The sequence below is a fragment of the Mycobacterium sp. 1081908.1 genome, assembly GCF_001673535.1.
In the GTDB taxonomy this organism is placed as follows: Bacteria; Actinomycetota; Actinomycetes; order Mycobacteriales; family Mycobacteriaceae; genus Mycobacterium.
In genome coordinates, this window is record NZ_LZLY01000119.1 from 1 (window position 1) to 57671 (window position 57671).

At 70.0% G+C, this 57671-nt stretch carries 50 protein-coding genes and 2 pseudogenes (1 of these 52 running past the window's edge); 25 read left to right on the forward strand and 27 right to left on the reverse strand.

The window, feature by feature from the left end; genetic code table 11:
• Positions 1-136: 136 nt before the first annotated feature.
• From A5655_RS18550 to A5655_RS18570, 5 genes and pseudogenes are all read left to right on the forward strand, one after another.
• Positions 137-481: pseudogene (locus tag A5655_RS18550) on the forward strand (DUF4190 domain-containing protein); the annotation flags it as partial.
• Between the two features lie 67 nt (positions 482-548).
• Positions 549-1859 carry a magnesium transporter MgtE N-terminal domain-containing protein gene (locus A5655_RS18555; protein WP_067012437.1) on the forward strand — a complete coding sequence of 437 codons (1311 nt, stop codon included), beginning with the start codon at positions 549-551 and terminating at the stop codon, positions 1857-1859.
• Complete coding sequence (locus A5655_RS18560) at positions 1856-2398, forward strand: DUF1003 domain-containing protein (protein WP_067012439.1); 543 nt, start codon at positions 1856-1858, stop codon at positions 2396-2398. The genes A5655_RS18555 and A5655_RS18560 overlap by 4 nt, the downstream gene beginning before the upstream one ends.
• A 100-nt stretch (positions 2399-2498) precedes the next feature.
• Complete coding sequence (locus A5655_RS18565) at positions 2499-3740, forward strand: lytic transglycosylase domain-containing protein (RefSeq protein WP_156764927.1); 1242 nt, start codon at positions 2499-2501, stop codon at positions 3738-3740.
• A gap of 36 nt (positions 3741-3776) precedes the next feature.
• Positions 3777-4910, forward strand: coding sequence for an Mrp/NBP35 family ATP-binding protein (locus tag A5655_RS18570; protein WP_067012441.1), 1134 nt, complete (start codon positions 3777-3779; stop codon positions 4908-4910).
• A gap of 12 nt (positions 4911-4922) precedes the next feature.
• On the opposite strand, the gene tatB is transcribed toward A5655_RS18570, so the two are convergent.
• The 4 genes from tatB to sigE all read right to left on the reverse strand — a co-directional run bounded on the left by tatB (position 4923) and on the right by sigE (position 8288).
• Positions 4923-5321 carry a Sec-independent protein translocase protein TatB gene (gene tatB, locus A5655_RS18575; RefSeq protein WP_067012443.1) on the reverse strand — a complete coding sequence of 133 codons (399 nt, stop codon included), beginning with the start codon at positions 5319-5321 and terminating at the stop codon, positions 4923-4925.
• Positions 5322-5328: 7 nt separating this feature from the next.
• Positions 5329-6843 (reverse strand): S1C family serine protease, encoded by a 1515-nt coding sequence (locus A5655_RS18580; protein ID WP_067012445.1) that lies wholly within the window; start codon positions 6841-6843, stop codon positions 5329-5331.
• A gap of 110 nt (positions 6844-6953) precedes the next feature.
• On the reverse strand, positions 6954-7328 hold the full coding sequence (rseA, locus tag A5655_RS18585) for an anti-sigma E factor RseA (RefSeq protein ID WP_067012663.1): 375 nt from the start codon (positions 7326-7328) through the stop codon (positions 6954-6956).
• 177 nt (positions 7329-7505) lie between these two features.
• The gene (gene sigE / locus A5655_RS18590; RefSeq protein WP_067012665.1) at positions 7506-8288 is read right to left on the reverse strand and encodes an RNA polymerase sigma factor SigE; all 783 of its coding nucleotides are present in this window, start codon (positions 8286-8288) and stop codon (positions 7506-7508) included.
• Positions 8289-8489: 201 nt separating this feature from the next.
• On the opposite strand from sigE, the gene A5655_RS18595 reads away from it, so the two are divergent.
• Positions 8490-9158, forward strand: a complete 669-nt coding sequence (locus A5655_RS18595; protein ID WP_067012447.1) for an O-methyltransferase — start codon at positions 8490-8492, stop codon at positions 9156-9158.
• Positions 9159-9172: 14 nt separating this feature from the next.
• Here the strand turns inward: A5655_RS18595 and A5655_RS18600 are convergent, their stop codons facing one another.
• Complete coding sequence (locus tag A5655_RS18600; protein ID WP_067012449.1) at positions 9173-12073, reverse strand: RND family transporter; 2901 nt, start codon at positions 12071-12073, stop codon at positions 9173-9175.
• Positions 12070-12495, reverse strand: coding sequence for an MmpS family transport accessory protein (locus A5655_RS18605; RefSeq protein ID WP_067012451.1), 426 nt, complete (start codon positions 12493-12495; stop codon positions 12070-12072). Before A5655_RS18605 ends, A5655_RS18600 begins: the two co-directional genes overlap by 4 nt.
• Positions 12496-12663: 168 nt before the next feature.
• On the opposite strand from A5655_RS18605, the gene A5655_RS18610 reads away from it, so the two are divergent.
• A complete protein-coding gene (locus tag A5655_RS18610) occupies positions 12664-13329 on the forward strand; it encodes a TetR/AcrR family transcriptional regulator (protein WP_067012453.1) in 666 nt (221 codons plus the stop codon).
• 505 nt (positions 13330-13834) lie between these two features.
• Here the strand turns inward: A5655_RS18610 and A5655_RS18615 are convergent.
• Positions 13835-14127 (reverse strand): annotated as a pseudogene (locus A5655_RS18615) (short chain dehydrogenase); the annotation flags it as partial.
• 509 nt (positions 14128-14636) lie between these two features.
• Positions 14637-17264, reverse strand: coding sequence for a helix-turn-helix transcriptional regulator (locus A5655_RS18620; protein ID WP_067012455.1), 2628 nt, complete (start codon positions 17262-17264; stop codon positions 14637-14639).
• Positions 17265-17423: 159 nt separating this feature from the next.
• Between A5655_RS18620 and A5655_RS18625 the strand changes: the two genes are divergently transcribed.
• The 6 genes from A5655_RS18625 to A5655_RS18650 all read left to right on the forward strand — a co-directional run bounded on the left by A5655_RS18625 (position 17424) and on the right by A5655_RS18650 (position 26827).
• Positions 17424-21917, forward strand: a complete 4494-nt coding sequence (locus A5655_RS18625; RefSeq protein WP_082978736.1) for a PE family protein — start codon at positions 17424-17426, stop codon at positions 21915-21917.
• Between the two features lie 348 nt (positions 21918-22265).
• Complete coding sequence (locus A5655_RS18630; protein ID WP_067012460.1) at positions 22266-22904, forward strand: TetR/AcrR family transcriptional regulator; 639 nt, start codon at positions 22266-22268, stop codon at positions 22902-22904.
• Positions 22894-23805, forward strand: a complete 912-nt coding sequence (locus A5655_RS18635; RefSeq protein WP_067012462.1) for an ABC transporter ATP-binding protein — start codon at positions 22894-22896, stop codon at positions 23803-23805. Before A5655_RS18630 ends, A5655_RS18635 begins: the two co-directional genes overlap by 11 nt.
• Positions 23802-25445, forward strand: coding sequence for an ABC transporter permease (locus A5655_RS18640; protein ID WP_156764929.1), 1644 nt, complete (start codon positions 23802-23804; stop codon positions 25443-25445). The genes A5655_RS18635 and A5655_RS18640 overlap by 4 nt, the downstream gene beginning before the upstream one ends.
• A 13-nt stretch (positions 25446-25458) precedes the next feature.
• The gene (locus A5655_RS18645) at positions 25459-26133 is read left to right on the forward strand and encodes an isoprenylcysteine carboxylmethyltransferase family protein (RefSeq protein ID WP_067012467.1); all 675 of its coding nucleotides are present in this window, start codon (positions 25459-25461) and stop codon (positions 26131-26133) included.
• A gap of 19 nt (positions 26134-26152) precedes the next feature.
• Positions 26153-26827 (forward strand): isoprenylcysteine carboxylmethyltransferase family protein, encoded by a 675-nt coding sequence (locus A5655_RS18650; protein WP_067012468.1) that lies wholly within the window; start codon positions 26153-26155, stop codon positions 26825-26827.
• 105 nt (positions 26828-26932) lie between these two features.
• On the opposite strand, the gene glgC is transcribed toward A5655_RS18650, so the two are convergent.
• Positions 26933-28147, reverse strand: a complete 1215-nt coding sequence (gene glgC, locus A5655_RS18655; RefSeq protein WP_067012470.1) for a glucose-1-phosphate adenylyltransferase — start codon at positions 28145-28147, stop codon at positions 26933-26935.
• 155 nt (positions 28148-28302) lie between these two features.
• Between glgC and glgA the strand changes: the two genes are divergently transcribed.
• Positions 28303-29466, forward strand: a complete 1164-nt coding sequence (gene glgA / locus A5655_RS18660; protein WP_067012669.1) for a glycogen synthase — start codon at positions 28303-28305, stop codon at positions 29464-29466.
• A 7-nt stretch (positions 29467-29473) separates the two neighbouring features.
• Here the strand turns inward: glgA and A5655_RS18665 are convergent, their stop codons facing one another.
• From A5655_RS18665 to A5655_RS18695, 7 genes are all read right to left on the reverse strand, one after another.
• Positions 29474-29641, reverse strand: a complete 168-nt coding sequence (locus A5655_RS18665) for a DUF3117 domain-containing protein (protein ID WP_003406247.1) — start codon at positions 29639-29641, stop codon at positions 29474-29476.
• A 177-nt stretch (positions 29642-29818) separates the two neighbouring features.
• Positions 29819-30400, reverse strand: a complete 582-nt coding sequence (locus A5655_RS18670) for a DNA-3-methyladenine glycosylase I (protein ID WP_067012472.1) — start codon at positions 30398-30400, stop codon at positions 29819-29821.
• A gap of 2 nt (positions 30401-30402) precedes the next feature.
• Complete coding sequence (locus A5655_RS18675) at positions 30403-30747, reverse strand: DivIVA domain-containing protein (RefSeq protein ID WP_067012474.1); 345 nt, start codon at positions 30745-30747, stop codon at positions 30403-30405.
• Positions 30748-30779: 32 nt separating this feature from the next.
• Positions 30780-31721: a glucosyl-3-phosphoglycerate synthase gene (locus A5655_RS18680; RefSeq protein WP_369807235.1), complete on the reverse strand. Its 942-nt coding sequence runs from the start codon at positions 31719-31721 to the stop codon at positions 30780-30782.
• Positions 31722-31750: 29 nt separating this feature from the next.
• Positions 31751-32575: a dihydropteroate synthase gene (folP, locus tag A5655_RS18685; RefSeq protein WP_067012478.1), complete on the reverse strand. Its 825-nt coding sequence runs from the start codon at positions 32573-32575 to the stop codon at positions 31751-31753.
• A 142-nt stretch (positions 32576-32717) separates the two neighbouring features.
• Positions 32718-34502: a long-chain-acyl-CoA synthetase FadD6 gene (gene fadD6, locus A5655_RS18690; protein WP_067012480.1), complete on the reverse strand. Its 1785-nt coding sequence runs from the start codon at positions 34500-34502 to the stop codon at positions 32718-32720.
• Between the two features lie 46 nt (positions 34503-34548).
• Positions 34549-35094, reverse strand: coding sequence for a TIGR00730 family Rossman fold protein (locus A5655_RS18695; RefSeq protein WP_067012482.1), 546 nt, complete (start codon positions 35092-35094; stop codon positions 34549-34551).
• 61 nt (positions 35095-35155) lie between these two features.
• On the opposite strand from A5655_RS18695, the gene A5655_RS18700 reads away from it, so the two are divergent.
• Positions 35156-37273 (forward strand): AAA family ATPase, encoded by a 2118-nt coding sequence (locus A5655_RS18700; protein WP_067012484.1) that lies wholly within the window; start codon positions 35156-35158, stop codon positions 37271-37273.
• 74 nt (positions 37274-37347) lie between these two features.
• Positions 37348-38847 (forward strand): cellulase family glycosylhydrolase, encoded by a 1500-nt coding sequence (locus tag A5655_RS18705; protein WP_082978738.1) that lies wholly within the window; start codon positions 37348-37350, stop codon positions 38845-38847.
• A 111-nt stretch (positions 38848-38958) separates the two neighbouring features.
• On the opposite strand, the gene A5655_RS18710 is transcribed toward A5655_RS18705, so the two are convergent.
• The 3 genes from A5655_RS18710 to dapE are packed head-to-tail and all read right to left on the reverse strand — an operon-like array spanning position 38959 to position 40700.
• A complete protein-coding gene (locus A5655_RS18710) occupies positions 38959-39354 on the reverse strand; it encodes a type II toxin-antitoxin system VapC family toxin (RefSeq protein WP_067012486.1) in 396 nt (131 codons plus the stop codon).
• Positions 39355-39603, reverse strand: a complete 249-nt coding sequence (locus A5655_RS18715) for a type II toxin-antitoxin system Phd/YefM family antitoxin (RefSeq protein ID WP_067012488.1) — start codon at positions 39601-39603, stop codon at positions 39355-39357.
• Positions 39604-39635: 32 nt separating this feature from the next.
• Positions 39636-40700 carry a succinyl-diaminopimelate desuccinylase gene (dapE, locus tag A5655_RS18720; protein ID WP_067012490.1) on the reverse strand — a complete coding sequence of 355 codons (1065 nt, stop codon included), beginning with the start codon at positions 40698-40700 and terminating at the stop codon, positions 39636-39638.
• Between the two features lie 44 nt (positions 40701-40744).
• Between dapE and dapD the strand changes: the two genes are divergently transcribed.
• Entirely contained in the window at positions 40745-41698 is a 954-nt protein-coding gene (gene dapD, locus A5655_RS18725; protein WP_156764937.1) for a 2,3,4,5-tetrahydropyridine-2,6-dicarboxylate N-succinyltransferase, read from the forward strand.
• 1 nt (position 41699) lies between these two features.
• Here dapD and A5655_RS18730 read toward each other — a convergent pair whose 3' ends face one another.
• The 6 genes from A5655_RS18730 to sigI all read right to left on the reverse strand — a co-directional run bounded on the left by A5655_RS18730 (position 41700) and on the right by sigI (position 47803).
• Positions 41700-42977, reverse strand: a complete 1278-nt coding sequence (locus A5655_RS18730; protein WP_067012675.1) for an MFS transporter — start codon at positions 42975-42977, stop codon at positions 41700-41702.
• 207 nt (positions 42978-43184) lie between these two features.
• On the reverse strand, positions 43185-44606 hold the full coding sequence (locus A5655_RS18735) for an acyl-CoA synthetase (RefSeq protein ID WP_067012494.1): 1422 nt from the start codon (positions 44604-44606) through the stop codon (positions 43185-43187).
• Positions 44607-44615: 9 nt separating this feature from the next.
• On the reverse strand, positions 44616-45527 hold the full coding sequence (locus tag A5655_RS18740; protein WP_067012496.1) for an alpha/beta fold hydrolase: 912 nt from the start codon (positions 45525-45527) through the stop codon (positions 44616-44618).
• Between the two features lie 40 nt (positions 45528-45567).
• The gene (locus tag A5655_RS18745; RefSeq protein WP_067012498.1) at positions 45568-46434 is read right to left on the reverse strand and encodes an alpha/beta fold hydrolase; all 867 of its coding nucleotides are present in this window, start codon (positions 46432-46434) and stop codon (positions 45568-45570) included.
• Entirely contained in the window at positions 46431-46883 is a 453-nt protein-coding gene (locus A5655_RS18750) for a nitroreductase family deazaflavin-dependent oxidoreductase (RefSeq protein ID WP_082978739.1), read from the reverse strand. The genes A5655_RS18745 and A5655_RS18750 overlap by 4 nt, the downstream gene beginning before the upstream one ends.
• 38 nt (positions 46884-46921) lie before the next feature.
• Positions 46922-47803, reverse strand: coding sequence for an RNA polymerase sigma factor SigI (gene sigI, locus A5655_RS18755; protein WP_067012502.1), 882 nt, complete (start codon positions 47801-47803; stop codon positions 46922-46924).
• 76 nt (positions 47804-47879) lie between these two features.
• On the opposite strand from sigI, the gene A5655_RS18760 reads away from it, so the two are divergent.
• Entirely contained in the window at positions 47880-48425 is a 546-nt protein-coding gene (locus tag A5655_RS18760) for a carboxymuconolactone decarboxylase family protein (protein ID WP_067012504.1), read from the forward strand.
• On the opposite strand, the gene A5655_RS18765 is transcribed toward A5655_RS18760, so the two are convergent.
• Positions 48420-50576, reverse strand: a complete 2157-nt coding sequence (locus A5655_RS18765; protein ID WP_067012506.1) for a CaiB/BaiF CoA-transferase family protein — start codon at positions 50574-50576, stop codon at positions 48420-48422. The genes A5655_RS18760 and A5655_RS18765 overlap by 6 nt on opposite strands.
• Positions 50573-52042 (reverse strand): aldehyde dehydrogenase family protein, encoded by a 1470-nt coding sequence (locus A5655_RS18770; protein ID WP_067012677.1) that lies wholly within the window; start codon positions 52040-52042, stop codon positions 50573-50575. The genes A5655_RS18765 and A5655_RS18770 overlap by 4 nt, the downstream gene beginning before the upstream one ends.
• 168 nt (positions 52043-52210) lie before the next feature.
• Here A5655_RS18770 and A5655_RS18775 point away from each other — a divergent pair, with 168 nt between their 5' ends.
• The 7 genes in view from A5655_RS18775 to A5655_RS18805 are tightly spaced (at most 8 nt apart) and all read left to right on the forward strand, a layout consistent with a single transcriptional unit that may run on beyond the window.
• Positions 52211-53425: a cytochrome P450 gene (locus A5655_RS18775; protein ID WP_067012508.1), complete on the forward strand. Its 1215-nt coding sequence runs from the start codon at positions 52211-52213 to the stop codon at positions 53423-53425.
• The gene (locus A5655_RS18780; RefSeq protein WP_067012510.1) at positions 53425-54621 is read left to right on the forward strand and encodes an acyl-CoA dehydrogenase family protein; all 1197 of its coding nucleotides are present in this window, start codon (positions 53425-53427) and stop codon (positions 54619-54621) included. The genes A5655_RS18775 and A5655_RS18780 overlap by 1 nt, the downstream gene beginning before the upstream one ends.
• Entirely contained in the window at positions 54618-55166 is a 549-nt protein-coding gene (locus A5655_RS18785) for a MaoC family dehydratase N-terminal domain-containing protein (protein WP_067012512.1), read from the forward strand. The genes A5655_RS18780 and A5655_RS18785 overlap by 4 nt, the downstream gene beginning before the upstream one ends.
• Positions 55166-55564 carry a Zn-ribbon domain-containing OB-fold protein gene (locus tag A5655_RS18790; RefSeq protein ID WP_067012514.1) on the forward strand — a complete coding sequence of 133 codons (399 nt, stop codon included), beginning with the start codon at positions 55166-55168 and terminating at the stop codon, positions 55562-55564. Before A5655_RS18785 ends, A5655_RS18790 begins: the two co-directional genes overlap by 1 nt.
• Before the next feature lie 8 nt (positions 55565-55572).
• Positions 55573-56688, forward strand: coding sequence for an acyl-CoA dehydrogenase family protein (locus A5655_RS18795; RefSeq protein ID WP_067012516.1), 1116 nt, complete (start codon positions 55573-55575; stop codon positions 56686-56688).
• On the forward strand, positions 56685-57128 hold the full coding sequence (locus tag A5655_RS18800) for a MaoC family dehydratase (RefSeq protein WP_067012518.1): 444 nt from the start codon (positions 56685-56687) through the stop codon (positions 57126-57128). Before A5655_RS18795 ends, A5655_RS18800 begins: the two co-directional genes overlap by 4 nt.
• A protein-coding gene (locus tag A5655_RS18805) for a lipid-transfer protein (RefSeq protein WP_067012520.1) crosses the window boundary here: on the forward strand, positions 57125-57671 show its 5' end (the start). It continues 623 nt past the right edge of the window; the window shows 547 of its 1170 coding nt (coding positions 1-547); the start codon lies at positions 57125-57127; its stop codon lies off the right edge, out of view. The genes A5655_RS18800 and A5655_RS18805 overlap by 4 nt, the downstream gene beginning before the upstream one ends.

Below are 57671 nucleotides of genomic sequence, written 5' to 3' on the forward strand. Positions count from 1 at the left end.
GCCTATTCAGCCGCCGCGCGGATGGCAGGCTGCGATGCCCCCTTTGTGGCGAGTCGCCCCTAACGGGAACGGATGCTGAGCATCGCGACGACGAAAAACACCGCCAGGGTTCCCGCGCCGATGACGATGCCCGTGACCGCCCCCGGTGTACGGGCCGCCGCCGGGCTATGGCGCCCCGCCCTACCCGCCGCCCGGCTACGGGCCGCCGTCCTATCCCGGCGGCTACTACGCGACCCCGGACTACCGGGTCCAGTCCGGGACCAACGGCATGGCGATCGCGTCGCTCATCTCCTCGTTCAGCGGCTTCCTCTGCTGTGCCATCGGCTCGATCGTGGCCATCGTGCTGGGCGTGGTCGCGCTGAACCAGATCAAGCAGACCCGCCAGGAGGGCTACGGCCTGGCGGTCACGGGCATCGTCATCGGCGCGGGAACCCTGGCGGTGTTTTTCGTCGTCGCGATGCTCAGCATCCGTTCCCGTTAGGGGCGACTCGCCACAAAGGGGGCATCGCAGCCTGCCATCCGCGCGGCGGCTGAATAGGCTCTCTGGCATGGGTCCGGTCAACAGGGTGTACGTCGCGCGGCTCCCGCGAATGTTGGTGTTGGGTCCACTCGGCGAAAACTTCGGCCGCGTGCGCGATGTGGTGATCACCATCAGCATCGTCCGCCAGCAGCCCCGGGTGCTGGGGCTGGTCGTCGATTTGGCCACGCGCCGCAGCATTTTCATCCCGATGCTGCGGGTCGCCGCGATCGAGCCCAACGCCGTGACGCTCAACACCGGCAGCGTGTCGTTGCGCCACTTCGAGCAGCGGCCGGGCGAGGTGCTGGCCATGGGCCAGGTGCTCGACACCGTCGTCAAGGTCAACGATCCCGAACTGCCGGAGCTGGCCGGCCTCGACGTCGTCATCACCGACTTGGGCATCGAACAGATCCGCACGCGCGACTGGTTGGTCACCCGGGTCGCCGTCCGCACGCAGCGGCGGCTGGGACGGCGCGGCCCGGTGCACGTCGTGGACTGGCAGAACGTCCAGGGCCTGACCCCGTCGGCGCTGGCGTTGCCCGGCCAGGGGGTGGCCCAGCTGCTGGACCAGTTCGAGGGGCGCAAGGCGGTCGACGTGGCCGACGTGATCCGCGGGCTGCCGCCCAAGCGGCGCTACGAGGTGCTCAAGGCGCTCGACGACGACCGGCTGGCCGACGTGTTGCAGGAGCTGCCCGAGTTGGATCAGGCCGACGTGCTCTCCCAGCTCGGCACCGACCGGTCGGCCGACGTGCTCGAGGAGATGGATCCCGACGACGCCGCCGACCTGCTGGGCGTGCTGAACCCGACGGACGCCGAGATGCTGCTGACCCGGATGGACCCCGACGAGTCCGAACCGGTGCGCCGGCTGCTGACCCACTCGCCGGACACCGCGGGCGGCCTGATGACCTCCGACCCGGTGGTGCTGACCCCGGACACGTCGGTCGCCGAGGCGCTCGCCCGGGTCCGCGACCCCGACCTCACCGCGGCGCTGTCGTCCATGGTGTTCGTGGCGCGCCCGCCGACGGCCACCCCCACGGGGCGCTACCTGGGCTGCATCCCGCTGCAGCGGCTGCTGCGGGAAGCGCCGGCCGAGCTGGTCGGCGGGATCGTCGACAGCGACCTGCTCACCCTGACGCCGGAGACCCCGCTCGGGGCGGTCACCCGCTACCTCGCCGCCTACAACCTGGTGTGCGGGCCCGTGCTCGACGACCAGAACCACCTGCTGGGCGCGGTGACCGTGGACGACCTGCTCGACCACCTGCTCCCGCACGACTGGCGGGTGGACGTGCAGCAGCTGGACACCACCGGCCGAATCGAACGACGACTGGGAGGGTCCGGGTGAGCAAGTCCACGGCTCCGCGACGGCTGTACACCCCCCGGACGTCGCGCCGGTATTCGCCCCGCGTCGACCCCGAATCCGTCGGGCAGATCACCGAGTCCGTCGCGCGTTTCTTCGGCACCGGGCGCTACCTGCTGATCCAGACGATCATCGTGGTCGCCTGGATCTTGGTGAACGTTTTCGCGGCGGCGCTGCGCTGGGATCCGTACCCGTTCATCCTGCTGAACCTCGCCTTCTCCACGCAGGCCGCCTACGCGGCGCCGCTGATCCTGCTGGCGCAGAACCGGCAGGAGAACCGGGACCGCGTCGCGCTCGAAGAGGATCGCCGTCGCGCCGCCCAGACCAAGGCCGACACCGAGTACCTGGCCCGCGAACTGGCGTCGCTGCGGCTGGCCGTCGGCGAGGTCGTCACGCGCGAGTACCTGCGCCACGAGCTGGAGGACTTGCGTTCTATGCTGGCCGAGTTGTTGCCGGAAGGCGCGGACGGAAAGGCCGTGGGGGCGGGTGACGACTGGGAGCCGACGGCTAAGAAATCCCGGTAATTATCAAATCCCCCATTGCGCCACTCCCGTCACGGGGGTTATGTATTGTGATCTGGTTCACGAAGCTAAGCAGGTAGTTTCCCGACCTTAGGACCGTTGAGTGCGCATTGCGGGACGCTGGGGTAAACGCCCCGCCGCGGCCGAGCGGCAGCGTCCCCGCCTGACAAAATCGCCGGCGTTCGGCGTTGCCGTCATCACCCCCCTGGTCTTCGCCGGAGCGGTCGGCGGTGCGGCGCCCGCATTCCCCGGGCATGCCCCAGCGGTGCACAGCCAGGTCATGCCCGTGCGCGACACCGCGATATTCCCGGTGGCCGCGGTCTCGCCGACCGCGCCCGACACCACCGGTCCGGTCGTCTTCGCCATCGACCGGGCGCCGACCGCGTTCCACATCGCCGAGGCCGCCCCGTCCGCGCCGCCTCCCCCAATGGTCGTGAATGCGCCTGGCGCGCTTGGCATTCCGTCGGTCGCGCTGGCCGCGTACCGCAGCGCCGAACAGAAGATGGCCGTCGCCGCCCCGGGCTGCGGGGTCAGCTGGAACCTGCTCGCCGGCATCGGGCGCATCGAGTCGGGCCACGCGAGTGGCGGCGCCGTGGACGCGCGCGGCACCGCCGTCGTCCCGATCTACGGCCCCGCGCTGGACGGCACGCTGCCCGGCAACGAGGTCATCCTGCAGAGCAGCACCGGCAACCGCCCCACCTACGCGCGCGCGATGGGGCCGATGCAGTTCCTGCCCGGCACCTGGGCGCGCTACGCCTCCGACGGCAAGGGCGACGGGACGGCGGACCCGCAGAACCTGTTCGACTCCACCCTGGCGGCGGCCCGCTACCTGTGCAGCGGCGGGCTGAACCTGCGCGACCCGTCGCAGGTGATGTCCGCGATACTGCGCTACAACAACTCGATGGCCTACGCGCAGAACGTGCTGGGCTGGGCCGCCGCGTACGCCACCGGCGTGGTCCCCGTCGACCTGCCGCCGATGACCGGGCCGCCGCCGCCGCTCGGCAACGCGCACGACGAGAACCCGGAGGGGCTCGGCCCCGGCCTGCCGATGAACGTCGTCGGCCTCCCGACGGACGACTTCTTCGCGCGGACACCGCTGATCGACCTGAGCGGGACGCCGCCCACCGGCCAGCAGCCGATGTACCCGTGGATGGCGCCCCCGCCGCAGCAGGCGCCCACGCAACTGCCCGGCTGCACCCTGATCTGCATCGGCTCGCAAAACCCGGCGCCGCCGCCCTTCGGGCAACCGGCGTTCGGGCCGCCGCCCGCCAACGCCGCCCCGCCTGCCGGCCCCGCCGCCGGGCCCCAGGCCTCGGGATCGCCCAAGCCCGGTCCGGCCGGCTAACCGGCGGCCCCTCCCGCACGCCTACACTCGGCGGTGATGACCACCGATCTAGCTGCCGCCATCCGCACCGCCCTGGGCAAGGTGATCGACCCCGAATTGCGCCGTCCCATCACCGAACTCGGGATGGTCAAGGGCGTCGACGTCGACGCCGACGGCGCCGTGCACGTGGAGATCTACCTGACCACCGCCGCCTGCCCGAAGAAGACCGAAATCACCGAGCGGGTCGCCGCCGCGGTCGCCGACGTGCCCGGCACCGGCGCGGTCAAGGTCAGCCTGGACGTGATGAGCGACGAGCAGCGCACCGAGCTGCGCAAGCAGCTACGCGGGGACGCCCGCGAGCCGGTCATCCCGTTCGCCCAGCCCAGCTCCCTGACCCGGGTCTACGCCGTCGCGTCCGGAAAGGGCGGCGTCGGGAAGTCAACGGTCACGGTCAATCTGGCCGCGGCGATGGCCGCCCGCGGGCTGTCGGTCGGCGTGCTGGACGCCGACATCCACGGCCACTCCATCCCGCGGATGATGGGCACCACCGACCGGCCCACGCAGGTCGAGTCGATGATCCTGCCGCCCATCGCGCACGAGGTGAAGGTCATCTCGATCGCCCAGTTCACCCAGGGCAACACCCCGGTGGTGTGGCGCGGCCCGATGCTGCACCGGGCGCTGCAGCAGTTCCTGGCCGACGTGTACTGGGGCGACCTGGACGTCCTGCTGCTCGACCTGCCCCCGGGCACCGGCGACGTCGCCATCTCGGTCGCCCAGCTGATCCCCAACGCCGAGATCCTGGTGGTGACCACCCCGCAGCTGGCCGCGGCCGAGGTCGCCGAACGCGCCGGCAGCATCGCCCTGCAAACCCGCCAGCGCATCGTCGGCGTCGTGGAGAACATGTCCGGGCTGACGCTGCCCGACGGCACCACGATGCAGGTGTTCGGCGAGGGCGGCGGCCGGCAGGTCGCCGAGCGGTTGTCCCGCGCGGTCGGCGCCGACGTGCCGCTGCTGGGCCAGATCCCGCTGGACCCGTCGCTGGTGGCCGCCGGCGACTCCGGCGTCCCGGTCGTGCTCAGCGCGCCGGACTCCCCGGTCGGCAAGGAACTGCGCGGCGTGGCCGACGCCCTGTCGTCGCGAAAGCGGGGGCTGGCGGGCGTGTCGCTGGGGCTGGACCCGACGCGCCACTGAGGCGCTCCGGGGTCAGGTCGCGTCGGTGTCGAACGGCGCCGGGCCGGAAACGCGCGTCTCGGGTTGCGCCGGCTCGGCAGCCTTCGCGGGCACGCCGTTGACGGGCCGTGCCGGCCCGTCGAAATTCCCGGTGAGGAACGAGTCGTCGCCGTCCAGCAGGTGCTTGGTCAGCGCGGCGCGCGGCGTCATGCCGCGCAGCTTCTGCAGCTCGGACAGCGGGGCGCGCAGGTCGTCGAACTCGGGTCCGATGTCCTCGCGCAGCTGGTTGGTCACGCCGCTGAGGTAGTCACGAGCCTGCCGCAGCGCGGTGGACGTCCAGCGGATGGCGCCGGGAAGGCGCTCCGGCCCGAGGATCACCAGCCCGACCACGACGAGCACCAGGATGTGTTCCCAGCTGAGATTGGAGAACATCGAACCCCTAGTCCGGATCCGGTTTCACCGTCAGCGTGACGTGCCGGCCGTCGCGGACCACCTCGACCGGCGAGTCCTGGCCGATGGTCAGCTGCCGGACGGCAACGACGAACTCGTCGGCGTCGGCGACCTTTCGGTTGCCGACCTTGACGATCACGTCGTTCTCCAAAATCCCGCCCTTTTGCGCGGGGCTGCCCGCCTTGACGTTGGCGACCTGCGCGCCGGAGGCGATCGCATTGCTCACCGAGCGGGTGCTGACCCCGAGCGTCGGGTGCACGATCTTGCCGTCCTTGATCAGCGTCTGCGCGACCTGCTTGGCCTCGTTGATCGGGATCGCGAAGCCCAGCCCGCTCGCGCTGTCCGACAGCGACTTGCCCGCGGTGTCGATGCCGATCACCTGCGAATCCATGTCGATCAGCGGGCCGCCGGAGTTGCCGTGGTTGATCGAGGCGTCGGTCTGCAGGGCATCGATGACGGTGTCGGTGTCGGAGCCCTCCCCCGACAGCGGGACCGGGCGGTGCAGGGCGCTGATGATGCCGTGGGTCACGGTGCTGCGCAGCCCCAGCGGTGCACCCGCGGCGAGCACCTCGTCGCCGACGCGCACTTTGTCGGAATCGCCGAGCCGGGCCACGGACAGGTTGTCGACGTTGTCGACCTTGAGCACCGCCAGGTCGGTCTTCGGGTCGCGACCCACCAGGTTGGCGGGCACTTCCTTGCCGTCGTTGAACACCACGGTGGTCTTGAACTGGCTCGGGTTGTTGGCCGCCTCGGAGATCACGTGGTTGTTGGTCACGATGTAGCCGCGGCCGTCGATGACGACGCCGGAGCCCTGCATGCCCTCCTGGTCGCTCTTCGACTCGATGGTCACCACGGCGTTGGCGGTCGCGGCCGCCACCTTGGCGAACCGGCCCGCCGGCGATTCGCCGTTGCCGGGCGTACCCAGGGTCACCTTCGAGGTGGTGAACGCCTCGACGACCTCGGCCGTCTTACGCCCGATCACGCCGCCGATCACGCCGATGACCAGCGCGATCAACAGCAGGACGGCCAGCGCCAGGTACGACACCCGGCGCCCGAACAGCACGTCGCGCACCCCGAGCTTGCCGGTGTAACCGGGCACGCCCTGCGGCGGGGCCGGCGCCACCGCCGGGGTTCCCAGGGCGGCCCCGGCGGCGGGGTCGCGCCAGGGGTCTTCGGCGCCCTCCGGCTCGGCGCCGTCCTGCTCGGCCGCCAGCGCGCCGGCATCGATCGGGTGGCGCTGCAGCGTGTCCGCGGTTCCGGCGGGCTTGCTGAAGGCCTCCTCGAGGACGGGGTCGGCCGGTTGGTCGTGGGGCGCGAATTCGCCCTCGTCGCGGTACTTCGACGGGCGCACGCGCTCGGCCACGAACGAGCCCTGCTGCCCGGCGGGGCGGCTGAACAACTGACGCGAGGCGGGGTCGACCGGTGGCCGTGAGATGGGACGCGGCGCCAGGCGGTTGCCGCCCCTGCTGTCCGCGTTTCCGGTGTCGTTGCCGTCGGAGGTCACGTTACCCCTTTGGATTCTCTTCTCGAGCGCTCGAGACAGGGCCGCTTACGAGGCGCGTTGCGGCGCGGCGGCGCTGTGGTTGTCCACCCTAGTATCCACGGGTGCGGCGATTATCGGCGCTTACGCTGGTCGCGCGTATCACGCTCGGAGGCGTCGTCGTCCGACGGATAGTGCGGGATCTCGGACAGCAGGCCGAGCAGGTTGCTGGGGATGCGGATCGGGTGGGAGTCGCGCAGCGCGGCGCGCGCCCGGCTCTGATCCTCGACCTCGGCCGCGCATTCCGGGCACAAGGAGAGGTGGTGCGCCGCCCGCAGGTGCGCGTTCATCCGCAGCTCACCGTCGACGAACGCGGCGATGGCCTCGGTGGACAGATGCTCGGTGGAACGGAACCGGCGGGGCGCGCCGACGGGTTCGTCGCTTTGGGAAGCGAACTGGGCGGGCAGCCAGGAGAACGCGCGGCGAAACACCTCTCCCCGGTCGGCCATCACCACATCCCTTCGGGGAACTCTAAGATTTCTAAGCCGCGCATAATTCGAATGTAGCGCGGCCGGGCCCCCGACACCCCCCGTACGGCCCGCAAAACCCCACGATTCGCGGCCGAAATTCGCCATCGGGCGGTGGACGTCCCCGCCAAGACTGGCGATCTGGAAGTGCGCGGGCCGCTAGGCCGACTTGGCCGGCGCCGCGTCGCCCTGTTGCGGGTGCGCGGCGAGGTAGTCGCGCAGCGCCTGACGCCCGCGGTGGATGCGGCTGCGCACGGTGCCGAGCTTGACGCCCAGGGTGGCGCCGATCTCCTCGTAGGACAGGCCCTCGATGTCACACAGCACCACCGCGGCGCGAAATTCCGGCGGCAGCGAGTCCAGCGCGGCCTGCAGGTCGGGCCCGAGCCGCGCGTCGTGATAGATCTGCTCGGGGTTGGGCTCGTCGGCGGGCACCCGGTCGTAATCCTCGGGCAGCGCCTCCATCCGGATGCGGGCGCGCCGGCGCACCATGTCGAGGAACAGGTTGGTGGTGATGCGGTGCAGCCAGCCCTCGAAGGTTCCGGGCTGGTAGTTCTGCACCGAACGGAAAACCCGGATGAAGGTCTCCTGGGTGAGGTCCTCGGCGTCCTGCTGGTTGCCGGAGAGCCGGTAGGCCAGCCGGTAGACGCGGTCGGCGTGCTGCCGCACCAGCTCGTCCCACGACGGCATGGTCGCCTTGTCCCCGGTCGCGTCGAACACCGCGGTGCCCTGCAACGCGTCCGTCGTCTCCACCCATTCGTCGTCCCGGCAGTCCTGGGCGTGAGACATGGTGGTCGGGCTCAAAAGCGCTGTGGTGATTGGATCCTCCAGAATTGGCCTGCCGTCGAAGCTCGACAGCTCATCGACCGCGTCAACGCGGAGTTCCCAGCGTGTATTCCCATTCCGGCGATTTGTATTCCCGGTCCCCCGCACCCCGCGTTCCATATGCATACCGTCGCCCATCGGCGTATGCGGGGCATAGGAGCAATCTGAGGTTTGGCTGAGAAACCAGATCGTTACTCGCGTTGAGCAGGGCGAATCCGTCGGCGAGTGAGCTTCGTCGCGCCGCGGGCTCCGGGCGTGTCCGGGCGGTCCGGCTAAGGCGCGCCTGCCCGACCGCGCCCCGAATTGGAATACGCTGCGGGCATGGACGGCACCGACGAAAAAACCCCCGACCAGGCGGCCCCCAGTCGAGCCGATTCGCTGTGCGCGCACGCCGAGGCGTCCATATCGGAGGACGCGCTGCTGGCGGCCGCCCGCGAACGGGCCGTGGAGATCGGCGCCGCGGCGGTGACGCCCGCGGTCGGGGCGCTGTTGAGCCTGCTGACCAAGCTCAGCGGCGGCAAGGCCGTCGCGGAGGTGGGCACCGGCGCCGGCGTCAGCGGGCTCTGGCTGTTGTCGGGCATGAGCGACGACGGGGTGTTGACCACGATCGACATCGAGCCCGAGTATCTGCGGATCGCCAAACAGGCGTTCTCCGACGCCGGCGTGGGGCCGTCGCGCACCAGGCTGATCGGCGGCCGTGCCCAGGAGGTGCTCACCCGGCTCGCCGACCAGTCCTATGACCTGGTGTTCATCGACGCCGACCCGATCGACCAGCCGGACTATGTCGTCGAGGGCGTGCGGCTGCTGCGGTCCGGCGGCGTCATCGTGGTGCACCGCGCGGCGCTGGGCGGCCGGGCGGGCGATCCCGCGGCCCGCGACGCCGAGGTGACCGCGGTGCGCGAGGCGGCCCGGCTCATCGCCGAGGACGAGCGGCTCACGCCCGCCCTGGTGCCGCTCGGCGACGGGCTGCTGGCCGCGGTCCGCGACTAGCTCGGGCGCCGACATCATGACGGCCGCATGTCAAGGGCCCGGTGGCGCGACGGCTGGGGCCAAGGCTGGGGAACTGGTCGCGACCGCACGTGCTGGGGCCACCAGAACCAGCGGCCGAGCAGCGTCGCGATGGACGGTGTCATCAACGAGCGCACCACCAGGGTGTCGAACAGCAGGCCCAGGCCGATGGTCGTTCCGACCTGACCGATCACGATCAACTCGCTGACCGCCATCGACATCATGGTGAAGGCGAACACCAGGCCCGCCGACGTGACGACCGAACCGGTGCCGGCCATGGCGCGAACGATGCCGGTGTGCAGCCCGGCGTGGATCTCCTCTTTCATGCGCGACACCAGCAGCAGGTTGTAGTCCGCGCCGACGGCCAGCAAGACGATGACCGACATCGGCAGGACCATCCAGTGCAGCGGGATCCCGACGAGGTGTTGCCAGAGCAGCACCGACAACCCGAAGGACGCCGCCAGGCTCAGCACCACGGTGCCGACGATCACTCCCGCCGCCACCACGGCGCGCGTGAGGATCACCATGATGATGAAGATCAGGATCAGCGCGGCGGCGGCGGCAATCAGCAGGTCGTAGTCGGCGCCCTGTTGCATGTCCTTGTACATGGCCGCGCTGCCACCCAGGTAGACCGTCGAGCCCTCTAGCGGAGTTCCCTTGATCGCATCTGCCGCCGTAGTTTTCAGCGGTTCGGCACGGGAGGTGCCCTCCGTTGTCAACGGGTCACCCTGGTGAATGATCGTGAACCGCACCGCATGACCGTCGGGGGAAATGAACAACTTGATGCCGCGTTTGAAATCAGCGGTGTCAAAAGCCTCCGGCGGCAGGTAGAACGAGTCGTCGTTCTTGGCCGCATCGAACGCCTGGCCCATCGCCGTGGCGTTGTCCTGCATGGCCATGGTCTGGTCCTGCTGCGCCTTCTGGGCCTGATACTGGTTGAGCATCATCTGTTTCTGACTTTTCATCGATTCGATCATCGGCGGCATCAGCGCGACCATCTGCGGCATCACCGCGTCGAGGCGTTGCATGTCCGGCACCAGGTCCGCTAGGTCGTCGCTCATGGTGCTGATCCCGTCGAGGGCGTCGAACACCGAACGCAGCGACCAGCACACCGGGATGTCGAAGCAGTGCTTTTCCCAATAGAAGTAGCTGCGTATTGGCCGGAAGAAGTCGTCGAAATCGGCCATGTGGTCCCGCAATTCCTGCACATCCGCGCTCGTCTTCGTCATCTTGGCGGCCATGCTGTGGGTGATCGCGGCCATCTGCTGGGTGATGTCCTGCATCTTTTCCATCGAGTCGATGGTCACCTGCATGTCATCGGCCTGTTTCAGGGTGTTGGCCAAGGTGGTCTGCGTGTAGTCGTTGTTCATGATCTGGCCGGTGCTGTTCATGCTGATCGTGTACGGGATCGTGGAATGTTTGATCGGCTTTCCGTCCGGCCGGGTGATGGTCTGCACCTGGGCGATGCCGTGAACGCGGACAAGGGCTTTCGCGATCTTGTCGATCACCAGGAAATCGGCCGGATTCCGCAAATCGTGCCCGGTTTCGATCATCATCAGGTCCGGGTTCATCGTGGCCTGGGAGAAATGCCGATCGGCCGCCGCGTAGCCGACATTCGCCGGTACCTCGCCCGGTAGGTAGATGCGGTCGTTGTAGATGGTGTGATAGCCGGGCAGGGTGAGCAGGCCGACCAGCGACAGTGCGACCGCGCAGACCAGGATCGCGCCGGGCCACCGGACCGTCGCGGTGCCGATCCGGCGCCACCCGCGCGCCTGCGTCAATCGTTTCGGCTCAAGCACTTTGCCGAATCGGCTGCACGCCGAAATCAGCGCGGGACCCAACGTCAGGGCCGCGGCAACCACGATCGCCATGCCGATCGACAAGGGGATGCCCATCGTCTGGAAGTACGGGAGGCGGGTGAAGTGCAGGCAGAAGGTCGCCCCGGCGATGGTCAGGCCCGAAGCCGCCACGACGTGCGCCGTCCCGTGAAACATGGTGTAGTACGCCGATTCTCGGTCTTGACCGGTCCTGCGCGCCTCCTGGTATCGGCCGATCAAGAAAATGGCGTAGTCGGTCGCCGCCGCGATGGCAAGGGTCACCACCAAGTTTGTCGCGAACGTGGTCAGGCCAAACACCTTGTGGTAGCCCAGGAATGCCACCAACCCCCGTGCGCCCAACAGTCCCAGCACCACCATCGCGAGCACGATCAGTGTCGTCACGAATGATCGGTAGACGAGCAACAGCATGACGATGATGACCGCGAACGTTACGAGCTCGATGATCTCCATGCTCTTGTCGCCGGACACGTTCTGGTCCGCGGTGATCGCCGCCGGCCCGGTCACGTACGCTTTCACCCCGGCGGGCACCGCGCCGCTCGTGGCGATGTCGCGGACGGCCGCCACCGATTCGTTGGCGAGGGCCTCCCCCTGGTCGCCGGCGATGTATACCTGGACATACGCCGCCTTGCCGTCCGCGCTTTGGGCGGCCGAGGCGGTGAGCGAATCGCCCCAGAAATCCTGGACGTGCTGGACGTGCTTGGTGTCGGCCCGCAGCTCTCGGACCATTTGGTCATAGAAGTGGTGCGCGTCTTCGCCCAACGGCTTGTCACCCTCGAGCACGATCATCACCGAACTGCTCGTGTCGAACTCGCGGAATACCTTGCCGACACGTTTCGTCGCGATCATCGAGGGCGCATCGTTGGGACTCATCGATACGGCCCGCATTTTGCCCACCGTTTCCAGCTGCGGCACAACGGTGTTCAGGAGGCCGATGACGACGAGCCAAGCCAGGATGATCGGCACGGCCAACGCCCGGATCGTCCGAGGCAGCCACGGCCGGTCCGCATGACGGGCGACCGGCATGGCGTCGGTGGGCGCCTCGTTCATCGCCGTGCTCATGCCGACTTCACCAGGCAGAAGGTCTCGGCGTTCACGCCCGTGGCGGTGCGCTCGTCCTTGACCACGTTGTCGACGGTGATCCGGCACGTGATGGTCTCGCCGTCACCCTGGGCCAGGATGTCGGGCGTGACGGCGGGCGTGGTGGTGCGCAAGGTTAACGTCCACGGCAGTGCCGTATCCACGGCCCGCCGGGGCTGCCCGTCGAGGTCGAGATAGTTGATGACCGCCGTCGGGGCCGACCCGAAGATCTCATACGTGACGACCTTGGGGTTGGACGACTCCGCGCCGTAGGAACCTCGCGGTGTCACCAGAACGGGGTGGGAGCCGAAGATCTGGCGGAACTGCATCACGCTGACGGCGCCGACGGCGACGGCGACGGCGACCAGCACGGGCAGCCACGCCCGCCTGACGAACCCGGTCATCGCTTCGGCCCAGCCGTCCGGCCGCGGCCCGCGAGGACGATTTCGAGAACGGTAATCAAGGTAGGGCCCTTTCAGCGTTGCCGACGGCGGTCTAGGTAGACAACCTAACAGATAAGTGGATAGAGTCAATCCACTTTGTCGAATGTTGCCCTGGTTACACTCCTTCGGGTGAGCTCATGCGAGGTGGCGGGGCGCCCGCTGCGGAAAGATGCCGAGCGCAACCGGCAGCGGGTCATCGACTCCGCCCGTGAGCTGTTCGCCGCCAGGGGCCTCGAGGCCACGCTCAACGACGTGGCGCACCACGCGGGCGTGGGCGTGGGAACCGTGTACCGGCGGTTCCCCACGAAGCAGGAGCTCTTCGAGGCGATCTTCGAAGACGGCCTCAATGAGCTTGTGGCCCTTGCCGAAACGGCGTTGCGTCACCACGACTCATGGCAGGGGTTCGCGTCGTTCGTCGAGCAAATGTGCGAACTCACCGCGACCGATCGGGGAATGCGCGAGATCGTTTTCAGCAAGACCGCAGGGGGCGTCGGGGTGGAGGCCGCCCGCGTCCGGCTGTTGCCGCGACTTTCGGAACTCGTCGAACGAGCGCAGCACGACGGACACCTCCGGTCGGAGGTTTCGCCCGCCGACATGCCCATCTTCGGATTGTTGGCGGGAACCGTGAGCGAGTACGCCGGGCACGTGGACGCCGAGCTGTGGCGACGGTACGTTGCCATCCTCCTCGAGGGCATCCGTCATCGCCACGACCAGCCACCGCTGCCGGTTCGCGCGCTCGAAGAACCGGAGCTCGAGGCGGCGATGCAGACCTGGCAACCCGCCGGCCCCCGCTGAAGGGCCACGCCACAACGCGTTTCGCCGCCCGACCAAACCTTTACGCATTCTTGATGTCGGTTCCAGACTCCATGTCATTTCACGACGGTCTGACCGGCTGTATGCGAGTTTTCTCACGGCATGTCATCTGCGGGTTGTCTCATGTTCGTGTCATTTGTCGAAACGTATCCGGCGCCCGACTCTGTTGTCGGATTTCGGGTCGTCTCACGTGTCGGGATTCACGAGATTCCCTTCGTCGCGTGACGCCATACCGTCCGCCGCTGAGCACACACTAGGACCCCGAGACCCGACTGTCCGATTCAACTATCCAGTGGGAAGCTGACCGTCGCTTAAGAACGCTAGATCACGTGATCTAAAGGACTGTGCAGATATGTCGCAGCCGTGAGATATGTTCTTCCAGAATCATTTACGAGGCCGCCATGGAGCTGTTCGGCCGCATCGTGAACCGGCCCCGATGAGTACCGTCGCGACCGCCGCCGTCGGAAGCCGCGGCGACGTCGCACCCTATGGTTCCGTCGATCATGTCCCCAGGCACCAACCTGAGTTCGATTCCGTGTTCTGCCAGAGCGGGTTTGGCAGCGAGCACCGCATCTTCGCCTGCGCATTTACTTACCGCGATCGGTTCGTACCCGTCGGGGACCGGCTTACCCGGAAAGAAGTGCGCTTGATGACTGGTCACGAACACGATGCGGGCACCGGCGGGCATCATCGGCATGGCCTGCCGCACCAACTCAGCTGCGCGTCACGATTCAACCGCATCGCGTAGCCGGGATCGGCCCCGCGTTCCAAATCTCCGGACCCTCCCCCTTCCGCATGTCCTCAACCACGGACGCAATCTGGCGACCACTTCTTCGAGTCCGAGAGGATAGATGCGGACCCTCGCTATTCAACCCCGGGGGTGGGTACTTCGCTAGGTTTCCAGGGCCCAGTAGAGGTTCACAAGGCGTAGGACGTGGGAGACACGACGGCACCGCTCGGATGGTTTGGCTCCTCCGCCTCGGTGACGTGTGCTCGTCTGGCAGTAGCGGACATCGTGGAGCGCTACCAACCCGCCACGACCGGATGCTGAGTCTGCCGAGTCGCGGCATTCGACCGAGCCAAGAGGCACGCGCACATCTGCGGGTTAGACCCGGAACCTTCGCCGAGACTTGGTGATTCGCGAGTAGGTTCATAAACCGCCTCGATGGCGATTGCGAATGCAACACCGAGTTAGAAACTAACTTTGGAACGGACATGACCAGCGGGTAGTCCACGTACGGCGACCCTCGCCGAAGCCCTAGTCGCGATCAGAATCGCCAGCCCAATGATCAGTCGCTGGCGGGAACATCATGATCGAATTGCCGGACCAGCTTCGCCAATTCGGCGCGAGTAGCGATTCCGGCCTTGAACGTGGCGCGGTAGATATGCCCTTCGACGGTACGCACGGACAACGACAGGGCCGCCGCGATCTCCCGGTTGGTGAGACCCTTCGACACCAGCAGTGCGATCTCGCGTTGGCGATGGCTGAATGGGTAAGCAATCTTGGCCCCCGCGAGCGCCGGACTCGTCGCGCCGCCACAACGTCGGGATAGCTCCTCGGCGCGAGCGCCGGCAGTCAAGGCGCTGCCGTTTCGGTTGGCCAGTCGGTAGGCCGATGACGAGTGGGCGGCCGCGTCCGCGGCGGCAAGCAGATCGCCCATCGACTCAAAGTCCGCGGCCACCGCTTCGAGTTCCGCCGCGGCGTCGTCGGCGAGCGCTTTCGCGTAGCGCGCGGCGATCGGCGCGCGTGGCCCCTCGACGATGGTGGTCAATTCGGCCAGGCGGTCACCGACGGTGGTGTCGCAAAACTGAACCGACGTCTGCAGGCACATGACTTCGCTGGCCAACAGGCCCTGCCGGCGGGCGAAGGAGCCGGCCTCCGCGGCCGTGTCCCGGGCGACTTCGATCCGTCCTTGCGCGGCCGCAACCCAGGCCTGGGCCAGCAGGTAGGTGACTTCGAGGTACGCAAGATGAGGGCGGCGAACTTCGGCCGCCCGTTCGAGCGCGAGCACCGCCTCCTGGACATTTCCCGATCGCGCCAGCGCCGTCGTGTAGTGAGCCTGGTATCGGTACGTGTGGCCCATGATCAGCCCGAATTGGCCCAGATCCAGCTGGCCGGGGTGCAAGCGCCGGCGAGCCGTAGCAAGGTCGCCGGCGGCCAGGGCCACCATTCCGACGTTGGCGGAGCAGAGCCTGCGCGCCATGGGCGCCATCCTGGCGCACCGGCGATAGGCCTGTTGAGCCGCCTCACTTGCCCCGGTGAGGTCGCCGGCGAGTACCAGCACGTGCGTGTGCAGCTTGACGAGGTTGGCCGTGTTGAACGCGTCAGGGGCGTCGTCCAGGATTCGCCAGGAGCTAGCCGCGTCGCGGCGAACCTGGCCGAGGTGCCCGCGCTCCCCATGGGCGAACACCCGCATCCCCAAGCAGACCACGGCACCGTAGCTGTCAAGTTGCCGAGGATCGGCGGCGTTTAACGCATCGAGGGCGCCTATCGGGTTGGCGGTGAATCCCAGATGCAGTCCGAGCAACGTGCTGAGCTGATGCGCGCGGACCCCGGTCGAGCCCTGCAATGCCCGCTCGACCAGGCACACCGCTTCGTCCGGCCGAGCGAACCCGAACAGGAGGTTCATCGCCATCAGGCTGAAATCGTTGAGAAAGTCGGTGCCGCGCAGTTCATCCGGGCGGATCCGGCTCAGTTCCGCTTGCGCGTCGCCGCCCCTGCCGAGCAGGAACAGGCAGTAGGCGTGCTGGAGCTTCGCCCCGATCCCGCCGCCGGCGCCGACCGCGGCGCGCGCGCAGCGTTCGGCAAACTCGATATCGAGTTGCGCCAGCGCGGCCTCCGCGCCCGCCAACAAGATGCCCGCGTCGGGCGGCAGGTCTGATTCGAGCCAGAGCAATCCCAGCTGGGCGGGATCAACCGGGGCATTGTTGTCCGGGCTGGCCATCGCGGTGGCAAGCCGACCGCGCAGCCGACTCTGCCGCAGCTGACCGCACCGTGCCAGCGTGATAGCGGAATACAGCGGGTGCGCGATCCGGATGACGTCGGGTGCTGATTCGTCGGCGCGGATCAGTCCCAGCCGCTCCGCCTCGGCCGATGCCTCGCAGTCGGTGAACGAATTGAGCAGGGACCGGTTGATCGACCCCGCGACCGCGACAAGATCGACGACCTCTTGCACAGACTCGGTGAGAGCACCGAATTGCATCTGCACCAGATCACGCAGCGACGGTGACACCATCGGAGCCGCACGCAGACTCCACATGCCGTCGTTCTCGACAAGATTGCCGGCTGCGCGTTCTTGAACGACGAGGTGGGTCAGGTAGGCGCAGTTACCGCGTGTCAATTCCCAAAACCGCTCGGCACAATCGCCGCTAACCTGTCCGTGCAATGCACCCCGAAGTAGATCATCGCTTTCGGATTGGGATAGGGGCGGTAAATCGACGCGGCGAAGGATCCCTTCTTTCCAAGGCGTCATCACGGCGTCGGGAATGGGGGCGCCACCGCGGACCGTGATGAGCAATTTGGCGCTGCGGCGTTGCAGCAGGCTATACACGACGAAGGCCGACAGGTGGTCGAGCAGGTGCGCGTCGTCGATGCTGATGAGCAGCCGGCCCGACGCATCGGCGTCGGTCATCGCCGCAACCACCTGATGGGCAGCGTCGTGCGGATTCTCGTGGCTCGCGCTCGACCATTTAGTGAAGGCGCCCAACGGGATTGACTGCGCGGTGACGCTTGCGGTGACGCGGTGGACAACCCAGCCCAGCGCCCCGGCCGCCGCCGCTGCTTCCTCGGCCAGCCTCGTCTTGCCGACGCCGGCATCACCGACGATCAGCACGCCCCCACAGTCGTCCGCGCCGAGTGCCTCGGCGGCCACCCGAAGTTCCTCGCCCCGACCGATTAAGGGCCAGCGGACGGTCACGTAATGAATGTAGTTCCTGGCGCCGAATTACGCTCGCGGCATGGGGTAGTTCAAAGCGTGTCGGGAGCCGGAGATTAGGTAGTCGCCTACGGGTACCTGCGTGTGGTTATTGGTCGACGATTCGCGCTGTCGGAAATTCGTGCGAGCGAAGGGCCGCAGGTGTCCTTTTTGATCACAAGTCCTGGAGTTTTGGCGACGGCGGCGCGCGATCTATCCGGGGTTGAGGAGGCGATCAGGGCGGCCCATACGTCGGCGGCGGTCTCGACCATGCAAGTACAGGTCGCGGCCGGCGACGAGGTATCAGCGGCGATCGCGAGCTTGTTCGGCAGCTACGCCGCGGATTATCACGCGCTGAGCGCTCGCGCGGAAGCTTTTCATGCCCAATTCGTGCAGGCGCTGAATTCCGCTGCGGGAGCCTACGCGGCGACCGAGACGGCAAACGCCGCTCCGTTGCAGACGCTGCAGCAAAACGTCCTCGGCGTGGTCAATGCCCCGACTGAGGCGCTGCTGGGTCGCCCACTGATCGGCGACGGGGCTAACGGGACAGCCACCCACCCTGACGGCTGGGCCGGTGGGTTGCTCTACGGAAACGGCGGCGCCGGCTACTCCGGAGCAGCAGCCGGCGGTAACGGTGGGGCCGCCGGGCTCGTCGGCAATGGCGGAGCCGGCGGCAACGGTGGCGCCAACGGCTTCAACGGAGGCGCCGGCGGCAATGGTGGTTTTCTGTTCGGTAACGGTGGAAGCGGCGGCGCGGGCGGCCCTGGGGGCAGCGGCGGCGCGGGCGGCAGCGGCGGCCTGATATTCGGCAACGGCGGTGCTGGAGGTACCGGCGGGTCCGCCGCCATCGCCGGGGGTAGCGGCGGCGCCGGCGGGACCGGCGGCGACGGCGCCGTGCTGTTCGGGAACGGCGGTGCTGGTGGGTCCGGCGGCGCCGGGTTCGCGGGCGCCCACGGCGCCGACCCGGTGACTCCCGACGGCGCTGGGCAGGCCGGCGGCAACGGAGGCAACGGCGGCAACGGCGGAGCCGGCGGCAACGGCGGGCTGCTGGTTGGCAACGGCGGGATCGGCGGCCTAGGCGGCGACGGAAGTGCCGGCGGAGCCGGCGCCGATGGTGCCAGGGGCGGCGCGGGCTCCGCTGGTGGCGCCGGCGGCAACGGCGGCGCCGGCGGCAACGGCGGTGGGGGCGGCGCGGGCGGCCACGGCGGATATCTCTACGGCACCGCCGGTAGCGGTGGAGGCGCCGGCGACGGCGGGGACGGCGGGGTTCCCGGCAACGGCGGCGCCGGCGGCAACGGCGTCGTCAATGCCGGTTTGGCCGGCGCGGGCGGGGCCGGCGGGAACGGCGGCGACCCAGGCGCGGGCGGCGCCGCCGGGATTGGCGGAACGGCCGGCGGCGTCGGCGCCATCCACGGCGCGAATGGCGCGGCGGGCCATATGCCCGGCACCGGCGGCACCGGCGGGGTCGGCGGCAACGGCGCCGACGCGGTCACGCCCGGAGCTGCCGGCGGAGCCGGCGGGCGCGGCGGCAACGGCGGGATGGTCGGCAACGGCGGCGACGGCGGGGCCGGGGGCAACGGCAAGGTCGGCGCCACCGGCGAGGCCGGCAGCCAGGCCGCTTCGGCAACCAGCCCGGGCGTTGACGGCGGCACCGGCGGAAACGGCTTGAAGGGCGGCGATGGCGGCGATGGCGGCGCCGGCGGCGCCGGCGGCGCCGGCGGGTCGCTGTCGGGCAACGGCGGTAACGGCGGCGCCGGCGGGCGCGGTGGGAGCGGCGGGGTCGGCGGGGCGGGCGGTAACGGCGGTGACGGCGCCGCAGGTCCGAGGTTCACCGGCGTTCCGGTGGCGGCCGGCGGGGCCGGCGGCGTGGGCGGCGACGGCGGCCTGGGCGGCAACGGCGGCAATGGCGGCGATGGCGGCGCGGCCGGCGCGGCCCTGGCACCATCCGGCCATGCCGGCACGCACGGCCTCGGCGGGGCCCGCGGCGCCGGTGGTGTGGGTGGGGCCGGCGGCAACGGCGGCAACGGCGGTGACGGCTATTTCGGCGGTAACGGCGGCGCGAGCGGTAACGGCGGTAACCCGGGCGTGGGCGGGGCCGACGGCAACAGCGGCTCAGGCATCGTCACCGCGGCCGGCGGCTACCCCGACACGAACGGGGGCGGAACCGATGGCAACGGCGGCAACGGCGGCAACGGCGGCAATGCGCTCGGCCCCGGCGGCCGGGGCGGCAGCGGCGGGGCCGGCGGCAACGGCGGGTGGGTCGGCAACGGCGGAAACGGCGGAAACGGCGGGGCCGGTGCCGCTGGCAGCACCGGTGCAACGGGCACCGCTGGTACGTCGCCAGGCTCCTCGGGCAACGACAGCAACGACGGCGGCGTCGGTGGCAGAGGTGGCGCAGGTGGCACGGGCGGCGCTGGTGGCGACGGCGGGGCCGGCGGCCACGGCGGGTCGCTGTCCGGTAACGGCGGAAACGGCGGCATGGGCGGGGCTGGCGGCAGCGGCGGTGTCGGCGGCAACGGCGGCAACGGGGCTGGTGGGGCAACCGGTTCATTCTTCTCGCCTGCCGGCGGTGACGGCGGGAACGGCGGTGACGGCGGGGCCGGCGGCGCCGGCGGAACCGGCGGCAACGGCGGCGCGGCCGGGGCGGCCCTCGCGTCATCAGGCATCGCCGGCACCCACGGCGCCGGCGGCGTCGGCGGGAACGGTGGCCTGGGTGGGGGCGCCGGCGACGGTGGCAAAGGCGGCAACGGATCCAGCATGGTCTTCGGCTTCGGTCAATCCCTCGCCGGCGGAGCGGGCGGTAACGGCGGCAACGGCGGTGACCCCGGCCTTGGCGGGGCCGGCGGGGCCGGCGGCTACAGCGGCAACGGCGCATACACTCACGGCGGCACTGCCGCCGGCAACAACGGCCCCGGGACCGGGGGCAACGGCGGCAACGGCGGCAACGGGGGCAACGGCGCGACCGCCGGCGGTCAAGGCGGCGCAGGTGGACACGGCGGCGACGCCGGGATCCTGGGCAACGGCGGCAACGGCGGCAACGGCGGCAACGGCAGCAACGGCAGCAATGGGGCCGCCGGCAGCACGGGTACTTCGCCCACAGGCCCGGGCGGCGCCGGCGGTAACGGTGGCACCGGCAGCACAGGTGGCACGGGCGGCGCCGGCGGTGACGGCGGGGCCGGCGGCCACGGCGGGTCGGTGTCCGGCAACGGCGGAAACGGCGGCGCCGGCGGGACCGGTGGCAATGGCGGCTCGGGCGGCGTCGGCGGTGACGGCGCCGCGGGAGCCGACGGGTCCGGGATTTACGCTCCCGACGGTTCCTTGCATCTTGACGGCGGGGCCGGCGGGTTCGGCGGTGACGGCGGCAACGGCGGGGCCGGCGGGGCCGGCGGCAACGGCGGCGCGGGCGGCGAGGCCCTAGCATCGTCAGGCCTTGCCGGCACCCACGGCGCCGGCGGGGCTGGCGGGGCCGGTGCCCTGGGTGGGGCCGGCGGCAACGCCGGTAACGGCGGCAACGGATCCGGCGTCTTCGGCTTTGGCCAAACCCCGATCGCAGGCGGTGCGGGCGGCAACGGCGGTGATGGCGGTAACCCGGGCTTTGGCGGTTCCGGCGGTGCCGGTGGCTCCAGCGGCAACGGCGTATACGCCGCCCACGGCTCCACCGCCAGCAGCATCGGACCCGGGACCGGGGGCAACGCCGGCAACGGCGGCAACGGCGGCAACGGGATCGCTGGCGGTCAAGGCGGCGCGGGCGGGGCCGGCGGCAGCGCCGGGGTTTTGGGCAACGGCGGAAACGGCGGAAACGGAGGCAACGGTTCCACGGGTGGCACCGACACCGACGGCGGCAAGGGTGGCGACGGCGGCGCCGGTGGTACCGGTGGATTCTGGTCCGGCAACGGCGGGTCGGGTGGCGACGGCGGGGCGGGTGGCAACGGCGGCAATGGCGCCACTGGCGTCGCCGGCACCAATGGCCTCGGTGGCGCCGGTGGCACCGGCGACAACGGCGGCAATGGGGGCGACGGCGGCGAAGGCGGCGCGCCCGGCGCGGCCCTGGCATCGACAGGCCATGACGGCAACCCCGGTGACGGCGGCAACGGCGGCAAGGGCGGCACCGGCGGTCGCGGTGGCACGGGCGGCACCGGCGCCGCGGGCGGCACCGGCTTCTCCGGAAGCCCGGGATTCGACGGCGGGGCCGGCGGCAACGGCGGCGTCGGTGGACACGGCGGGAACGGGGGCAATGGCGCCGCCAGCCTGCCCAGATCGCCAAACCAAGACGGCGGCGCGGCCGGTCTCGGCGGTGCTGGCGGGACCGGCGGTGCTGCCGGTGATGGCGGTGATGGCGGTGCTGGCGGCAGCGGCAGTTTCGGCCAGGAGCGCGGTGGTGACGGTGGACCCGGCGGCACTGGTGGCGTCGGTGGCACCGGAGGTGACCTCGGGAGCGGTTTTATCACGACCGGGGCCGCCGGCGGGCCCGGAGGAGACGGCGGCGTCGGCGGCAACGGCGGCGACGGCGGCAACGGCGGCGGCATTGGCGGTGTGGCAAGCGGCGGCGCCGGCGGCTACGGCGGCGCCGGTGGTCTCGGCGGCAACCCCCACTTCACCGGCGCCGACGGCCATACCGGGGCCCCCGGTGCCTTCGGCGCCGGGGGGCAGAGCTGAGGCGGACTTTCGCCGAGGCCCGAAAGGGTAAGGAGCCGACTGCGGTTTCAGGACCGACTTCTCAGAATTTGTCAGTGATGTCGAATTGGCTGGCCTGCGCCAATCCATAACGCGCCGAGTGTCGTCCGCAGTGGAAGCGCTGTCGCTTGATCTTGCCGAATAGCAACGTGTCGGACTTTGGGTCCGCGGGGCTGGGATCGCCTCTGTCGGCAACCTCGGCGCCCGGGGTCGCCGACCGCTGGCCTCGAAGTGCGACTGCGCACCGATCGTTGCGTGGACCGCGGCGTGACGTGCGACACTGCCGCGCCTCCTTGACGGGGGGCTGAACGCGCGTTTAGTGTACTGAACATGCGTTCAGCCGACCTGACCGCCGCCGCCCGAATCCGGGACGCGGCCATCGAGCAGTTCGGCGAGCACGGGTTCGGCGTCGGGCTGCGCGCCATCGCCGAAGCGGCGGGGGTGAGCGCCGCCCTGGTGATTCACCACTTCGGCTCCAAGGAAGGCCTACGCAACGCCTGCGACGAATACATCGCCGAAGAGATCCGCGACACCAAGTCGGAGACGATCAAGTCGAACGACCCGGCCACCTGGTTCGCGCGGCTCGCCGAGATCGAGGAATTCGCCCCGATGACGGCCTACCTGGTGCGCAGCATGCAGACCGGCGGCGACCTCGCGAAGATGTTGTGGCAGAGGATGATTGACAATGTCGAACAATACATGGAAGAGGGCGTGCGGGCCGGCACGGTGAAACCCAGCCGCGACCCCAAAGCCAGGGCCAAATATCTCGGCATCACCGGCGGCGGAGCCCTCCTGCTCTACATCCAAATGCACGACACACCAACCGATCTGCGTGCGGTCCTGCGCGACTACGCCCGGGACATGATCCTGCCCGCGCTCGAGCTCTACACCGAGGGCCTGATGGTCGATCGCACCATGTACGACGCATTCCTGGCAGCTGAAGATCAAGGAGAATCCCATGCCGGCTGACAATGTCGCACCCATCGAAATCCGGGGCCTGACCAAGAACTTCGGCGCGGTGCGCGCGCTGGACGGCCTCGACCTCACGGTGCGTGCGGGAGAGGTGCACGGCTTCCTCGGGCCGAACGGGGCGGGCAAGTCGACGACCATCCGCATCCTGCTGGGCCTGGTGAAGGCCGACAGCGGAAGCGTCCGGTTGCTGGGCGGCGACCCGTGGACCGACGCGGTCGAGCTGCACCGCCAAATAGCCTACGTCCCGGGCGATGTGACGCTATGGCCCTCGCTGACCGGCGGCGAGACCATCGACCTGCTGGCCCGCATGCGCGGGGGCATCGACGAGGGCCGTCGCGCCGAACTCATCGAACGCTTCGACCTCGACCCGCACAAGAAGGCGCGCACCTACTCGAAGGGCAACCGGCAGAAGGTCTCCCTGATCTCGGCCTTCTCGTCGCGCGCCCGGCTGCTCCTGCTGGACGAGCCGAGCAGCGGCCTGGACCCGTTGATGGAGAACGTGTTTCAGCAGTGCGTCGCCGAGGCGCGCGACCGCGGCACGACGGTCCTGCTGTCCAGCCACATCCTGGCCGAGACGGAAGCGCTGTGTGAGAGGGTGACCATCATCCGCGCCGGCCAGACCATCGAGAGCGGCACCCTGGAGTCCATGCGGCACCTCAGCCGCACCTCGATCAGGGCCGAAATGATCGGCGACCCAGGCGATCTCAGGCGGATCAAGGGCGTCGAGGACGTCAGCATCGACGGCAACACGCTGCGCGCCCAGGTCGACAGCGAGAGCCTGGGCGAGCTCATCCGGGCCCTCGGCGACGCCGGCGTGCGCAGCCTCGTCAGCCAGCCACCGACCCTGGAGGAACTCTTCCTGCGCCACTACGACACCACGGACAAGGTCTCGGCATGAGCACCGCGACCCTGGATCGGCCACGCCGCCCGGCGCACCCGGCGCCTGGGGCCGGTTCGAATTTCTCCGGGACGCTCGGAATGCTGCGGCTCTACCTGCGCCGCGACCGGGTCTCGCTGCCGCTGTGGGTGCTGCTGCTGTCGGTGCCGCTGGCCAGCGTCTACGTCGGCAGCGTCCTGAAGGTCTACCCCACCGAGACGGCCCGCGCCGGGTTCGCGGCCTCCATCATGGCCAGCCCGGCCCAGCGCGCGCTCTACGGCCAGATCTACAACCATAGCGTTGGCGCCGTTGGCATTTGGAAGGCCGGGATGTTCCACCTCCTGATCGCGGTGGCCGTCATCCTCACCGTGATCCGGCACACCCGCGCCGACGAGGAGACCGGCCGGACCGAACTGGTGGACTCGACCGCCGTCGGCCGGTACGCCAGCCTGAGCGCGGCCCTGCTGTTGTCGTTCGGGGCCTCGATCGCCACCGGCGCGATCGGCGCGGCGGGGTTGCTCACCACCGACATCCCGCCGAGCGGGTCGCTCGCCTTCGGCGCGGCGCTGGCCGGCTCGGGCCTCGTCTTCACCGCGGTCGCCGCGGTGGCCGCGCAGCTGTCGCCGAGCGCCCGCTTCGCCCGCGGCACCGCGTTCGCGGTGTTGGGGACGGCGTTCACGCTGCGCGCCGTCGGCGACGCCGGCGACGGCACGCTGTCGTGGTTCTCGCCGCTGGGGTGGTCGCTGCAGGTGCGGCCCTACGCGGGCGACCGCTGGTGGGTGCTGCTGCTGCACCTGGCGACGACGGCGGCGCTCACCCTGGTGGCCTACCGGCTGCTCGCCGGACGCGACGTGGGCGCCGGGCTGATCGCCGAGCGTCCCGGTCCGGGCCGGGCCGGACCGCGGCTGGGCGGTGTCGACGGCCTGACGTGGCGGCTCGACCGTGGCGCGCTGGTGCTGTGGACCGTGGGCCTGTTCCTGTACGGCCTGCTGATGGGCAGCGTGGTGCACGGCATCGGCGACGAGCTCGGCGGTAGCACCATCGCGCGCGACATCGTCGCGCGGATGGGAGGCACCAGCGCGCTGGAGGAGGCGTTCATCGCGGTGGCGTTCGCCATGATGGGCATGGTGGCCGCCGCGTTCGCCGTCTCGCTCACCCTGCGCCTGCATCAGGAGGAAACGGGCCAGCGCGCCGAGACCACGCTGTCCGGCGCCGTCTCCCGAACCCGTTGGCTGGCAAGCCATTTGGTGGCCGCCATGGTCGGTTCCGCGGTCGCGATGTTGGTCAGCGGCGTGGCCGGCGGCCTCGTGTACGGCATCGCGGCCGGCGACGTCGGCGGCAAGCTGGCCATCGTCGTCGGCACCGCGGCCGTCCAGCTGCCCGCCGTGTGGGTGCTGGCCGCCGTCACGGTCGCGGTGTTCGGGCTGGCCCCGCGGTTCACCCCCGTGGCGTGGGGCGTGCTGGTCTCCTTCATCGCGATCTATCTGATCGGCGAGCTGGCCCGGTTCCCGCAGTGGCTGCTCGACCTGGAACCGTTCGCCCACATTCCGCGGGTCGGCGCCGACTTCACCGCCGCGCCGCTGCTGTGGCTGCTGGCCATCGACGCCGCGCTGATCGTCTTGGGAGCCATGGCTTTTCGACGCCGTGATCTACGTTGCTAGGGAGGGCACAACCATGAAAACCGCTGTTCGACTGTCGGCATCGTCGGTCTTCGGAACTGCCGCGACCGCGTTGATCCTGTTCTTGCCGGCCGGCACGTTCCATTATTGGCAGGCATGGGTTTTCCTCGCCGTGTTCACGGTGGCGTCACTCGGCCCCACGATCTATCTGGCCCGGGCCAACCCGGCGGCCCTGCGGCGCCGCATGCACGCCGGCCCACGGGCGGAAACGAGGGCGGCCCAGAAGGTCATCATCACCAGCTCGTTCCTGCTTCTGTTCGTGATGATGGCGTTCAGCGCGTTCGATCATCGGATGGGCTGGTCGACAGTGCCGGTGTGGCTGTGCCTGCTCGGTGACGTGCTGGTGGCGGCCGGACTGGGCCTCGCCATGCTGGTGATCATCCAAAACAGTTACGCCGCAGCCACGGTCACCGTGGAAACCGGCCAGACGGTCGCCTCCGGCGGGGTCTACAAGTTCGTCAGGCACCCGATGTATGTCGGGAACGTCATCATGATGGTGGGCATGCCCCTGGCGCTCGGTTCGTACTGGGGACTGCTCTTCGTCGTCCCGGGGATCGCGGTGCTCGTCTTGCGCATCCTCGACGAGGAGAAGCTGCTCATCCACGACCTGCCGGGGTACCGCGAATACGCGCAGCAAGTGCCGTATCGCTTGGTGCCCAACGTGTGGTAACGGACCCCGGGGACGCGCCATGAAGACCGGGGCGAGGTTTGCGTTGTCGGGCCTTGTCGGGCTGGCCGTGCTCGGGTTCCTGTTGTTCTTCCCGGCGGGAACGTTCGGGTATTGGCAGGCATGGGTTTTCATCGCGGTGTTCACCGCGGGCTCGACACTGCCGAGCGCCTGTCTGGCCCGGACAGACCCGGCGGCCCTGCGGCGGAGGATGCACGGCGGCCCGCTCGTGGAAACGAGAAGGGTGCAGAAGTTCGTCATCATCGGCGCCTTCGGCACGATCTTCGGGATGATCGCGTTCAGCGCGTACGACCATCGGATGGGCTGGTCTGCGGCGCCGACATGGGTGTGCGTGGCCGGCGACGCCCTGATCGCGGTGGGACTCGTCGCCGGCGTGCTGGTGGTCGTCCAGAACCGGTACGCGGCCGCCACTGTGCGCGTCGAGGCGGGTCAGACGGTGGCCAGCCGCGGGCTCTACGGGATCGTGCGGCACCCGATGTACGCCGCGAACCTGGTGTTGATGGTGGGGATCCCCCTGGCGCTGGGGTCGTACTGGGGGGTGTTGTTCCTCATCCCCAACGTGCTGGTGCTCAGCCTGCGCATCCTCGACGAGGAGAAGCTGCTCACCCAGGAATTGACGGGCTACCCCGAGTACACCCGGCTGGTGCGCTATCGGTTGATCCCGCACGTGTGGTAGCCAGCACGGCCCCCCATCATCGCCGAGCGTGAAGCCACGGCGAAAATTTCGACTTTTTTGCGCCGTAGCTTCGCTCGGCGTTGCCACCTCGCGGGCAAGGGCGCGCTAGATCCAGACGCCCTTGCCGACCGCGACCACGCCGCCGGCGCTGATCGCGAAGCGCTCGCGGTCCTTCTCCAAATCCACCCCGACCATCTCGCCGGGGCCGACGACGACGTTCTTGTCCAGGATCGCGTGCCGCACCACCGCGCCGCGGCCGACGCGGGCGCCCGGCATGATCACGCTGCCCTCCACGATGGCGCCGTCGTCGACTACGACGTTCGACGACAGCACCGAATTGCGCACGGACGCCGCCGAGATGATGCTGCCGGCGCCCACCACCGACTCCTGGGCCGAGCCGCCATTGACGAACTTGGCCGGCGCTAGGTTCTCCGACTCGCCACGAATCGGCCAGCGCTTGTTGTACAGGTTGAACACCGGGTGCACCGAGACCAGGTCCATGTGCGCGTCGTAGAACGCGTCCAGCGTCCCGACGTCGCGCCAGTAACCGCGGTCGCGGTCGGTGGCACCGGGCACCTCGTTGTCGGAGAAGTCGTAGACCGCGGCGATCCCGTCGTCCACCAACCGCGGGATGATGTCGCCGCCCATGTCGTGATCGGAGTGGTCGTCGTCGGCGTCGGCACGGATCGCGTCAATGAGGACCTTGGTGGTGAAGATGTAATTGCCCATGGAGGCGAACGTCGACTCCGGGTCGTTCGGGGTGCCCGGCGGCTCCAGCGGCTTCTCCACGAAATTGCGGATGCGACCGGACTCGTCGGCGTCGATGCAGCCGAACGCGCTGGCGTCGCCGCGCGGCACCCGGATGCCGGCCACCGTCGCGCCCGCCCCGCTGTCGATGTGGAACTGGACCATCTGCTCGGGATCCATCCGATACACGTGGTCGGCGCCGAAAACGACTATGTAGTCGGGGTCTTCGTCGTAGATCAGGTTGAGGGACTGATAGATCGCGTCGGCGGAGCCGGTGTACCAGCGCGGGCCGAGGCGCTGCTGCGCGGGCACCGGGGTGATGTACTCGCCGGCCAGGCCGGACAGCCGCCAGTTCTGCGAAATGTGACGGTCGAGTGAATGCGACTTGTATTGCGTGAGAACACAAATTCTCAAGTAGCGGGCGTTGACCAGGTTGGAGAGCACGAAATCGATCAGCCGGTAGGCGCCGCCGAAGGGAACGGCGGGTTTGGCCCGGTCGGCGGTCAGAGGGTACAGCCGCTTGCCCTCCCCGCCGGCCAGGACAATCCCCAGCACGTGTGGCGCTTCCCTCATGGCTACAAACTATCGGCCCCCGCGAACCGCTGCCAGGGGGAGCGGGCTATTCGCCGCACGCTGACGGGCTGTCCGTCAATGGTTTTGGCTCCGGACCGCCGCTCGATCCCCGGCCCGAGATGCGGGCGGCCCCGCCGCCGAACTACGGTGCGGGTATGCGGGTGGCGATGATGACTCGGGAGTACCCACCGGACGTCTACGGCGGAGCCGGGGTACATGTCACCGAACTCGTCGCCCAGCTGCGCCGGCTGTGCCCGGTGGACGTGCACTGCATCGGCGCGCCCCGTCCGGATGCCTTCGCGCAGCAGCCCGACCCGCGCATTCACGGCGCCAACCCGGCGCTGGCCACGCTGTCCGCCGACCTGATGATGGCCAACGCCGCGTCGGCGGCAACAGTCGTGCACTCGCACACCTGGTACACCGGACTGGCCGGGCACCTGACCGCGTTGCTCTACGACATTCCCCACGTTCTGACCGCGCATTCGCTCGAGCCGCTGCGGCCGTGGAAGGCCGAACAGCTCGGCGGCGGCTACCGGGTGTCGACGTGGGTGGAGCGGACCGCGGTGCTGGGCGCCGACGCCGTCATCGCTGTCAGCTCGGCGATGCGCGAAGACATTCTGCGTGTGTACTCCACGCTGGATCCGAACCTGGTGCACGTCGTCCGCAACGGGGTCGACACCAGCGTCTGGTATCCGGCCGGCCCGGCGGAGAGCGGGTCCGTGCTGGCCGAACTCGGGGTCGACCCGGCCAGGCCCATAGTGGCGTTCGTGGGGCGGATCACCCGGCAGAAAGGCGTCGCGCACCTGGTCGCGGCCGCGCACCGGTTCAGCCCGGAGGTGCAGCTGGTGCTGTGCGCCGGCGCTCCCGATACGCCCGAGCTGGCCGAGGAGGTCCGGGCCGCCGTCGCCGAGCTGGCCGCCGTGCGCGACGGGGTGTTCTGGATCCGCGAAATGCTACCCATCGGGGAGCTGCGCGAAATACTTTCGGCGGCAATGGTTTTCGTGTGCCCGTCGGTGTACGAGCCGTTGGGCATCGTGAACCTCGAGGCGATGGCCTGCGCGACGGCGGTGGTGGCCTCCAAAGTGGGCGGGATACCCGAGGTGGTCTCGGACCGCGTCACGGGGTCGCTGGTGCCCTTTGACGCCGACGACCCGGCAGCTTTCCGGGCTGGCCTGGCCGAAGCGGTCAATGAGCTCGTCGCCGACCCCGACAAGGCCAAGCGCTATGGCGAGGCGGGACGACAGCGGTGCGTCGAGGACTTCTCGTGGGCGCACGTCGCCGAGCAGACGCTGGAGATCTACCGGAAGGTGTGCGCGTAAAACTGCCTTAGCTGGTTACGCCCTTGAGTTCGTCACCCAGGGCGGCGGCTTCGTCGGGCGTCAACTCCACGACCAGCCGGCCGCCGCCCTCGAGCGGTACCCGCATAACGATGCCGCGCCCCTCCTTGGTTGCTTCCAAAGGACCGTCTCCGGTACGGGGCTTCATCGCCGCCATCGAGTGCTCCCTCCAGATTCGAGCTGGCCCGGCTTCGCGGACCTGGTCGGCGCCGAGCATGCCCCGCCAGTGGATTTCCAGCCATACCCGACATTGAACTGCCAAATCACCCCTCCATTGTTCCCTATTCGGGTCGGCAGTTACACAAAGACCCGCTTCTGATGCGGCATCGAGCCCTCAAACGGGCGTGGTGGGCACCCAGCAACCGCGGATATGGTCATCGACCATGCCGGTCGCCTGCATCAGCGCATAGGCGGTGGTCGGCCCCACGAAGCGGAATCCGCGCCGTTTCAGCTCCTTGGCCATCGCCTTCGATTCGTCGGTGGCCGAGGGGATTTCGGAGCCGTCGGCCGGACGGGGGCGCGGGGACGGCGCGAACGACCACAGCAGCTTGGACAGGTCCTCGGCGGAACCCAGCTCGGCGGCCGCGCGCGCGTTGGCGATGGTCGCGTCGATTTTGGCCCGATTGCGCACGATGCCCGTGTCGCCCATCAGCCGCTGTACGTCGGCGTCGGTATAGCCGGCGACCGTCTCGATGTCGAACCCGTCGAAGGCGCGCCGGAAATTCTCCCGTTTACGCAGGATGATCAGCCAGGACAGGCCGCTCTGGAAGGCCTCGAGGCTCATCCGCTCGAACAGCGCCACCCCGTCGTGCAGGGCGCGGCCCCACTCCCGGTCGTGGTAGTCGCGGTACATCTCGAAGTCCGGTCCGGGCCGGATGGCCGCCCAACCGCACCGAACCAGGCCGTCGTCGCTCACATCTAGTCCTGACGCTGTTCGCCGTCTTCAGGTTCCGCCGCGCCGGGTGGGTCCTCGTCCGGCGGGGCGTGCACCGCCGCCAGCTGGCCGCGCAGCGCCTCGAGCTCGCGGGCGAGCCGGTCCAGCACCCAGTCCACCTCGCTGGTCTTGTATCCCCGCAACACCTGGGTGAACTTGACCGCGTCGACGTCGGCGCCGGTCACGCCGTAGGCGGGCAGCACCGTCGCCGTCGTGCCGCGCGGCAGGGGCGGCAACTGTTCGCCGCGACCGAACAGCAGGCTGGCCGCGCCGAACAACACGATCGCCACCAGCACCAACACCACCAGGTACAGCAACACCAACGCCACGTCGTCGATATTGCCCTATGCGGCCGACAAGGCTAGCGCGGCCTGAGCCCGTTCATCGGCGGCCGGTCCTCCAGCGACACCGGCGAGGTGTGCGCGGTGTAGCCGTAGCCGTCGGGGCCGTCGGCGAAGAACTGGGTCAGCCCGGCCCCGGAGTCGGGGATCCCGCAGCGCGACAGCAGGGTCGCGATCACCTGTCGGCTCATCGCGCCGAGCTCGGCGAGCGGCCGGTTGCGGTGTTCCCGCACGCCGAGGTTGACCTGGGCGATCGCGTCCAGGCCCAGCCGGTCGAAGGTGTCCACCAGCAGCCCGATCTCCACGCCGTAGCCCGGCGCGAACGGCAGCGAGGTCAGCAGTTCCCGGCTGGCCGCGTACTCGCCGCCCAGCGGCTGCAGGATGCAGCTCAGCTCCGGGCGCAGCGCCGCCAGCAGCGGCCGCGCCACCAGCTCGGTCACCCGTCCGCCGCCGGTGGCCGCCGCGGCACCCGTCTCGCCCACCTTGAGCGGGCGCCGATAGAAGCTCTTGACCAGGTGAATCCCGTCGCCGGTGAGCAGCGGAGCCACCAGCCACGGCACGAACATCGGGTGCGGGTTGATCAGGTCGGAGTCGACGAAAACCACGATGTCGCCACTGGTTGCCGCGAGCGACCGCCACAGCGCCTCGCCCTTGCCGGGCCGCACGGGCACCTCGGGCAGCGCCTGTTCGCGGCTGACGACGCGGGCACCGGCGGCGATAGCGCGGATCTCGGTGTCGTCCGTCGAGCCGGAATCCAGCACGATCAGCTCGTCGACCAGGCCGTCCACCAGCGGCGAGATGCTGTCGATCACCGACTCGACGGTGGCTTCCTCGTTGAGGGCGGGCAGCACCACCGAGATGGTCCGGCCGGCCTTCGCCTCTTCCAGCTCGCCGACCGTCCGGCCGCGACGGCTCCAGCGGCGGTCGGCCAGCCAGACGTCCCCGGGCCGGGCGGCGAGCATGCCCTCGCTGGCGAGGTCCACGAGCTCCGTCATGCCAGGCCCCTTACCGTGCGCGCCGGTGGGCGTATCCCCTGAATCGAGGACACCATGTCCAGCACCCGCCGGGTGGCCTCGACCTGATGCACCCGGAACATCCGGACGCCGGCCGCCGCCGCCAGCGCGGTGGCCGCCAGCGTGCCCTCGAGCCGTTCGGTCAGTTCCACACCCAAAGTCTCCCCGACGAAGTCCTTGTTACTCAAAGCCATCAGGACGGGCCATCCGGTGTTAACAAGCTCGCCTGCGTGTCGCAACAAAAGCAGCCCGTGAAAGGTGTTCTTGCCGAAATCGTGGGCCGGGTCGATCAGCACCCGGTCGCGGGCCACCCCGGCCGCGACCGCCCGCTCGGCGGCGCCGGTCACCTGGCGAATCACGTCGTCCACGACCCCGCGCGTGGCCGATCCGTAGCTCACCCGGAACGGGCGGGTGCGCGGCAGCGCGCCGCCGGTGTGCGAGCAGACCAGGCCCGCCCCGAACTCGGCGGCCACCTCGGGCAGCGCCGGGTCGATGCCGCCCCAGGTGTCGTTGATCAGGTCCGCCCCGGCCGCGCAGGCCACCCTGGCCACGGCGGAGCGCCAGGTGTCGGCGCTGATCAGCTGGTCCGGGTAGGCGCCCCGCAGCCACTCGATGAAGGGCACCAGCCGGGCGATCTCGGTGTCCTCGTCGACGCTCTCACCCGGGCCCGCCTTGACCCCGCCGACGTCGATGACGTCGGCGCCCTCGGCGACGGCCCGGTGGGCGGCGTCCCGGGCCGCCTCGTCGCTGAAGGTCGCACCCCGGTCGTAGAACGAGTCCGGGGTTCGGTTGACGATCGCCATGATCAGCGGGCGATCGCCCGCGACCGGCCGGCCGCAGAGAGTCGACTGCACCCGTCCATGGTGCCTGGCCCGGTCCCCGAGCGTGCGGCCAGCCGCACATTGGGCGCCGAACGTGCGGCTGGCCGCACGCTCGGCCCAGACGTCAGCCCTTCGGCCGCTTACCCGCCGCGACCTCTTCGGGGTATTCGTCGTAGAACGGCACGTAGCCCTCGTCGCGGCCGGCCAGCACGTACAGCGGATCCTCGACGTCGGACCCGTAGGCCTGCTCGCGCAGCTCCACCTTGCGGCTCTTGAACGTCGAGGTGTGCTCCAGCGTCTTGACCACCCGCACGAACAATGGCAGCGCGTACGCCGGCAGCTCGTCGTACACCGCGCGGGCCAACGACTGGCCGTCGAACTCCGCACCCTCGCGCAGCTGGACCGCGGCCATCCCGGCGCGCCCGCCGGTCCGCGGAATCTCCACGCCGAACACCGTGCACTCCTCGACGGACGCGTCGGAGGCCAGCGCCGCCTCGACCTGGGTGGTGGCGACGTTCTCGCCCTTCCACCGGAACGTGTCGCCGAGCCGGTCGACGAACGCGGCGTGCCCCATGCCCTGCGGGCTCATCACGTCGCCCGAGTTGAACCAGCAGTCGCCCTCACGAAAAGCGTTGCGCACCAACTTCTTTTCGGTCGACTCCTTGTCTGTGTAGCCGTCGAACGGCTGCAGCCGGTTGACCGGGCTGAGCAGCAGGCCGGGCTGGCCGGCGGGCACCCGGCGCACCCGCCCGTTCTCGTCGCGCAGCGGCGCGCCGGTGTCGGGGTCGTATTCCACGTAGGCCAGCGGCATCGGGAACACGCCGGTGGACCGCGGGACGTTGAACACGTTGATGAACGCGGTGTTGCCCTCGCTGGAGGCGTAAAACTCGCAGACGCGCGCGATCCCGAACCGCCGGGTGAACTCATCCCAGATCTCCGGGCGCAGCCCGTTGCCGGCGATCACCCGCACCTTGTGCGCGCGGTCGGTCGGCTTGGCCGGCTGGTTGAGCAGGTAGCGACAGATCTCGCCGATGTAGATGAACGCGGTGGCCTCGGTGGCGATCACCTCGTCCCAGAACTTCGACGCCGAAAACGACTTGCCCAGCGCCAGCGTCGCCCCCGAGTTGATCACCGACGACAGCGCCACCGTCAGCGCGTTGTTGTGGTACAGCGGCAGGCAGCTGTACAGCGTGTCGGTGCTCTTCAGCCGCAACCCGATGCCGCCGAACGCGGCCAGCGCCTTGAGCCAGCGCAGGTGCGTCATCACGCTGGCCTTCGGGAAACCCGTTGTGCCCGAGGTGAAGATGTAGAACGCGGTGTCGCGGGCCTGCACGGCCGCCGCCGACGCCGGGTTGGTGGCCGGCGCGCTGACGGCGAAGCGGTCCAGATCCTCGACCGTCAGCGTCTCGGTGGCGCCCGTGCCGCCGCACTCGGCCACCGCGCTGACCAGGTCGGTCTCCGCGATCAGGACCTTGGCGTCCAGCAGGCCCAGGCTGTGCGCCAGCACCTCGCCGCGCTGGTGGTAGTTGATCATCCCGGCGACCGCGCCGCATTTGACCGCGGCCAGCATGGCCAGCACCGCGTGGGGCGAGTTGCGCAGCATGATCGCGACGACGTCGCCGCTGCCGACACCGTGCGCCGCCAGCACCGCGGCGTACCGGTTGGCGGTCGCGTTGGCGTCGCGGTAGGTCACCTGCTGATCTTCGAACCGCAGGAAGACCCGGTCGCCGTGGCGGGCGGCCCGGTCGGCGAACACCGTGCCGATCGATTTCTTGGAGCCCGGCTGGGCCAGCAGGCCGGTCAGCGCCCCGCGCATGATCGTCGGCATGTCGGCCAGCACCCCCGGCACCCGCGATGCGATGTCGGTCAGCCGGACGGCCGTGCGCGCTCCCCCGTCGTGGTCGGACACGTTTCCCTCTATTCCTGTCAGTCCCCTCGGCGCCCGTCGCTGGCCCTCAGGCGGGTGCGCACGCCTCCACTGCGGCCCCCACCTTATCGACCAGGACCAACCGGTCCATCGCCGCTTGCGTGATGTAGCCGCTGTCGGCCAGTCCGCACAGCCACAGCCACAGGCCCTCGTAATGCCCGAAGGGGTCCAGCATCACGACGGGTTTGTCGTGCACGCCGAGAAAACCGGTGGTCCACGCGTCGAACAACTCGTCCAGGGTGCCCACACCGCCGGGCAGCACGATGAACGCGTCGGCGCGGCTCTCCATGATCTGCTTGCGCTCGTGCATGGTCTCGCTGACGATCAGCTCGTCGGCCTGGGTGTCGGCGACCTCGAGGCGCATCAGGTGCTGCGGGATGACCCCGACGGTCCGCCCGCCGCGGGCGCGGGCCGCGCTCGCCACCGCGCCCATCGCCGAAACCCGGCCCCCGCCCCACACCAGGGTCCAGCCGCGTTCGGCGATCGCCTCGCCGAGTTCCGAAGCGAGCGCGAGCAATTCGGGGTGCTCGGGGCCGGACGCGCAGTACACGCACACCGCCCATTCGGAGCTCATACAACGAAAGGTAGACCACGCCCGGTGCGGCGCGCACACCGCGCGCAATAAACTCCGGCGGGTGCCGATTCGTTGGAACGTCCCCCAACACGAGGCGGTGTCGGAGCGGCTGAACGACGCGCTCAGGGCCGGGCGCGGGGCGGTCGTGCTCGGGCCCGACGGCTGCGGCAAATCCACCCTGGCCCGGCTGGCCGCCGAGGGCCACGCCCGCTCGCACCCGGCCACCCGCACCCGCTGGGTCACCGGCACCCCCACCGAGCGCGCCGTTCCCTTCGGGGCGTTCAGCCACCTGGTCGCCATCTCCGACCTCGGCAAGCCGGCCGCGCTCTTGCGGGCGGCCCGGGCCTCGTTGGGCGACGACGACCTGCTGCTCGTCGTCGACGACGCCCACCAGCTCGACGTCCTGTCGGCGACGCTGGTCTACCAGTTGGCGCTGGCCGGTTCGGCCCGGATGGTGGTCACCGCCCGCGCCGAGGCGGCGCCCGAGGCCATCGCGGCGCTGTGGACCGACGGCCTGTTGGAGCGCATCGACGTCGAGGCGCCCGGCGGCGCCACCACGCCCGCACAGGTGGACGCGTTCATCGCCGAGTTGCCCGCCGCGGCCCGGGCGGTGCTGGACTATCTCGCCGTCGCGGAGCCGCTGTCGGTCGCCGACCTGACCGCCCTCGCCGGCGCGGGCGCGGTCGGCGAGGCGGAGGACGTGGGCGCGGTGGAAACCCGGGTGCGTGGCGACGGCGACGAGCCGGTGGTCTACACCGCGCACCCGCGGTTCGCCGAGCGGGCGCTCGCCGCGCTCGGTCCCGACGACGCGCGGCGACGGCGCACCAAGGTCGTCGAGCGGCTGTCCCCGCGCGCGTCGGACCACCTGAGCGATCGGCTGCGGCTGGCGTCGCTGGCGCTGGACAGCGACGCCCCCCAGCGGGTCGCCGACGTCGCCGCCGCCGCGCAGCAGGCGCTGCGCCTGGGCGACCTCGCGCTGGGCGAGCGGCTGGCCCGCTCGGCACTGGAACGGTCCGGGGGCCTGGCGGCGCGGCTGTCGCTGGCGAACGCCCTGGCGTGGCAGGGCCGCGGGCGCGAGGCCGACGCGCTGCTCGCCGCGGTCGACTCCGCCGCGCTGGCCGAGCCGGCGCTCATGGACTGGGCGCTGCTGCGGGCCGCCAACCAGTTCTGGATGCTCAGTGAGCCCGAGCGGGCCACCGCGTTCCTGCGCACCGTCCGCAACCGGATTGCGGATCCGGCCCCGCGCACGACGCTCGACGCGCTCAGCGCCACCTTCGCGATGAACGCCGGCAACGTCGGATACGCCGTCAAGGTCGCCGGCGAGGTGCTGGACTCGCCGTCGGCCGACGACCAGGCCGTGGCCTGGGCCGCCAGCGCCGCCGCGCTGTGCGCGGCGCGGCAGGGCCGATTCGGCGACGTCGAACCGCTGGCGCGGCGCGCCCTATCCGCCGAACATCCCGGGCTGCTGCGGTTCACGATCGGGCTGGGCCAGACCACCGCTTTGTTGATGGCCGGCGAGCACGCCCGGGCGCGCGAATTGGCCCAGCAGTTCACGGATTTCGCCGAACTGCAACAGCCCGGCCGCGCGATCGGCGAGGTGCTGCTGGCGCACGTGCTGATCGCAGAGGGCGAGTTCGCCCGGGCCACGGCGCTGCTCGGCCCGGCCGCGGCCACGCTGGAACGCACCGGCTACTCGTGGGGGCCGCTGTCGCTGACGCTGCTGGCCACCGCGCTGGCCCAGCAGGGCGACATCGCCGCCACCGCGAAGGCCTTGAGCCGGGCCGAGTCCCGGCACGGAACGAAGTCGGCGTTGTTCGGCCCGGAGCTCGGCGTCGCGCGGGCGTGGCGGCTGGCGGCGACGCGCGACTCGCCCGGCGCCGTCGCGGCCGCCCTCGGCGCCGCCCGGATGGCCGAACGCGGCGGCCAGTCGGCGGTGGCGCTGCGCGCCTGGCACGAGGCCGTCCGCCTCGGCGACACGCGCGCGGCGGACCCGCTGACCCGGCTCTGCGCCGAGGTCGACTGCGCGGTGGGCGGCCTGGCGCTCGCGCACGCGCGCGCCCTGGCGGCCGGCGACGAGGCGGCGCTGCGGGCCGTGTCGGACGAGCTGGCGGCGGCCGGGATGGGCGCCGCGGCCGCCGATGCCGCCGCGCAGGCGCGCCGCATTGTGCGCCAACCGTGACTCGCCCGTGTTAACAGAGTGACTATTGCGCCTCACTGTTTCCAGAGTGACTTCGCTCGGGGCTTGGAGGCTGCATGCGTATCCGCCCGTCGCGCGCGGCCCGGCTGCTCGCGGCCGGTTTGCTGATCGCCGCGCTGACCACTGACGCGTCGTCGGTCGTCGCCCCGCCGCGCGCGCTGGCGGCGCCCACCGGACCGACGCTGCCGCTCGGCCACGCCGGCCGGTGGATGACCGACGCCGACGGCCGCGTCGTCATCCTGCACGGGCTCAACCAGGTGTACAAGATTCCGCCGTATACGCCGTCGGCCGACGGGTTCGGCGACGACGACGCGGCCTTCCTACAGGCCAACGGCTTCAACGCGATGCGGGTCGGGGTGATCTGGGCCGCCGTGGAGCCACAACCGCTCGCCTACGACGACAACTACCTCACCTCGATCGCGCAGACCGTGGCGACCCTGGCGGCGCACGGCATCGTCAGCCTGCTCGACTTCCACCAGGACCTCTACAACGAGGCGTTCCAGGGCGAGGGCGCCCCGGCGTGGGCGGTGCAAACGGCCGGCCTGCCCAACCCGCAGCTGGGCTTCCCCGGCAACTACTTCCTCAACCCCGCCGAGGAGAACGCGTGGAGCGCCTTCTGGCGCGACGCCCCCGCGCCGGACGGGATCGGGCTGCAAGACCACTACGCGCGCGCGTGGGCGCACGTCGCGGGCTTCTTCCACGGCAACCCGGGCGTGTTCGGCTACGAAATCTTGAACGAGCCGTGGCCCGGCTTCATCTGGGAGGGCTGCTTCAACTTCGTGCTGGGCTGCCCGGTGCAGGACCACAAGCTGACCGTGTTCTATCGGAAGGTCGTGCCGGTGATTCGCACGGCCGACCCCACGACGCTGGTGTTCTACGAGCCGAACACGTTGTCCGACGAGGGCGTCCACACCGACGTCGGCGGCGTGACCGACCCCAGCACCGGCTTCTCGTTCCACGACTACTGCGCCATTGAGTCGGTGCTGCACAAGAACATCACCTGCCGCTTCGAGGACGGCCTGACGATCACGAACGCGAACCTGTATTCGTACTTCCACCACATCCCGGCGCTGCTGACCGAGTTCGGCGCCACCAACGACCTGAAGAACATCGCCGAGGTGATGCGCCACACCGACCGGCAGCGGATGGGCTGGCTGGAGTGGGCGTACACCGGCAACGACAAGACCAGCTCGTCGCCGACGGACCAGGCGCTGGTTTTCGACCCGAGCCAGCCGCCGACCGGCGCCAACGTGAACGCGGCCAAGCTGGCGGTGCTCGCCGCGCCGTACCCGCAGGTGGTGGCCGGCACCCCGCGGGAGTGGTCGTTCCGAGCGGGCGTCTTCCGGCTCTGCTACACGATCGAGCGGGCCGACCACGCGGGCAACTTCGCCCCCGGCGCCCAGACCTTCATCTCGGTGCCACCCGTCGAGTACCCCGGCGGCTATCAGGTGAGTGTGACTGGCGGACAGGTGGTTTCGGCGCCCAACGCGCCGGTGCTGGCCGTCGTGGCCAACCCGGGGGCCGCCAGGGTCGACGTGGCCGTGGCGCCGGCATGACGGCCCGATCAGCCTGACCCGCGCCGAGCGTTGCGCTAGCGCACCCGTCGGCGCCGAGCGCCACGCTGGCGCGCGGCTCGAGCCAGGCAGGGTAACCCCGCGACCGTCTCCTCAGATCGCCACGACGCGAACAAGCCCATCCAGTCCCGCGAAGTCATCACCGTTTCGCGTGTAAAGGTCCAACCGACTGGCATGCGCAGTGGCCGCGATGAGCAGATCGGCGAATCGGCTCCTGGGCTTCCTTCCCTCGCGGACCACCGCCGCAACGACGAGCCCGTAGCTGCGTGCCGCGGCCGCGTCGAACGGGATTGGTTCGAGAACCGATTCGACTTCCTGCAACCGAGCTTGACGTTTTGCCGCCTCCACTGCGTTCGGGGCCAGCTGTGGACCGGACGCCAATTCCGCCAGGGTGATTGCAGATATCGCGATCTCGTCGGGCAGCGCGGCCACTACCGCCGGGTCATGCCAGTCGACGACAACGGAGGTGTCGAGGAGGCCGGATGACACTCAGAGACCCTGGTCGATCAACCGGTCGAGGTCGGCGCGGAATTGACGATGGTCAATGCGCACGGCGGCCTCGGCCAGCGCCGCGACTTCATCACGCGAGATGAAAGAGCGACGACCGGCTTTGATCGGGCGCAACTCGGCCACCGGCTCACCGTTTCGGGTAACAACGAACGTCTCGCCGGCCGTGACCGCCTCGATCACCTTGGCGTTCTCATTTCGCAGTTCGCGCTGGGCGATGGTCCGAACCATTTCCCAAGTGTAGCAGGATGTGCTACAACGCGCTACGCAGCCAGATACCGCCGCAGCATCTCCACCGCGGCGGTGATGTTGGCGACCGGCACCCGTTCGTCGCGGGTGTGCGCCAGGTTGGGATCGCCCGGCCCGAAGTTGACGGCCGGGATGCCCAGCGCGGCGAACCGCGCCACGTCGGTCCAGCCGTACTTCGCGCGCACGCGCCCGCCCGCGGCCTCGACCAGGGCCTTGGCCGCGGGCTGGGACAGGCCGGGCAGCGCGCCCGCCGCGGAGTCGGTCATCTCGATCGCAACGTCCAGCCCGTCGAACACCTCGTGCACGTGCCGCAGCGCCGCCTGCACCGACCGGTCCGGGGCGAACCGGAAGTTGACCGTCACCGCGGCCGCGTCGGGGATCACGTTGCCGGCCACGCCGCCGTCGATGCGCACCGCCGACAGGCCCTCACGGTATTCGCAGCCGTCGATGTCGACGCTGCGCGCGCGGTAGGAGGCCAGCCGGTCCAGGACCGCGCCGAGCTTGTGAATTGCGTTGTCGCCCAACCAGGCTCGCGCCGAATGCGCGCGCGTTCCGGTAGCGCTGATCACCACGCGCAGCGTGCCCTGACAGCCGGCCTCGATGTAGCCGCCGGTTGGCTCGCCCAGGATCGCGACGTCGGCGGACAACCAGTCCGGCAGCTCGCGCTCGATGCGCCCCAAACCGTTTGCCGCCGCGTCGATTTCCTCGCAGTCGTAGAAGACCAGCGTCAGGTCGTGCACCGGCTCGGCGACGGTCGCGGCCAGGTGCAGGAAGACGGCGTCACCGGATTTCATGTCCGCGGTGCCGCAACCCCACAGGTCGCCGCCCTCCAAGCGACTCGGCAGGTTGTCCGCCACCGGCACGGTGTCGAGGTGCCCGGCGAGCAACACCCGCGACGGCCGGCCCCGCGAGGTGCGCGCCAGCACGGCGTCGCCGTTGCGGATGATCTCGAAGCCCGAGGTCTGGGCGCGCAGCGCGGCCTCCACCTCGTCGGCCAGGCGCGCCTCGTCCCGCGACTCGCTGGGGATGTCGACCAGCGCCGCGGTCAGTTCGACGGGGTCCCCGCGTAGGTCCAGCACGCCCCCAAGGGTAGTGGTTGGGCGCCGCACACCGGCAAAGTAACCTGGCCGCCGTGACTGGAGCTGCAGGCATTGGGTTGGCGACGCTGGCCTCCGACGGGTCGGTGCTCGACACGTGGTTTCCCGCACCGGAACTGACCGAATCGGGCACCGGCGCCACCTCGCGGCTCGCGTTGTCCGACGTCCCGCCGGAACTGGTCGGTCTGGTCGGCCGCGACGACGAGCGCGCCACCGAGACCATCGCCGTGCGCACGGTCATCGGTTCGCTGGACGACGTGGCCGCCGACGCCTACGACGCCTACCTGCGGCTGCATCTGCTGTCGCACCGGTTGGTGGCGCCGCACGGGCTGAACGCCGGCGGCTTGTTCGGGGTATTGACCAACGTCGTGTGGACTAATCGCGGTCCGTGCGCGATCGAGGGTTTCGAGGCCGTGCGCGCCCGGCTGCGCCGCCACGGGCCGGTGACGGTCTACGGCGTCGACAAGTTCCCGCGGATGGTCGACTACGTGCTGCCCACCGGCGTGCGCATCGCCGACGCCGACCGGGTGCGCCTGGGCGCACACCTGGCGCCCGGCACGACGGTGATGCACGAGGGCTTCGTCAACTACAACGCCGGCACCCTGGGCGCGTCCATGGTCGAGGGCCGCATCTCGGCCGGGGTCGTGGTGGGCGACGGGTCCGACGTCGGCGGCGGGGCGTCGATCATGGGCACGCTGTCCGGCGGTGGCACGCAAGTCATTTCGATCGGCAAGCGGTGCCTGCTCGGCGCCAACGCGGGCCTGGGCATCTCGCTGGGCGACGACTGCGTCGTCGAGGCCGGCCTGTACGTCACCGCCGGCACCAAGGTCACCACGCCCGACGGCAAGGCGGTCAAGGCCCGCGAGCTCTCCGGCGCCAACAACCTGTTGTTCCGGCGCAATTCGGTCACCGGGGCGGTCGAGGTGGTGGCCCGCGACGGTCAAGGCATCGCGCTCAACGAGGACCTGCACGCCAACTGAGTCAGCGGGGCAGGTCCTCCAGGCCCAGCGGCGTGCCGTTGGTTTCCGGCAGCAGGTAGGTGCAGACCAGGCCCACCGATGTCAGCGCGGCCAGCATGGCGCCGATCGCCCAGGCGCCGTACGTGGCGAGGAGCGTGCCGGCGAGCAGCGGCGGCAGGGCCCCGCCGATGACCCCGGCGAGGTTGAGGGCCAGCGCCGATCCGCTGTAGCGGTACCGCGTGGCGAACAGCTCCGGAATGAAGGCCGCGGTGGGTCCGGAGCCGATCGCCCCGCCGACGGCCATGCCGACGACCGCGACCACGTACATAGCCGGGTTGCGGGTGTTCAGCAGCGGCATCACCACGAACGCCCACGGCAACAGGAGGGACCAGCCCAGCAACATCAAGCGCCGGCGCCCGACCAGGTCGGACAGGGTGGCCGACGCCGCGACCGTCGCGATGCTGACGAGCCCGGTCAGCGCGCCCACCGACCAGATGAAGCCGCGGGTGTACCCGAGGTGCGAATTGGCGTAGATGAGCAGATAGGTGTGACCCAGGTAGCCGAAACCGAATCCACCCAGCAGGCTGCCGCCGGCCAGCAGGATCTCGCGGCGCTGCAGGCGCCAGAGTTCCCCGAGCGGCGCCTTGGGCACCAGGTCGCGGGCCTTCTCCTCGGCGAACACCGGGGTCTCGTCGATGTTGAGCCGCACATAGAGCGCGATCCCGATCAGCCCCGCGCTGAACAGGAACGGCAGCCGCCACCCCCACTGCATGAACGCGGCACTGTTTTCCCCGATGCTGAAGTTGACGCCCAAGAAGGTCAGGCTGGCCAGCACGGATGCGGTGCCGGCGCCGAGCAGGGTGAACATGCCGTAGCGGCCCCGCTTGCCGGCGGGCGCGTACTCGGCGCTCAGCAGCGCCGACCCCGCCCATTCGCCGCCGACGGCGAATCCCTGCAAGATCCGCAAGACGATCAGGATCAAGGGGGCGGCCGCACCGATGGCGGCCGTGCTGGGCACCAGCCCGACGCTGACGGTCGAGACGGCCATGATCAGCAGCGTGGCGATCAGCGTCTTCTTGCGGCCCAGCCGGTCGCCGAAGTAGCCGAACACGGCGGCGCCCAGCGGCCGGGACAGGAACGCCGTCGCGAACGTCGCCATCGAGGCGATGACGCCCAGCGTCGAACCGAGTCGCGGGAAGAACACCGTCGGGAACACCAGCGCCGCCGCGGTGCCGTAGATGAGGAAGTCGTAGTACTCGATCGCCGAGCCGACGAGGCAGGCCGCCGCCACCCGCCGCATGGGGGTGCGGGCGGGTGCGGCCGCAACCGTCGGCAGTTCCGTCACGACTACGACGGTAGGTGAAGGTTCGCCGTCTCGCTCGATGGAAAAGCTGGCAAAACGCTGCGTGTCGCCTAAGCGCGCCTGACCGCGACCGTGCGTGTTTGTACGGCGACACGCCGCAAAACGTGTACATCTACGCACGCTCGCGACCGGGGCCGGCGGCGGTCAGCCCTCGGCGAGCAACTGCTTCTTGAGCACCTTGCCCATGGCGTTGCGCGGCAGCGCCGCCACCAGGCGGACCTCCCGCGGCCGCTTGTGTATCGACAACTCCCGGGCGACGTGCTCGATCAGTTCGTCGGCCCGCAGCTCGGACGAGCCGACGACGTAGGCGACGATGCGCTGGCCCAGGTCCTCGTCGGGCAGCCCGACGACGGCGGCCTCCTGCACGCCGGGATGCCCCAGCAGCGAGGTCTCGATTTCACCCGCGCCGACGCGGTAACCGCCCGACTTGATCAGGTCGACCGACTCGCGCCCGACGATGCGGTGCATGCCGCCGCCGTCGACCACCGCGACGTCGCCGGTGCGGTAAAAGCCGTCCGGGGCGAACGCCTCGGCGGTGGCCTCGGGCCGATTCAGGTAGCCGTCGAACATCATCGGACCGCGAACCTGAAGGCGCCCAACGGTTTCCCCGTCCTGCGGCACCGGGTTGTCGTCGTCGTCGAGCAGCCGGGTTTCCACGCCGGCGACGGGCAGACCCACCCAGCCCGCGCGGCGCTCGCCGTCGGCCCGCGTCGATATGGTGATCAGCGACTCCGAGGCGCCGTAGCGTTCGATGGGCTGATGCCCGGTCAGCTCGGAGAGCCGGTCGAACACCGGCACCGGCAGCGGCGCGCTGCCGGACACCAGCAGCCGCGCCGGGCGCAGCGCCTCGGCCGCCGAGCCGTCGCCCACCACCCGCGACCACACGGTGGGGACCGCGAAAAACAGCGATCCGCCCCATTCCGAGCACGCCTGCGCGTAGCCGGCCGGTGTCGGTCTTCCGGTGTGCACGAAGCGATTTCCGATCCGGAGCGACCCGAGCAGTCCGAGCACCAGCCCGTGCACGTGGAACAGCGGCAGGCCGTGCACCAGGACGTCGTCGGCGGTCCACTGCCAGGCCTCCGCCAGCGCGTCGAGGTCGGCGGCGACCGCGCGCCGGCTCAGCTGCACGCCCTTGGGCAGCCCCGTGGTGCCCGACGTGTAGATGATCATCGCGGTCGCGTCCGGCGAGGGCTCGGGGTAGCGGTGCCAGGAGCGGGCGTGCAGGCGAACCGGGATGTGCGGCAACCCGTCGCGGTCTTCCGGCTCGGGGCCCAGCCAGGCTTCCGCGCCGGAGTCGGTGAGCATGTGCCGGCGCTCGGCCACGCCCACATCGGACGGCACGGGCACGAAGGGCACGCCGGCGATCAGGCAGCCGGTGACCGCCAGGACGGTGGCCGCGCTCGGCGTGGCCAGGACCGCGACCCGGTTCGCGCCGGCGACCCGCTCAGCGACCGACGTTGCGGCACCGACCAAGTCGCTGCGGCTGAGCGTGGCGCCGTCGATCCGCACCGCGTCGGCGATGTCGGTGGTGGTAACGGCCGAGGGGTTGAGCGACGCGAGCAGCACGCCTGCAGGCTACCCGGCCTGCTCGTCCCAGATCTTGATCAGGGTGGACAGGATCTCCTCGCCGCGGCCCAGCCCGGCGAGATGACTTTCGCCGGGCAGCACGAAGAGTTCGGCGTCGGGCAGCAGGGACACCACGTGCTCGCCGTGGGCGAACGGAACGATGTGGTCGCTGTCGCCGTGCCACCAGCGGACCGGGACTTTGACCTCGTCGAGCCGGAAACCCCAGTCCCGGGTGAACAGGATGACGTCGTTGAAGGGGGCCGCCAGCTGCTTGCGGCTGCCGTTGAGCAGGTCGTCGAGGAACATGGCCCCGAACTCGGGGCGAGTGAGCAGGCGCCGGTCGCCCTCGGGCGATATCGCGGCGTACAGGTACAGCGCCGGGTTGGCGACCGGACGGATCATCCGGACCACCAGGCTCGCGCCGATCCGCAGCGGGTCGCCCCCGAGCCGCAGCAGCGGCGCCATCCGCTTGCCCAGGTTCATCAGGCCGCTGGTGATCCCCTCGTCGCCGAGGAATGGCGCGACGCCGCCGAGCACGCCGGCCGCCACCACGCGGTCGGACAGCACCGCGGCCGACGCGAGGGCGTACGGGCCGCCGCCGGACAGGCCGATGACCGCCATCTTGTCGATGCCCAGGGTGTCCGCGATGGTCCGCAGGTCGTCGCCGAACGCCCGGATGTTCTTGTACCGATGGGGTGTCGACGACCCGATGCCCGGCCGGTCGATGCCGATCAGGCGGATGTTGTGCTGTTCGGCGTAGACGCGGGCCTCGATCGGGATCTGCCGGCGGGCGCCGGGAGTTCCGTGGAACCAGAAGAACGCGCGACCCCAGGGGGCGCCGAACTCGGCGAAGCCGATTTGGCGATCCTCGCCGACAGCGATGTTGCCTTCGAGCTTGGGGCGGGCGATCTGGATGACCATGCCCAGCAGCTTCGCATGTGACGAGCCGTTTACCAAAGGCTCACAGGGCGCTCGACAGGGACCGCAGCGCCGAGGCCACGAAGTCCGGGGCGTCGCACATCGGAAAGTGGTTGCCGCGGCGCACCTTCAGTTGGTGCGCGTTGGGGAACAACGCCTTCCACCGCGGCTGAAACCGCAGCGGATCGTTGAATTGGCCGAAGACGGTCAGCAGCGGCCGGTCGGCCAGGCTGCCGCGCAACGCCGCGTCGACCTCGGCGTAGAGGGCCCGCGCGCGGCGGGCGTCGCGGAAGTAGGCGTGCCAGGCCCGGCGCGCGGGGGCGTCGATGCCCGCCCGGAAGACCGCGCGGTCGGCGCGGCCGAAGTGCCGGCCCACGCCGAAGCTCGTCGAGGTGATGCGGGCCAGGATGTTGGTCGCCACATCGATTTCGCGGACCGGGCCGCTGCCCATCAGGGCGAGCATGCCCTTGAACGCCGGGCCCGTCGGCCGCCAGGCGAAGCAGTTGACCGCGGCCAGCGCGGCGATGCGGTCGGGGCGGCGGGCCGCGGCCAGGAATCCGGCCGGACCGCCCAGGTCGTGCGCGACCAGCGTGACGTCGCGCAGCTGCAGCGCGTCGATCACCGCCGTCACCGTGCCGCCGGCCTGGGCGAGCGTCGGGGCCGGCACGCGGTCGCTGAGCCCACTGCCGGGGGCATCGACGGTGACGCAGCGAAAATCGTTTTGCAGCCGCAGCATTACGTCGCGCCAGACGAAGCTCCAGCTGCCGACGTGAACGAACAGCAGCGTCGGGCCCTGGCCCGCGTCGGTGACCGCGACGCGACCCGCCGGCCGATCCAGCGCGTAGCTTTCCCAGGGCCACGCCGAGGACGGCAGCCAGGCCGGACGGTCCAGTGTGGCAAGCGTTTTCATGACGAAATCCCCTCGTTGGTGATGCGCAGGAACAGGTACTGCCGGATGCCGAACAAGGCGAACGCCAACCGGTTGACGGCGCCGAAGGCCTGTTTCACAACGGGTTTCGCGTCCTGGGCGCCGACGAACCGTGGCTGCGCCGCGTGGTAGCTCGCGCCGCCCACCTGCACGACGCAACCGCCGGCGGCCCGGACGTTGCGGGCCCAATCGGAGACGTTGCCGAACGACAGCGGGATCACGATGGTGTCGCCGGAAACGCCGGCCCCCGTTGGGGTCACGTATCGCTTGCCGGATTTGCGGCCGACATGATGGACCCGGGCGATCAGCGGCATGAAACGTCGTCCGGCGAGCAGGCCGACGAGCGGGTTGAGCAGTCTGGACGACGGCCCCAGCAGCAGCCTGACGGTCAGCGACGGGCCCACCGGGACGAACCGCGGTTGTGTAGTCATGGCCCTAAAGGACGACGCGGCGGGCGGAAACGTGACGCCTACCGGTTACCGCCGAGTTCGGCGCGCAGCGGCTCCAGCGTCGAAGGACGCACCAGGACATGGATTTTGGTGATCCGGTCGTCGCGGATCGTCAACGCCAGCAGGCCGGCCAGGCGGCGGTTGACGAACGCCAGCACCGCGGGCTGGCCGCAGACCGGCTGCGCCACCAGCACCGTGCCGGGTCCGCTCCAGTGGCGCAGGATGTTTCGGCCGACCCGGTCGGCGCCGTGCACGACGAGGCCACTGCGGGCGTCGATTTCACCGGACGCATCGCGGTCCAGCACGCCGAGCAGCGCGCCGAGGTCTCCCGTGGAGCACGCCTCGATGAACGCCCGCGTGACCTGCTGGTGCTCGGCCGGTTCCACACCGCCGGAGCCCACCCGGGATTCGCCGATCTTGCGCCGGGCGCGATGCGCCAGCTGCCGGCAGGCGGGCGCGCGGCTGCCGACCGTCGCGGCGATCGAGTCGTAGGGCAGCTGGAAGACGTCGTGCAGCACGAACACCACCCGCTCGGCGGGGGTGAGGCGCTCGAGGACGACCAGCAGCGCCAGCCGGACCTCGTCGTCCAGCGTGACCCGGTCGGCTGGATCCAGCGCCGACGACGGGTGGTCGCGGTAGCCGTTTTCGGCCGTGTCCTGCGGGCGCTCCCGGCGCGACGACGCCGCCTTCATGTGGTCCAGGCACAGCCGGCTGGTCACCACGATCAGCCAGCCGCGCTCGTCGTTGATGGCCCCGAGCGGGGCCTGCAGCAGCCGAAAGAAGGCCTCCTGCACCACGTCTTCGGCCGCGCCGACGTCGCCCAGCATGCGGAACGCGAGGTCGACGAGGTAGGCGCGGTGGGCCCGCCACGCTCCGCTCACCTGGTCGTGCTGGGCATCCATGAAGTTCAGGACGAGACAGCCGGGCCGAATGTGACATCGCGTCACGTTTCCGCCCGCCGCGTCGTCCCTAGAAGTCATGAACCGCATCCCCACCCACACCGTCGACGACGCGCCGCAGGCCAGCCGTCGCCTGCTCGCCAACGTCATCCAGTTCTCCCCGACTGGCCGGCCGCTGAACCTGCACGGGCAGATGGCGCACTCCCCCGCCGTGCTCGTCGCCTACACGTCGCTGCGCGCGGCGACCGCCGAGCACGGCACCGTCGGCCCCCGGATGTCCGCCGCGCTCATGCTCGCGGCGGGCGGCGCCGTCGGCAACGACTACGTCGTCGCCATCACCGGCCGGCTGGCCATGCTCGCCGGGTGGACCGACGAGCAGGTCGCGGCGCTGCGCACCGGGACCCCGACCGGCGACGGCAAGGTCGACGCGATCGCCGGGCTGATCCGGGAGGCGACGGCCGACTCCGGCAAGGCGACCGATGCCGCGTGGCGCCGCGCCCTGGACGCCGGCTGGAACGACGAACAACTGACGGAGGCCTTCGCGTATCTGGGACTCACCGTGTTCACCGCGTACTTCCTCAACTACGCCCAAACCGAGCTCGATGTGCCGCTCGCCGCGCTATGACCCGATCGGGCGCTCCCCGATGACGCGTTCGGCCCGCAGGGCGGCCAGCTCGTCGGCGGAAAGGCCCAGCCCGCGCAGGATCTCGTCGTTGTGCTGGCCCAGCGTCGGCGCGGCGCCGCGGTGGTGGCGCGCCGGCCCGGGGGCGATGCGAAACGGCCAGCCGGGGTAGCGGTGCGATCCCGTGACGGGGTGCACGAATTCCTCGTAGAACCCGCGCGCGTCGAGCACAGGGATGTCGTACATCTTCTCACCGGTGATCACTTGCTCGGCCGGGATTCCCTGCGCCCGAAGGGATTCGACGATCACCTCCGGCGTCTGGGTGCGGGTCCACGCGGCGACCACGTCGTCGAAGGCGTCGTGGTCGACGTCCGGGTCGCCGGGCAGCGACAGCGCCACCCACACGTCGTCGGCCTTCGTCGGGTACACGCCCTGCAGGTAGCCGCGCCGGCGGTTGCCTTCCCGTTGCTGCACGACGCCGTTCATCGAGTACTCGATCACCGGCTCGGCGGTCACGGCGGCGGCGACCTCGATCTGGGCGACCTCGATCAGCTGGCCCTCCCCCGTCCTGCGCCTATGCTCGAGCGCGGCCAGCAGCGCGACCCCGGCGTGCACGCCGACGACGGGATCGGCGGGCCCCTGCGGGTTGCACGGCGGCCCGTCCGGGTACCCGGTGACGGCCGACATCCCCCCGGTCTGCTCGAAGTTCAACGCCCACCCCACGTAATTGCGCCAGGGGCCCTGCAGGCCGAAACCCGGCATCCGGACCATGATCACGTCGGGCTTCAGCGCTACCAGCGACTCGTAGTCCAGGCCGAACTGCTCCACCACTCGCGGTGAAAAGTTCTCCACGACAACGTCGGCCTGCGCGGCCAGCCGCCGGACGATTTCCAGGCCGCGCCGCGAGGTCAGGTCCAGCGTGAGGTCTTTCTTGTTGAGGTTGGTGGCCTGCCACAGGCCGCTCCGCTCGTACCAGTCGTCACCCTCGAAGGGAAACGCGCCGGAGTAGCGAAAGCCGTCGGGCCGCTGGATCGACTCGACCTTGATGATATCGGCGCCGAACGCGCCCAGGTAGCAGGTCAGATACGCGCCCGCCCAGAAGGTGCTCAGGTCGAGGACTTTGAGTCCCGCGAATGGGGGGGCGCCCGACGCCCGAACCGGCGCCGTATCACGCTGTGCTGCACGTCCTTTGGTCATCCGGAACGGCGCGCCGGGGCGTTGAAATCCCCCACCCTCGACGAAGAACTCGCGCTTGGCGTATTGCGGACAGTCCAGCACGGTGGCGCCGTCGTTGACCGGGGTGGCCGGAATGCGCATCGCCTGGGCGAGTTCGACGATTTCGGCGACGGTTTGCTCGGCGAGCAATGGCTCTGCGCGGTCATAGAATTCGGCGCGTTCGGGGCCGCCCAGCATGATCGGGATCTGCTGCTCGCCGAACTCGGGCAGGCCCAGCATCGCGCACACGTCCAGCCAGTGCTGGCCGGTCAGGCAGTTGATTCCCACCCAGCCGTCGGCGGCGCGGACCACGCCCAGCATGGGAGCCCCCCGAGCGTTGGCGGGCAGGCCCAGGCCGAGCATCTTCTGCGCCATCAGCATGGGATACGGCAGCGTCGAGAGCAACGATTCGAATTCCGAAACGTCCACCTGCACAACCTCATCGGATGCGCAACGCAGCGCGGTCAACGCGCCCAACGCGCCGTAGGCACCCGCGACGTATTCGGCGATCCGCGCGCCGACCTGCACCGGCGGGCGGTCGGGATCGCGGGCGCTGACCCAGCCCGAGGCCGCCTGCAGCGTCAGCGACGTGGCCGGCCGGTCCCGCCACGGCCCGGACTGCCCGAAGGCGGATATGCGGAGCAGCACCAGGCCGTCGAGACCGAGGCCCAACGCTTCCAGCTCCCCCGCGCCGAGGTTCTCCAGGAGCAAGTCCGCCTGCGCGATCAGGTCAGTGGCGTCCTCCAGCGCCACAATTCGCTTGCCGGCGTTGAGGTACTCGAACAACCCACCGCCGCCCCAGTGGCGCAGCGGATCTCCGCCCGGCGGCTCGACCTTGGTGACGTCGGCGCCGAGGTCGACGAGGAGCTTTGCCGCGTAAGGCCCGGAGATCTCCCTGGTGATTTCGACGACGGACAGCCCCGCGAGGGGTCCGTTCACGCGGGAACACCGATGGCCATCGCCTCCATGTACTGGTGCAGCCCGCCGATGCCGCCGCCCTCGCGGCCCAGCCCGCTGAGCTTGAACCCGCCGAATGGCGCGCCGCCGGGACCGCACCCGTTGACCGCCACCTGCCCGGTGCGGATGCGCCGCGCGACGCCGACGGCGCGGTCGACGTCGCCGCCCCACACCGCCCCGGAAAGTCCGTACTGAGAGTTGTTCGCGATCGCGACCGCGTCGTCGTCGTCGCGGTAGCGCAGCACCGTCAACACCGGCCCGAACACCTCCTCCTGGGCGATGGTGGAATCCGGGTCGACGCCGGTGAGAATCGTTGGCTCGAAATAGAATCCGACGTCCAGGCCGGCCGGTCGGCCACCGCCGGTCGCCAGCCGGGCCCCGTCGTCGACCGCCCCGTCGACGTGCGCCTGGACCCGGTCCCGCTGCGCCGCGCTGATCAGCGGCCCCATCTGCACGTCGGGGTCGCCGGGATCGCCGACCTTGACCTCGCGGGCCAGCGCCACCAGCCGGTCGACCACGTCGTCGTGCAGCGAATCGGGCAGCAGCATCCGGCTGTGCAGGATGCAGGCCTGCCCGGCGTGCAGCGAGCACGAGTCGAACAGCATCTGCCGCAACATCTCCTCGGTGACCTTGGTGTCGTCCAGCACGATGCTGGCGGACTTGCCGCCCAGTTCCAGCAGGATCCGCTTCATGGTGTCGCCGGCGGCGGACATGACTTGGCGCCCGACCACCGAACTGCCGGTGAAGCTCACCATGTCGACGCGCGGGTCGGTGGTGAGCAGCCGCGCGGCCTCGACGCCCGACGGCGTGACGACGTTGACCACGCCGGGCGGGATGTCGGTCTCCTCGTCGATGATCCGCGCGAGCGCGAGGCCCGCGAGCGGGGTCAGCGGCGAGGGTTTGAGCACGACGGTATTGCCCGCGGCCAGCGCGTGGTTGAGCTTCATGACGTTGAGGCAATGCGGGAAGTTCCACGGCGTCAGGACGGATACGACGCCCAGCGGTTGGTAGCGCAGTAGCGTGGTGCCGGCGCTCATGCCTTTCACCGCTTCCTCGCCCAGCTGCGCGGCGAGCTGGGCCGCGTGCATCGACATGTAGGCGGCGCCGTCGATCTGCATCATGCGTTCGTTGGCGACGCAGCCCCACTCCGCCTGCGACAGCGCGAAGAATTCGTCGGCGTGCTTCAGCAGCGCCGTGCCGAGCTGATTGAGGCAGCCGGCCCGCTCCTCCGGGCCCATGCGGCCCCACGGCCCGCTGTCGAAGGCCCGGCGCGCGGCGTCGATCGCCGCGCCGACCTGGGCGATGCTGGCGTCGGGGGCGGTGCCGATCGATCGTTCGGTGGCCGGATTGATGTCGTCGTAGCGACCGCCCTCCGCATCGACCCAGCCGCCGTCGATGTAGAGCTGGTAGGTGTCGACAAGAGATCCCGGAGTTTGTAGCTCGGTCATGCGCTTCCTCACCCGAACGTCGGTCATCTAGAGAGCCAGTGTTCACCCGCGGCCGCCCGGCGTCAATCACCAATTGAACGAATTCCGCTCTATTTCACGGCGTTGGCGGCGCATTGACAGACAGGGCCGGACCGGAGTAGACACAACGGCGCAAGACACATTGGCGTGATGTGTCGGATCGCCTGCCGAGGGAGGCCCGCCGTGCGGACCGCTTTTCCACTGCATTCCCCCGACTTCTATGCGGGCCATCCGTACCCGGCGTACCGGGAGTTGCGCGCGACGTCGCCGGTGTGCTGGAACGACGTGACGAACTTCTGGGCGCTGCTGAAGTACGAGGACATCCGCTTCGTGTCGAGCAACCCCGCGCTGTTCTCGTCCACCGGCGGCATCACCATCCCCGATCCCGCACAGCCGAGCCCGGTCCAGCCGGGCAGCCTCATCTTCACCGACCCGCCGCGGCACCGGCAGATGCGCAAGCTGATCAACTCCGGATTCACGCGGCGGCGGGTGGCCGTCCTCGAGCCGAAGATCCGCGAGATCGTGCGGGGCATCCTCGACGGCATCCAACCCGATTCCGTGCACGAATTCGCCGAAGAGATCGCAGCGCCGCTGCCCACCCGGATGATCGCCGAGCTGATCGGCGCCCCGCCCGACGACTGGGAGCAGTTCCGGGCCTGGTCGGACGCCGCCACCGGAACCGCCGACCCGGAGATCGAACTCGATCCCTTCGTGGCCATCGGGCAGCTCTTCGAATACTTCCAGAAGCTGATCGCCCAGCGGCGCGTCGAGGCGCGCGACGACCTGCTGTCGGTGCTGGCGGGCGCCGAGATCGACGGGGTCCGCCTCACCGACGAAGACCTGCTCAACTTCGCGTTCCTGCTGTTGGTGGCCGGCAACGAAACCACCCGCAATCTCATCGCTTTGGGCACCCTGGCCTTGATCGCCCACCCCGACCAGTGCCGGCTGCTGGCCGAGGACCGCACGCTGATCCCGGGCGCCGTCGAGGAGATGCTGCGCTGGAACAGCCCGGTGGTGCACATGGCGCGCACCGCGACGGCCGACGTCGAGATCCGGGGGCAGCCGATCGCCGAAGGCGACACGGTGGTGATGCTGTACGGGTCGGCCAACCGCGACGAGGACATCTTCGGCCCCGACTCCGAGGAGTTCAAGGTGACCCGCCACCCGAATCCGCACATCGCGTTCGGCTGCGGTGAACACTCTTGTGTCGGTGCGCAATTGGCCCGCCTGGAGGCGTCCGTGATGTTCGACGAGCTGCTGGGGCGCTTCCCCAGGCTGGAGCTGGTCGGCGAGGTGGACCGGATGCGCGCCACCATGGTGCCCGGCGTGAAGCGGATGCCGGTGCGGCTCGGGAAGGCTAAGTGATGGAACTCGACTACACGCCCGAGCAACAGCGGCTGCGCGCCGAGATCCGTGCCGCGCTGGAGAAGGTGATGACGCCCGAACGCAGCATGGCGCTCAGCGATCGCATGGAGGGCGGTCCCGAGGTGCGGGAGTGTGTGCGCGCCCTGGCCGCGGCCAAGCTGCTGGGTGTCGGCTGGCCCAAAGAGTATGGCGGACGGGGCTTCTCGGAGATCGAGCAATTCATCTTCGCTCAGGAGGCGCAGCGGGTCAGCGCACCGATCCCGCTGGTGACGCTCAATACGGTCGGCCCCACGCTGATGCAGTGCGGCACCGAGGAGCAGAAGCGGAAATTCCTGCCGGCCATCCTCGACGGCAGCGTGGAGTTCGCGATCGGCTACTCCGAGCCCGGGGCGGGCAGCGACCTGGCGTCGCTGCGCACCACCGCGGTCCGCGACGGCGCGGATTACGTGATCAACGGCCAGAAGATGTTCACCAGCGGCGCCGCCTACGCCGACTACATCTGGCTGGCCGCGCGCACCGACCCGAACGTCAAGAAACACAAGGGCATTTCGATCTTCATCGTGCCCACCTCGTCGCCCGGGTTCTCCTGGCAGCCGCTGCACACGATGCCGGGCATTTCCACCTTTTACACGTTCTACGACGACGTCCGGGTGCCGGCCAGCGCCATCGTGGCCGGCGAAAACCAGGGCTGGCAGCTGATCACCACCCAGCTGAACTTCGAACGCGCCGCCCTGGGCAACCTGGGCGCCCTCGAGCCGCTGTTCGAGAAGACCCTGGACTGGGCCTCCACCACCGAGCTCGACGGCGGCCGCGTCATCGACCAGCCCTGGGTGCGCCTCGCGCTGGCCAGGGTCGAGGCGCAGGTCGCCGCGTACAAACTCGTCAACACGCGCGTCAACGCGGCGATGACCAAAGGCGTGCTCAACATGGGAGAAGCTTCGGCCGCAAAGGTTTTCGGCACCGAGCTCACCCAGCAGGTCGCCCGCCAGCTGCTGGAGGTGCTCGACGGCAACGGCGTGCGCCGCGGCGACGACGCACCGTTGCGCGGCGCCCTGGAAACCGCGTATCGCTGGGCGGTCATCAACACGTTCGGCGGTGGCGCCAACGAGATTCAGCGTGACATCATCGCCATGGCCGGGTTGGGGATGCCGAGGGCGCCCCGCGACCTACGCCCCCAGCAAACAGGAGGAACATGACCGACCAAGATTCCGAGGTACTTGCGAAGCTGCGGGCGCTCGTGGGCCAGCCCACCGGCGGCACCGGACTGCCCACCGTGGCACCGGATCCGGTCAACCAGCCGATGATCCGGCACTGGGCCCACGCGCTCGACGACATGAACCCCGTCTACCTCGATCCCGAGTTCGCGGCGTCGTCGCGGTTCGGCGGCATCGTGTCGCCGCCGGTCATGCTGCAAACCTGGACGATGCCGTCGCCGAAGCTGGAGGGAATCCGGGAGCGGGGCGGCGCCCCCGTCGAGATCCTCAGCAACCCAACGGCATTCCTGGATGAGGCCGGGTACAGCAGCACTGTGGCGACCAACTCGGAGTTCGAGATCGAACGGTATCCGCGGCTGGGTGACGTCATCAGCGCCACGTCGGTGTTCGAGGACGTCTCCGACGAGAAGAAGACGGCGCTGGGCACCGGCTTCTTTTTGACCTGGCTGATCACCTACACCGATCAGGCCGGCGAGGTGCTGGGGCGACAGCGATTCCGCGTGCTGCGATTCAGGCCGGCCGCCTGATGGCCCCCCGGCTGGCGCCGGCGATCAGCCCGGACACCGAGTTCTTCTGGAACGGCTTGCGCGAGCACAAGCTGCTGATCCAGCGCTGCGGCGGCTGCGGGGCGCTGCGCCACCCGCCGCGCCCGATGTGCCCGAACTGCCGGTCCCTGGACTGGGAGGCGATCGAATCCGCGGGCCGCGGCACCGTTTACAGCTACGTGATGCCGCACGAACCCCGGTTCCCGTTCTTCGAGTACCCCTACATCGTGGCGCTGGTGCAGCTCGACGAGGGGGTGCGGGTGGTGTCGAACCTGTGTGGCATCGACCCCGCCGACGTGACGGTCGGGATGCCGGTGGAGGTGTACTACCAGGCCTTCGATGACGACCTGGTGCTGCACCAGTTCCGGCCCGTCCGGTAGGTGGCGCGATGGATTTCACGTTCACCGAAGAGCAGGAGACGGTCGCCAAGCTCGCCCGCGAGATCTTCGAGCGCCGGGCCACCCCCGAACGGCTGACCGAGCTGGAGGCCGGCGACACCCGTTACGACGCCGCGCTGTGGCGCGAGCTGGCGGCCGCCGACCTGTTGGGCACCGCGCTGCCCGAGGCGGTCGGCGGTAACGGCGGCGGCTTCCTGGAGCTGGCGGTGCTCCTGGCCGAGGTGGGCAGGAGCGTCGCCCCGGTGCCCGCCTACGCGACGCTGGTGCTCGGCGCCGATCCGATCGCCCGGCACGGGTCCCCCGAACAACGGCAACGGTTCCTGCCCGGCGTCGTCGCCGGAACCCGCATCCTGAGCGCGGGCCTGCAGGAGCCCGGCCGATCCGACCCGGCCAGCCCGTCCACCAAAGCCTCTCGGGACGGGGACAATTGGCGACTGGACGGGGTCAAGGAGCTGGTGCCGGCCGCGCAACTGGCCGACACCATCCTGATCCCGGCCTCGACGGACGACGGCGAGGCCGGCCTGTTCCTGGTGCGCACCGACGCCCGTGGCGTCGAGATCCGGCCGGTCACGACCACCAACCGCGAACCGCACGCGGACGTATTCCTCGACGGCGCAACGGTTTCCGCCCACGACCGGCTCGACGGCCCGATCCAATCGCTGCACACCCGGGCTCTGGTCGGCCTGTGCGCGATCCAGCTCGGCGTCGCCGATCGGGCCCTGCGCATCGCGGCCGACTACACCAGCGGCCGTGAGCAATTCGGTAGACCCATCGGCAGCTTCCAGGCGGTGCAGCAGCGGATGGCCGACGCCTTCATCGACGTCGAGGCGATCCGATGGACCACCTGGCATGCGGCCTGGCTGATCGCGCGGGAACGTCCCGCGGAAGAGGCCGAAAGGGCGGCCCGCATCGCGAAGTTCTGGGCCGCCGACGCCGGCGCCCGGGTCGCCGCCACCACCCAACACGTCCACGGCGGCATCGGGATCGACGTCACCTATCCCCTGCACCGCTACTTCCTGTGGGCCAAGCACAACGAGCTCACGCTCGGCCCCGCCACTGCGCAGCTGGCCAGTATCGGCAGCACCTATCCGGAAGGAAACCGATGACCAGCCGCACCACCCTCAAATGGGCCGACATCAATGTCGGCGACGAGGCGACCCCGCTCGAAATCCCCATCACCACAACGATGATCGTCGCCGGCGCCATCGCGTCGCGCGATTTCATGCCGGTGCACCACGACCGCGACTTCGCCAACAAGCAGGGCTCGCCGAACCTGTTCATGAACATCCTCACCACCAACGGGTACTGCGTGCGCTTCCTGACCGACTGGGCCGGGCCCGAGGCGATGGTGAAAAACCTGTCGATCCGCCTCGGCGTCCCGTGCTTCCCCGACGACCCGCTGCGCTTCACCGGCGCCGTGACGTCCAAAACCGAGGGCTCCGACGGCGAGAACTTCGTCGAAGTAACCTTCAAGGGCTCCAACAGCCTCGGCGACCACGTCTCCGGCACCGCGGTGCTCAGCCTGCTGGACGGGGCCCGCGCATGAGCCCCTCGCTGCCCGGCAGCTGCGCCATCGTCGGCATCGGCCAGACCGAGTTCTCCAAGGAGTCCGGGCGCAGCGAGCTCCAATTGGCCTGCGAGGCGGTCAGTGCCGCGCTCGACGACGCCGGCCTGACGCCCGCCGACGTCGACGGCATGGTCACCTTCACCATGGACTCCAGCGACGAGATCGACATCGCCCGCAACGTGGGCATCGGTGACCTGAGCTTCTTCTCCCGCGTCCATCACGGCGGCGGCGCGGCGGCCGGCACCGTGGTGCACGCGGCGATGGCCGTCGCGACGGGCGTAGCCGACGTGGTGGTGTGCTGGCGCGCGTTCAACGAACGCTCCGGCTTCCGGTTCGGCGGCAGCGGACGCGACATGACCGCGACCCCGCTGTTCATGGCGCATTACGCCCCGTTCGGGTTGCTCACCCCCGCGGCCTGGGTCGCGATGCACGCCCAGCGCTACATGTCCACGTATGGGGTGACCAACGAGGACTTCGGCCGCATCGCCGTCGTCGACCGCGCGCACGCGGCCACCAACCCCG

What these genes read in the sequence shown, in the direction of transcription:
- A5655_RS18555 (WP_067012437.1), top strand. Translation starts at nt 549, where the DNA reads ATGGGTCCGGTCAACAGGGTGTACGTCGCGCGGCTCCCGCGAATGTTG.
- A5655_RS18570 (WP_067012441.1), top strand. Translation starts at nt 3,777, where the DNA reads ATGACCACCGATCTAGCTGCCGCCATCCGCACCGCCCTGGGCAAGGTG.
- tatB (WP_067012443.1), bottom strand. Translation starts at nt 5,321, where the DNA reads ATGTTCTCCAATCTCAGCTGGGAACACATCCTGGTGCTCGTCGTGGTC.
- rseA (WP_067012663.1), bottom strand. Translation starts at nt 7,328, where the DNA reads ATGGCCGACCGGGGAGAGGTGTTTCGCCGCGCGTTCTCCTGGCTGCCC.
- sigE (WP_067012665.1), bottom strand. Translation starts at nt 8,288, where the DNA reads ATGGAACGCGGGGTGCGGGGGACCGGGAATACAAATCGCCGGAATGGG.
- A5655_RS18595 (WP_067012447.1), top strand. Translation starts at nt 8,490, where the DNA reads ATGGACGGCACCGACGAAAAAACCCCCGACCAGGCGGCCCCCAGTCGA.
- A5655_RS18600 (WP_067012449.1), bottom strand. Translation starts at nt 12,073, where the DNA reads ATGAGCACGGCGATGAACGAGGCGCCCACCGACGCCATGCCGGTCGCC.
- A5655_RS18605 (WP_067012451.1), bottom strand. Translation starts at nt 12,495, where the DNA reads ATGACCGGGTTCGTCAGGCGGGCGTGGCTGCCCGTGCTGGTCGCCGTC.
- A5655_RS18630 (WP_067012460.1), top strand. Translation starts at nt 22,266, where the DNA reads ATGCGTTCAGCCGACCTGACCGCCGCCGCCCGAATCCGGGACGCGGCC.
- A5655_RS18635 (WP_067012462.1), top strand. Translation starts at nt 22,894, where the DNA reads ATGCCGGCTGACAATGTCGCACCCATCGAAATCCGGGGCCTGACCAAG.
- A5655_RS18640 (WP_156764929.1), top strand. Translation starts at nt 23,802, where the DNA reads ATGAGCACCGCGACCCTGGATCGGCCACGCCGCCCGGCGCACCCGGCG.
- A5655_RS18645 (WP_067012467.1), top strand. Translation starts at nt 25,459, where the DNA reads ATGAAAACCGCTGTTCGACTGTCGGCATCGTCGGTCTTCGGAACTGCC.
- A5655_RS18650 (WP_067012468.1), top strand. Translation starts at nt 26,153, where the DNA reads ATGAAGACCGGGGCGAGGTTTGCGTTGTCGGGCCTTGTCGGGCTGGCC.
- glgC (WP_067012470.1), bottom strand. Translation starts at nt 28,147, where the DNA reads ATGAGGGAAGCGCCACACGTGCTGGGGATTGTCCTGGCCGGCGGGGAG.
- glgA (WP_067012669.1), top strand. Translation starts at nt 28,303, where the DNA reads ATGCGGGTGGCGATGATGACTCGGGAGTACCCACCGGACGTCTACGGC.
- A5655_RS18665 (WP_003406247.1), bottom strand. Translation starts at nt 29,641, where the DNA reads ATGGCGGCGATGAAGCCCCGTACCGGAGACGGTCCTTTGGAAGCAACC.
- A5655_RS18680 (WP_369807235.1), bottom strand. Translation starts at nt 31,721, where the DNA reads ATGCTCGCCGCCCGGCCCGGGGACGTCTGGCTGGCCGACCGCCGCTGG.
- folP (WP_067012478.1), bottom strand. Translation starts at nt 32,575, where the DNA reads ATGGCGATCGTCAACCGAACCCCGGACTCGTTCTACGACCGGGGTGCG.
- A5655_RS18695 (WP_067012482.1), bottom strand. Translation starts at nt 35,094, where the DNA reads ATGAGCTCCGAATGGGCGGTGTGCGTGTACTGCGCGTCCGGCCCCGAG.
- A5655_RS18705 (WP_082978738.1), top strand. Translation starts at nt 37,348, where the DNA reads ATGCGTATCCGCCCGTCGCGCGCGGCCCGGCTGCTCGCGGCCGGTTTG.
- A5655_RS18715 (WP_067012488.1), bottom strand. Translation starts at nt 39,603, where the DNA reads ATGGTTCGGACCATCGCCCAGCGCGAACTGCGAAATGAGAACGCCAAG.
- A5655_RS18730 (WP_067012675.1), bottom strand. Translation starts at nt 42,977, where the DNA reads ATGCGGCGGGTGGCGGCGGCCTGCCTCGTCGGCTCGGCGATCGAGTAC.
- A5655_RS18740 (WP_067012496.1), bottom strand. Translation starts at nt 45,527, where the DNA reads ATGGTCATCCAGATCGCCCGCCCCAAGCTCGAAGGCAACATCGCTGTC.
- A5655_RS18745 (WP_067012498.1), bottom strand. Translation starts at nt 46,434, where the DNA reads ATGAAAACGCTTGCCACACTGGACCGTCCGGCCTGGCTGCCGTCCTCG.
- A5655_RS18750 (WP_082978739.1), bottom strand. Translation starts at nt 46,883, where the DNA reads ATGACTACACAACCGCGGTTCGTCCCGGTGGGCCCGTCGCTGACCGTC.
- sigI (WP_067012502.1), bottom strand. Translation starts at nt 47,803, where the DNA reads ATGGATGCCCAGCACGACCAGGTGAGCGGAGCGTGGCGGGCCCACCGC.
- A5655_RS18760 (WP_067012504.1), top strand. Translation starts at nt 47,880, where the DNA reads ATGAACCGCATCCCCACCCACACCGTCGACGACGCGCCGCAGGCCAGC.
- A5655_RS18770 (WP_067012677.1), bottom strand. Translation starts at nt 52,042, where the DNA reads ATGACCGAGCTACAAACTCCGGGATCTCTTGTCGACACCTACCAGCTC.
- A5655_RS18775 (WP_067012508.1), top strand. Translation starts at nt 52,211, where the DNA reads ATGTGTCGGATCGCCTGCCGAGGGAGGCCCGCCGTGCGGACCGCTTTT.
- A5655_RS18780 (WP_067012510.1), top strand. Translation starts at nt 53,425, where the DNA reads ATGGAACTCGACTACACGCCCGAGCAACAGCGGCTGCGCGCCGAGATC.
- A5655_RS18785 (WP_067012512.1), top strand. Translation starts at nt 54,618, where the DNA reads ATGACCGACCAAGATTCCGAGGTACTTGCGAAGCTGCGGGCGCTCGTG.
- A5655_RS18790 (WP_067012514.1), top strand. Translation starts at nt 55,166, where the DNA reads ATGGCCCCCCGGCTGGCGCCGGCGATCAGCCCGGACACCGAGTTCTTC.
- A5655_RS18795 (WP_067012516.1), top strand. Translation starts at nt 55,573, where the DNA reads ATGGATTTCACGTTCACCGAAGAGCAGGAGACGGTCGCCAAGCTCGCC.
- A5655_RS18800 (WP_067012518.1), top strand. Translation starts at nt 56,685, where the DNA reads ATGACCAGCCGCACCACCCTCAAATGGGCCGACATCAATGTCGGCGAC.